A 57,671-nucleotide genomic window follows, 5' to 3' on the forward strand; every position below is an offset into this window, starting at 1 on the left:
CGGCGATCAAAGCGCCTGTCGCAATCTGATACCTGCTGTGAAAAAGCCCCGGTGCTGCCCTGCACGCCGGGGCTTTTTTTTTACCTGTCTGCGGCAAAATATGCGGCATGGCTCGCAGCGTCATGCCACCAGATGTCCGATGATCGTCCTCTCTGTGACCCTTTTTCCAGCCGCATAACAACCCGCTTGTCCCCGCTTTCTCCACCCGGCACGCTAGCCCGATGAAAACACACTTGTTACGCGGCTTTACCCTGCCGGAACTGCTGGTGGTGATGGTGATTGCCGGAATACTGAGCCTTGGCGCACTTCACGGCTGGCAGCGCTGGCAGCAACGGCAGCAGCTACGCGACACTGCCCAGCAACTGCAGGGGTTTCTGTTGCGGCTTCGTGCGCAGGCTTACCGGCAAAATCGCGACCTGGTCCTGTGGTCGCGTCCGGGAAAGCCCTGGTGTATTGGCGGCGGCAGTCTGCCGGTCGGGGCGTGTCAGTCAGGAAAGCGTCTGCATTTCATTGCACCCCATGCTGGGGTGATGTTAAACGGGCTACGCGGTGAGCCGGGCTTTTACGGCCGTCGCAACGTCGCCCGGGCAGGCAGCATTGAGCTAAGGAATGAGGCAGGAGAGCTGCGGCTGATTATTTCCACCCGGGCCCGGATCCGCTTTTGTTTTACCGACGCCGGAGCGTGCCGTTGAAAACCGCCGGGTTCAGCCTGCTGGAAATGCTGATGGCGATGGCGATCGGCGCCGTCCTGATGGTCAGTGCCGGACGTTTTTTACCGCTGCTGCTCGGCGAGAATGTCGGGTTGCTGCAGCGGGCGCAGCTGCGCCAGGAGCTGCAGCAGATTATCGCCACGCTGGAAAAGGCGGTGCGACGCGCAGGCTATTGTCACGGTGAGTGCGGCAACAGCGCGCTCACCCTCAGTGAAAACTGCCTGCTGCTGCGCTGGGATGAAAACAGCAACGGTCAGTGGGACGGCGTTAACCAGGCGGCTAGCGATTACTATGGTTATCGCCTGCGGTTGCAGCAACTGGAGATGCAGCGCGGGGTTAATGACTGTCGCGCGGGTGGCTGGGAACGGCTCTCCGATCCGGCTTTCCTGACGCTGGAGCAGTTCAGTGTGACCCGCCAGCAGAGGCAGATCCATTTGCGGCTGCAGGGACGTGCCGGGCGCTGGCTGGAAACGGTAGAGAGCTGGGTGGAGGCTGAAAATCTGTGAGGCAGCACGGCAGCAGTACGCTGGGTATGGTGTTGATGCTGTTAGTCATCGGCAGCCTCACGCTGCACGCCAGCCGAAAAATGTTAGAGCAGGGGATGCTGCTACTGGCTGATGAGCAGCAGTTTATTCAGGATTTCTGGCGGGCGCAGTCAGCGCTGCAATGGGGCCTCTCCCTTAGCTGGTCTGCGGGCGAAACGGTCGGTTGTCAGCATGATGAACGCCAGGGATGGCGCAGTTGCTTACAGCGAGGTGAAGATGGAGAAGGTCTGCTTAAAGGTGAAGCCAGTGGCAGCGGAACGGCGGTGTGGCAGTGGGTCTCGCTCCATCAGAGTCGTATTCAGCCGCTACCGCATGGCTGGATCGACTACTGCCCGCGAGCCAGAACGGACGACTGTCTGTGAGGCGGCGGGATTCAGCCTGCCGGAAGCGTTATTTGCTCTGCTGTTAATGGCATTAAGCAGCAGCGCGCTGCTGCAGTATCATCGCGCGCTCACGTTCGGGTTCAGCCAGCAGTGGAATCAGCGAGAGGCGTGGCGGGTGGCGGAACAACGGCTGATTGGGCATGAGAGTGCTGGCTGGCGCACCACCCTGCAAATCCAGAACGGCCCGGCGGGCTGCCGGCTGGAACGCGCCGACGTGCTGGGACCGCAGCAGCGCAGCGCCAGCCTGACGCGATTACGCTGTTAAACCGCCCGAATGACGCCCTTTTGATGGGCTTCAACCGCGATACGCGGTAGAGTTACCGGGCCGCAATACCGCAGTTATGTTATGAGTCGCCACAGGAGTTTTCATGTTTCACGTTTATCACTCTAATCAGCTTGATGTGCTGAAGATTCTGGCGGCTGCGGTGATTAAACATGATCCTCTGGATGATCCTTTCGCCTCTGAAATGGTGCTGGTGCAAAGTCCGGGTATGGCGCAGTGGCTGCAAATGGAGCTGGCGCAGACCTTTGGTATCGCGGCCAACATCGAATTCCCGTTGCCGGCCAGTTTCATCTGGGAGATGTTTGTCCGGGTGCTGCCCGATATTCCGGTCGAGAGTGCGTTCAGCAAAGCCAGCATGAGCTGGAAGCTGATGCATCGTTTGCCGGTGATGCTGGAACACGAGGAGTTTATCTCGCTGCGCCACTATCTGCACGACGATGGCGATAAGCGAAAACTGTTCCAGCTGAGCTCACGAGTGGCGGATCTGTTTGACCAGTATCTGGTCTATCGCGCCGACTGGCTCAACAGCTGGGAGCGCGGTGAAACCATTGACGGGCTGGGTGAGGCGCAGCGCTGGCAGGCGGCGCTGTGGCGCGATCTGGTCAGTTATACCGAAACGCTGCGTCAGCCAAAATGGCACCGTGCCAATCTCTATGCGCGATTTATCCAGACGCTGGAGCAGGCGCAACACACGCCGGAAAATCTGCCGAAACGGGTATTCATCTGCGGCATCTCCGCGCTGCCGCCGGTCTATTTACAGGCGTTGCAGGCGCTGGGACGCCACATAGATATTCATTTGCTGTTTACCAATCCCTGCCGCGATTACTGGGGCGATATTCAGGATTATGCCTTTCTGGCTAAGCTGCAAAGCCGCCAGCGTCGGCGTCATGGTGCGGATGAGCAGCGCGGATTATTCCGCGATGTGGAGCAGGCGCCCGCGTTATTCAATGATGCTGGTGAACAACAGCTGACCAATCCACTGCTCGCCTCATGGGGCAAGCTGGGACGCGATAATCTGTTTCTGCTCAGCCAGATGGAGGCCAATGACGACATTGACGCCTTTGTTGAGGTGGAAGAAGACAACCTGCTGCACTGCCTGCAGTCCGATCTGCTTAATCTGCAGGACAACGCCGTGATCGGGCTCGACGCCGCGCAACTGGCGCACAGCGATCAGAAACGCTGGCTCGATCCGCAGGATCGTTCGGTGGCGGTGCAGGTATGCCACAGTGCTCAGCGTGAAGTCGAAGTATTACAGGATCATCTGTTAGCGCTGATGGAGGCTGACCCGACGCTGAAAGCGCGTGACATTATTGTCATGGTGGCCGATATCGACGCCTATGCGCCGTTTATTCAGGCGGTTTTCGCCAATGCCTCCGCAGACCGTTATTTACCCTTCGCCATTTCAGACCGCCGCGCCAGTCAGGCGCATCCGGCCATTGTGGCATTCCTGCATTTGCTGGCGCTGCCGGACAGTCGGTTTGTCTCCGAGGATGTGCTGGCGCTGCTGGATGTGCCGGCGCTGGCCAGCCATTTCGCCATTGATGAAAGCGGGCTGCGTCTGTTGCGGCGCTGGGTCAGTGAATCGGGCGTACGCTGGGGGCTGGATGACGCCAGCGTAGAAGCTTTATCATTACCGATAACCGGCCAGCATACCTGGCGTTTTGGTCTGCAACGCATGCTGCTGGGCTACGCGATGGAGAGCCACAACGGGGACTGGGAAGGGATTCTGCCGTACGATGAATCAAGCGGCCTGGTGGGTGAACTGGCTGGCCATCTGGCGGAGCTGTTGTCCCGGCTTAACCACTGGCGGCAACTGCTGGCCGAGCCGCGGCCACTGCAGGCGTGGCTGCCGTTGTGCCGGGAATTGCTGAACGCATTTTTCAGCCCCGATGCCGAAACCGAAGCGGCGCTGCTGCTAGTGGAAGAGCAGTGGCAGACACTGATTGAATATGGCATGGACGCCAGGTTTGAAGAGGCGATTCCGATCACGCTGCTGCGTGACGATCTTCGCAGCCGGCTGGATCAGCAGCGTATCAGCCAGCGATTCCTGGCCGGGCAGATCAACTTCTGTACCCTGATGCCGATGCGTTCGATCCCGTTCAAAGTGGTCTGTTTACTGGGCATGAATGATGGCGTCTATCCGCGCACTTTAGCGCCGTTAGGTTTCGATCTGATGCAGCAGCAATCACGTAAAGGCGATCGCAGCCGCCGTGATGATGATCGCTATCTGTTTCTTGAGGCGCTGATTTCTGCACAACAGCAGCTCTACATCAGCTATATCGGCCGGGCAATTCAGGATAATACGGAACGCTACCCGTCGGTGCTGGTCACAGAACTGCTGGATTATATCGGGCAGAGTTTTTATCTGGACGGCGATGAAGAGCGCGATCTGGATGAGAGCGCTGCGCGGGTACGGGACCATCTGCAACATCTGCACAGCCGGATGCCGTTTGCTGCCGAGAATTTCCAGCCTGCCGCCAGGCTGCAGAGCTTTGCCCGCGAATGGTTACCTGCCGCACAGGGCGCAGGCCAACCGCAACCCGATTTTGTTCAGCCGCTGGAAGCGCCGTCGATTGAGGCGTTGACGCTGGAGGCGTTTCTGCGCTTCTGGCGCCATCCGGTGCGGGCGTGGTTTCATCAGCGGCTCGGGGTAAATTTCTGGCTGGAAGAGAACGAACTGCCCGACAGCGAACCGTTCGCTCTCGACAATCTGGAGCGTTATCAGATTAACGCGCAGTTGCTGAATGCGCTGGTGGAAGGGGAGGATACCCAGCGGCTCTATGCGCATCACCGTGCGGCGGGTAATCTGCCTTACGGCGCATTTGGCGAACTGTTCTGGCAGGCGCAGCGTGATGAGATGCAGGAAGTGGCGGCAGAAGTGGTGACGCAGCGCAGTGAAGGCGAGAGCTGGGAAGTCAATCTGCAACTGGAACAGGTCAGCCTGACCGGCTGGCTCACCCAGGTGCAGGATGACGGCCTGTTGCGCTGGCGGCCTGGGGTGCTGAACATGAACGACGGGCTGCTGCTCTGGCTGGAACATCTGGTCTATTGCGCACTGGGCGGCACCGGCAGCAGCCGGATGTTTGGCCGACAGCAGAGTCGCTGGCGCTTTCTGGCGGTAAACCCGCCAGCGGCCGTCGCGGCACTGAATGACTACGTGGCGGGCTATTTCGCCGGCATGCGTCAGCCGCTGATGCTGCTCAACAAAAGCGGCGGTGCCTGGTTAACGGCCAGCTATGACAAAAAAAGTCAGCAGCTACTGACCGATGAAGCGACCCAGCTTAAAGCGCGCAATCGCCTGCTGACTGCGTGGTCAGGCAGTTATCAGGTTGAGGGAGAAGGCAGCGATCCTTACCTGCAACGCCTGTGCCGCGTGCTGGATGAAACACAGCTACAACAGATAACTGAGGCGGCACAACGCTGGTATTTACCGGTGCTGGCTGCACATCAGGATGATGAATAGCAGGCCAGACAGCAATTTGCTCACTGGCCAATTACACAGAAAGTTTGCTCTGCTTTGAGCCGCGGTGTCAGGCACTGGCGGTTTATTGGGTAACGTAAGGGGTTTACATGCGGACATACGCACGCTGGTTTGCGGCGCTTCTGATAGGCCTGGTGGCTTGTACTGCCATGGCGCAGACCGAATCGGGCTGGCAACCAATTAACGACATCATTCGCAAGAGTGAACACGATCCCCGTCAGTATCAGGCTATCCGGCTCGACAATGGCATGACGGTATTACTGGTTTCCGATCCGGTTGCCCCCAAATCGCTGGCGGCGCTGACCTTACCGATTGGCTCACTGGACGATCCTGACCAGCAGCTCGGCCTGGCGCACTATCTGGAGCATATGGTGCTGATGGGATCAACCCATTACCCGCAGCCGGACAATCTGGCGGAGTTCCTGAAAAAGCACGGTGGCAGCCACAATGCCAGTACCGCCTCTTACCGCACCGCCTTTTATCTGGAAGTGGAAAATGCTTCACTGGAGCCGGCGGTGGATCGTCTGGCAGATGCGGTTGCCGCGCCGCTACTTGATCCGGTCAACGCCGATCGGGAACGCCATGCGGTCAACGCTGAACTGACGATGGCGCGCTCGCGCGACGGGTTACGCATGGCGCAGGTCGGGGCAGAAACGCTCAACCCGGCCCACCCGGCGTCGCGTTTTTCCGGCGGTAATCTCGATACGCTCAAAGACAAACCCGACAGCAAACTGCACCAGGCGCTGCTGGATTTCTACCATACCCATTACTCCGCCAATCTGATGAAAGCGGTGATCTACAGCAACAAAACCTTGCCGGAGATGGCGTCAATTGCGGCCAAAACCTTTGGTCGGGTGGCTAACCATAACGCCAGCGTACCGGCAATCAGCGTACCGGTGGTGACGGCTGAGCAGCAGGGCATTCTGATCCATTACGTTCCGGCTCAGCCACGCAAACAGCTTAAGATTGAGTTTCGCATTGCTAATAACAGCGACCGTTTTCGCAGCAAAACCGACACCCTGATTAGCTACCTGATCAGCAACCGCAGTAAAAATACCCTGACCGACTGGCTGCAAAAACAGGGCTTAGCCGACGGGGTGAATGCCGGGGCTGACCCGATGACCGATCGCAACGGCGGCGTGTTTGCGATTACCGCCTCGCTGACCGACAAAGGTCTGGCGCAGCGCGATGAAGTGGTCGCAGCCATTTTTAGCTACATCAACCTGCTGCGTGAGCAGGCAGATGATAAGCGCTATTTCGATGAGGTCTCTCACGTGCTGGCGCTCGACTTCCGCTATCCCTCAATTACCCGGGATATGGATTACATCGAATGGCTGGCGGATACCATGCTGCGGGTGCCGGTTGAGCACACGCTGGATGCGCCTTATCTGGCGGATCAGTATGATGTCGCGGCCATCAAGGCACGGCTGGATCAGATGACGCCACAGCAGGCGCGTATCTGGTATATCAGCCCGCAGGAACCGCACAATAAACAGGCGTACTTTGTTGATGCGCCGTATCAGGTTGAAAAAATTACGCCGGCGACCTTTGCCGACTGGCAACAACGCAGCAGCCAGATTGCGCTTTCGATGCCCACGCTGAATCCTTATATTCCGGATGACTTCACCCTGCTGCCGGCGGACGATAAACACTATTCACATCCGGTCAGGCTGGAAAATGATGCCGGTATGCGTATCTACTGGATGCCCAGTCAGTTTTACGCCAGCGAGCCAAAAGCTGCGATTACCCTGGCGCTGCGTAACAAGAACGCCATCAGTGATGCGCGCCAGCAGGTACTGTTTGGCCTCAATGACTACCTCTCCAGCCTGGCGCTGGATGAGCTGAACTCGCAGGCATCGGTCGGTGGCATCAGTTTTTCAACCGGCGAACATGAGGGGCTGGTGTTTAGCGCCAGCGGCTTTACTCAGCGCCTGCCAACCCTGCTGAAGAAACTGGTTGAAGGCTATGCTCACTTCCAGCCGACGCAACAGCAACTGGAGCAGGCCAAATCCTGGTATCTGGAACGGCTGGAGGCAGCGGACAAAGGTAAAGCTTTTGAACAGGCGATTCAGCCGATGCAGCTGCTGTCGCAGTTGCCCTACACCCAGCGGGAAACGCGTCGCAAGTTGGTCAGTGCTATCACACTTAATGATGTCACCGCCTATCGCGATGAACTGTTCCGCGCGGCAACGCCGGAAATGATGGTGGTGGGTAACCTGAGTGCCGACAGCGTGATCCAGCTGGGGCGTGAACTGAAGCAGCAGATGCAGAGCACCGGCACTGACACCTGGCGCAGTAAGTATGTGACGTTCGAAAAACCGCTTAAAGCCAACCTGCAACAGAAGGGCAGCAGCACCGATTCTGCCTTAGCGGCGCTCTATATACCGCTCGGCTATGGCGAATACCAGAGTATGGCGAACAGCTCGATGCTGAGTCAGATTGTGCAGCCGTGGTTCTACAACCAGCTACGCACTGAAGAGCAACTTGGCTATGCGGTGTTTGCCTTCCAGATGCCGGTAGGCCGTCAGTGGGGGATCGGTTTCCTGCTGCAGAGCAACAGCAAACAACCGGCCTGGCTGCTGCAGCGCTATCAGGCCTTCTATCCGCAGGCGGAGAAACGCTTACGCACGATGAGTCAGGCCGATTTTGCCCAGTATCAGCAGGCGATGATCAATGATCTGCAGCAGCGTCCTCAGACACTGGATGAGGAGGCGGATCGCTATAGCCGCGACTTTGACCGGCAGAATGACGACTTTGACACGCGCCAGAAAGTGATTGCGCAGATTAAACAGCTGACTCCAGCCAGCCTGGCTGATTTCTTCCAGCATGCGGTGATACAACACACCGGTATGGTGATGACCTCGCAGATCGCGGGAAACAGCAACGAAAAAGTGGCCTTTGCCCAGCTGCCAGGCTGGAAAACCTGGAATGAAGTGGCGCAGTTGCAGCAGTCGCTGCCGGTAAAGAGTGAGACCCAATGACGCAGTTACCTGCCGAATCCCTGAATCCCTTAACGCTGCCGCTCAGAGGTGAGCGGCTGATTGAGGCCTCAGCGGGGACCGGAAAAACCTTTACCATTGGTTTGCTCTATCTTCGTCTGCTGTTGGGATTGGGCGGCGAAAATGCTTACAGCCGTCCGCTGTCGGTTGAAGAAATTTTAGTGGTGACCTTCACCGAGGCCGCGACCGCTGAACTGCGCGGACGTATCCGCGAAAATATTCATCAGCTGCGGCTGGCCTGTATTCGCGGTAGCAGCGGCGATCCGATGCATCAGCTGCTGCTTGACCAGATACCGGATTTAGCGCACGCCGCAGCGCAACTGCTGGCGGCCGAGCGGCAGATGGATGAAGCGGCGATCTTTACTATCCACGGTTTCTGCCAGCGGATGCTCAACCTCAACGCGTTTGAATCGGGCATGCTGTTTGAGCAGGAGCTGATTGAAGATGAGCAGGCGCTGCTGAAGCAGTCGACCGCCGATTTCTGGCGGCGGCAGTGCTATCCGCTGTCGCTTGATGTGGCGCGGGTAATTGCGGCGGAATGGAGCGGGCCGGACAGCCTGCTGACCACGCTGCGCCCCTGGCTACAGGGTGAATCGCCCAGCCTGAAGCGGCCACCTGCTGCCGATGAGACTCTGGCGTCACGTCACGCCCGCAATCTGGCGCGCATTACGTCAATCAAGCAGCAGTGGCAGTCGCTCAGTGCCGACGTGGAAGGCATCATCAGCGCATCCGGCGTCGATAAGCGCAGCTACAGCAGTAAAAACCTGCCGGTCTGGGTGGCGAAAGTCACGCAGTGGGCCAACAGCGAAACGCTGGATTATCAACTGCCGAAAGAGCTGGAGCGTTTTGGTCAGCAGGTGCTGGAGGAGAAAACCAAAAAAGGTGAAGCCCCGCGCCATCCGGTGTTTGACGCAATCGATCAGTTTCTGGCGGAACCGCTGTCGCTGCGGGATGTGATCATTGCACAGGCGCTGACTGACGTGCGCGCCACCGTCCAGCGTGAGAAACGGCTGCGGGCGCTGTTAGGCTTTGATGATCTGCTGAGCAAGCTGGATGAGGCGTTGCAGCAACCGGGCGGCACCCTGCTGGCTGAGACCATTCGGGCACGGTTCCCGGTCGCCCTGATCGATGAGTTCCAGGATACCGATCCGCAGCAGTACCGCATTTTCCGCACGCTCTATATCAACCAGCCAGAACAGGCGCTATTGCTAATCGGTGACCCTAAGCAGGCGATTTATGCCTTCCGCGGCGCGGATATTTTTACTTATCTGCGCGCGCGAAGTGAAGTTAGCGCTCACTACACGCTCGATACTAACTGGCGCTCGTCGCCGGAAATGGTCGATAGCGTTAACCGGCTGTTTTCTCAGCTGGAATCCCCATTTCTGTTCTCCGCTATTCCTTTCCTGCAGGTCAAACCGGCGGCACCGAATCAGGCGCTGAAACTGATCTATGACGATCGGCCGCAACCGGCGCTGCGTTTCTGGTTACAACCCGGTGCAGGCGTCGGCAGCAGCGATTATCAGCAGTTTATGGCGCGTCAGTGTGCGGCGGATATCAGCCGCTGGCTGGTGGCCGGACAGCAGGGACGCGCCTGCTTAGGAAAGGGTGACTCGCTGCGTCCGGTGCGCGCATCCGATATCACCGTGCTGGTGCGTAGTCGTAACGAAGCGGGTTTGATCCGCGATGCGCTCAATGCACTGTCGATTCCCTCGGTCTATCTCTCCAGTCGCGACAGCGTCTATACCACGCCTGAAGCGCGGGAACTGCTGTGGCTGCTGCAGGCGATCCAGGCACCGGAGCAGGAGCGACTGGTGCGCAGTGCGCTGGCGACCTCTATCTTCGCCATTGACGCCGCCACGCTCGATGCACTGACCCAAAATGAGCGCGAATGGGATGCGCTGGTCGAGCAGTTTGCCGTCTGGCAGCAGCTCTGGCACCAGCGTGGTGTGTTGCCGATGCTGCGCGACGTGATGATCAAGCGTCAGCTGGCTGAAAATATGCTGGCCTCCGAAAACGGTGAGCGCCGCCTGACCGATCTGATGCATCTGGGCGAACTGTTACAGGAAGCCTCAGTGCAGCTCGACAGTCCGCATGCGCTGGTGCGCTTTCTGGCCCAGCAGATTGCGCGGCCCAATAGCCAGGCGGCCAGCCAGCAGCTGCGGCTGGAAAGCGATCGCCATCTGGTGCAAATCGTCACCATCCATAAATCGAAAGGGCTGCAATATCCGCTGGTCTGGCTGCCGTTTGCCGCCGGCTACCGTGAGGCGGCCAGTGCGCTTTATCACGATCGTGAAAGTTTTGCCGCCTTGCTGGATGTGCAGGGTGATGCACAGAGCATGGAACTGGCTGAAGAGGAGCGACTGGCAGAGGACTTGCGACTGCTTTATGTGGCGCTGACCCGTTCGGTTTATCACTGCAGCGTCGGTATTGCGCCGTTGATCAAAGGAACGCGTAAAAAAGAGGGCGACAGCGATCTGCACAAGAGCGCGCTCGGTTATCTGGTGCAGCGGGGCGAAGCGGCCGATGCGCAACAGCTCAGCCAGCGGTTAGCGGCGTTAAGCGGCAACGGGATCGAGGTGATCGCTGACGATCTGCGGCCGGGTGAAGTCTGGCAGGATCGGCCGACCGGCGATGAAGCCTTAAGCAGTCGTGAGGTGACGCGCGCGCTGGCCGATGCCTGGCGGGTCACCAGTTACTCGGGCCTGCAACAGCACCACAGCTCCGCACTGCTGGATGCGCTGCCGAATTTCGATATTGATGCGGCAGGCGAAGAGGAGAGCGGCGAGGAAGCGGCTCTCACGCCTCACCACTTTCCACGCGGTGCCGCACCGGGAACCTTTTTGCACGGTCTGTTTGAATCGATCGACTTTGCCGAACCGCCGGATGCGTTCTGGCTGGAAGATCAGTTGCAGCATCATGGCTATCCGCTGAGCTGGTTACCGGTGATCCAGCAGTGGATTGAGCGGGTACTGCATACGCCGCTCAATGATGACGGCCTGACGCTGTCGGCGATAAACAGCAGTGACCGGCTGATCGAGATGGAGTTCTATCTGCCTATCAATAATCTGCTGACCGCTGCCGAGCTTGACGATCTGCTGCGCCGTCACGACCCGCTTTCACAACAGGCGGCGGCACTCGATTTTCGTCAGGTGCAGGGTATGTTAAAAGGCTTTATCGATCTGGTGTTCCGCTGGCAGGGAAAATATTATCTGCTCGACTATAAGTCGAACTGGCTGGGAGAGAGCCACGCCGCGTATACCCCACAGGCGATGGCGCAGGCAATGATCGACCACCGCTACGATTTACAGTATCAGCTGTATACCCTGGCGCTGCATCGCTATCTTCAGCACCGTCTGCAGGATTATGATTATCAGCGCCACTTCGGCGGGGTGTTTTATCTGTTTTTACGCGGGATGGATGGCAGTTCGCCGGATAACGGTATTTTCGCCACCCGTCCCAGCGAAGCCTTTATTGAAGAGATTGATGCGTTGTTTGGTCATACCAGGGAGATGTCATGAGTGAAATGCTGAGCTTACTGCTTCAGGCGGTAGAGAAGCGTCTCCTGCGGCCGTTAGATATTCAGTTTGCCCGCCTGCTGGCGGATGAATCACAACCGGCGTTGCTGCTCGCGGCGGCCTGCGTCAGTGCGGAAGCGGGAGAAGGCCATGTCTGTCTGCCGCTGGATAACCTGAGCGAAGCGGGCCTGTTTGCGGGCCGTCAGCCCGCGCTGGCGCAGGCTCTGTGGCAGGCTGCCGGCGCGCCGGATGACTGGCCATCGCTGCTGGCCGGCTGGTCTGCGGTCAGTGACGGCAGCCTGATTACCCCCCTGGTACTCAGTAACCGCCGTCTCTATCTGCATCGTCTGTGGCACAGCGAGGGCAGAGTGGCGAGCTTCTTTGCCCTGCAGGAAGTGAAATCGCCGTTTGACGCCGAGGCGGCCAGTGAGGTGCTGAATACCCTGTTCGGCAATCGTCCGGATGACTGGCAGAAAATCGCCGCCGCTGTAGCGCTGACCCGCAAGACCGCCGTTATTTCCGGCGGGCCCGGCACCGGAAAAACCACTACGGTGGCCAAACTACTCGCCGCACTGATACGGCTTAATCCCGGCAACTTACGGATTCAGTTAGCCGCTCCAACCGGCAAAGCCGCGGCGCGGCTCACCGAATCGCTTGGCAACGCGTTGCAAAATTTAGCCGTCAGCGAGGAAGAACGTCAGCGCTTTCCGACGGAAGCGACCACGCTGCATCGACTGCTGGGCGCGCAGCCGGATACCCAGCGTCTGCGCTATCACGCCGGTAACCGGCTGCATCTCGATGTGCTGGTGGTCGATGAAGCTTCAATGGTCGATCTGTCGATGATGGCGAAGCTGATTGCCGCACTGCCGGCCCATGCGCGGGTAGTCTTCCTTGGCGATCGTGACCAGCTGGCTTCGGTCGAGGCGGGGGCCGTGCTGGGCGATATCTGTCGCTGTACCGAAAGCGGCTACAGTCTGGCACGTGCGGAACAGCTCGCATTGCTGACCGGGTGTGCGCTGCAGGGCAGTGACGATCGGCTGGCGCCTGCCGTTCGCGACAGTATCTGTCTGCTGCAAAAAAGTTACCGTTTTGACGCAAAATCGGGCATTGGCCAGCTGGCTCAGGCAATTAACCTCGGCGATGCACAGCAGGTGAAAGCGGTGTTCGCCGCGGGCTATCAGGATCTCAGCTATCAGCCGTTAACCAGTGGCGAAGCCTATCAGGCGATGCTGGATGATGTGGCGCAGGGCTATCAGCCTTATTTGCAGCTGATCCGGCAACAGGCATCACCTGCCGAGGTGCTGGCCGCCTTTGGCCGCTATCAGCTGCTGTGTGCGTTACGAGACGGGCCCTTTGGCGTTCAGGGTCTTAACCAGCGGGTTGAACAACGGCTGATGCAGCTGCAGCGAATCCGTCGCCCCGCGATCGGCGGGCGCTGGTATGCCGGACGACCGGTGATGATCACCCGTAACGACAGTGCGCTGGGGCTGTTCAACGGCGATATCGGCATTACGCTGCGCGACGAAGAGGGCAACCTGAAAGTCTTTTTCCCGTTGCCGGATGGCAGCATCAAAGCGATTCAGCCGAGCCGCTTGCCCTCGCATGAAACTGCCTGGGTGATGACGGTACACAAATCGCAGGGGTCGGAGTTTGAACATACTGCGCTGGTGATGCCAACCCAGTTTTTGCCGGTATTGACCCGTGAGCTGGTCTATACCGCGATTACTCGCGCCCGCAAACAGCTGACGCTCTACAGCGATCCTGGAGTGTTCCAGCGAGCCGTACAGCTGCAAACGCAGCGGCGTAGCGGTCTGGTTGAGCGGCTGGGCGAGGCAGGATAACCGGCAGGCAAACAGGGCCGGCGGTATTAACCGTCCGGCCCTGCTGGCGATTACAGCGTGTTTCGGCTCAGATCGGCCATCAGGACTTTTGAGCGGCGCTGATAGTTGTACATCTCTTTTTTACTCTCCGGCAGCGACTCAATATCAACCGGCGTAAAGCCGCGTTCCTGGAACCAGTGAATACTGCGGGTGGTTAACACAAACAGCTTTTGCAGCCCCATCTGACGCGCCTGCAACGCCACGCGCTGCAGCAACATTTCACCACGCGATGAACTGCGATAGTCGGGATGGACCGCCACGCAGGCCATCTCACCGATCTTCTCATCCATAAAGGGATAGAGCGCGGCACAGGCGATAGTCAGATTATCGCGCTGAATGATGGTGAATTTATCAATCTCCATTTCCAGCTGTTCACGTGAGCGACGCACCAGAATGCCCTGTTGCTCCAGCGGCCGGATCAGTTCGAGGATGCCGCCGATATCATTGATATTGGCACGACGGATTTGCTCAGCTGACTCCATCACAATCTGGGTGCCGATACCGTCGCGTGAGAACAGTTCCTGTAACAGCGCGCCATCTTCCTGATAGCTGATCAGATGGCTGCGACGCACGCCGCTGCGGCAGGCTTTAACCGCGCCGCGCAGGAAACGGACGGTGCCGGAAAGGTAATCACCGCTGCTTTCAATCTCGTCAATGCGCGCCTGGGCATCATTCGGGAACAGTTCGGAGATGATATTCCCTTCGCTGTCCAGTGCACCCTGTTCAGAGCAGAAGCCGATCATCTTTTCCGCTTTGAGTTTAATCGCCAGTTGGGTCGCGACCTCTTCCGAAGTGAGGTTGAAACTCTCACCGGTCACTGACACCGCCACCGGACCAAGCAGCACAATCGCATCGTTATCCAGCTGACGATGAATCGCCTCTTCATCGATACGACGAATACGCCCGCTGTGACAATAATCGACGCCATCATCGACACCCAGCGGCTGGGCAATAATGAAGTTGCCGCTGACCACATTGATATGCGCGCCCTGCAACGGGGTGTTGTTGAGACTCATCGAAAGACGGGCGGTGATATCTAACTGCAGACGACCGGCCGCCTGCTTCACCAGCTCCAGCGATTGCGCGTCGGTGACCCGGGTAAACTTGTGGTAGACCGGCTCAAGCTGGTGTTCAGCGAGGCTGGCATCAATTTGCGGACGGGCGCCATAGACCACGACCAGGCGGATACCGAGGCTGTGCAGCAGGCCTATATCGTTAACGATGCCCGAGAAGTTCTCATGCTCGATCGCTTCGCCGCCCAGCATGATGACAAACGTCTTACCCCGGTGGGCATTGATATAGGGAACGGTATGGCGAAAACCCTGAACCAGTTCAGTACTACGTTCCTTCACAGCCAGCCCTCAGTGAATGTTTATTCGGATTTTTTGTATTTTTATTCTTTTCGCTGCAATTTTGCAAGCGCTAATCCTGACGAAAATTTACGTTTTTTCGGGTGTCAAAGCCGCTAACAGCCTGCATTATTTAGGGTTTCCGGGGTGACATCACCTTCTGGATTGGATAAAGTTTTCGCCGCCATTTGATTAACTGGCGCTTTTTTAGACATTACACAGCAGCTGGAGCGGCATGTCGGATTTTAATTCCCACTTTTCACGCAGACGATTTTTACAAGGAACCGGCGCGTTACTGTTGTTAAGCGTCAGCCGGGTCGGTATGGCCGCTAAAAACCATATCGTCGCGGTACGCATCTGGCCGTCATCAACCTATTCCCGTATGACGCTGGAATCGAATGTGGCACTGAAGTACAAGCAGTTTGCCCTGAGTCATCCGGAACGGCTGGTGATCGATATTGAAGGTCTGCATCTCAATACGGTACTGAAAGGCGTTGATAAGCAGGTGAGGGTGGATGACCCCTTCATCAAAAATGCGCGTGTCGGCCAGTTTGACAGCAATACGGTGCGGGTGGTGCTGGAGCTAAAGCGCAGCGTAGCGCCGAAGATCTTTAACCTGTCACCGGTGGCGGGGATCAATCACCGGCTGGTGGTGGATCTCTATCCGAGCAAGAATCAGGTTGAAGACGATCCGCTGCTGGCGTTGCTGAGGGATTATAACCAGGGCGATCTTGAGAAAGATGAAACGGTGCAGGCACCGCTACCGGGTAAAGCCGGGCGCGATCGTCCGATCATTATCATGATCGATCCCGGCCATGGCGGCGAAGATCCGGGCGCGCACGGCAAATATAAAACCCGTGAGAAAGATATTGTGCTGAAGATCGGCCGGCGGCTGAAAGCGTTAATCGATAAAGAGGCCAACATGAAGGCCTACATGACGCGCAATGAAGATGTGTTTATTCCGCTGCGCGTCAGAGTGGCCAAAGCCCGCAAGCAGCGCGCCGATCTGTTCGTCTCAATTCATGCCGATGCGTTCACCAGCCGGGCGGCGCGTGGTTCCTCGGTATTTGCACTCTCTACCAGCGGCGCGACCTCAGCCGCGGCCCGTTTTCTGGCTCAGACCCAGAATGAATCTGACCTGATTGGCGGCGTCAGTAAGAGCGGCGATCGTTATCTCGACCATACCATGTTCGATATGGTGCAGCGGCAGACCATCCATGACAGCCTGAAGTTCGGCAAAGAGGTGCTGCACCGTATGGGGCGGATCAACCATCTGCACAAGCGTACGGTGGATCAGGCCGGGTTTGCGGTTCTGAAAGCGCCGGATATTCCATCTATCCTAGTGGAAACGGCTTTTATCAGTAACGTGGAAGAGGAGCGTAAGTTGCGCACCACCCGTTATCAGCATCAGGTGGCAGAGGCGATTTTGCAGGGAATCAAGGCATACGTGCAGAGTGGGGCGGCGCTGGCGCACCGATAAAGGTTTGCGGGTAGCCTGTGCTATCCGCTGCTGCTTAACGTCAGGCAGCGATGAAGATGAAATCAGGAACGGCAGAAACAAAAAAACACCCTTTCAGGTGTTTAAATGAGTGGTTGCGGGGGCCGGATTTGAACCGACGACCTTCGGGTTATGAGCCCGACGAGCTACCAGGCTGCTCCACCCCGCGTCCGTATTACTCTTTGCACTTAGCGTCTTTCACATTTCTACTTCGGTAAACTGCTACAGAAGTATTGGTTGCGGGGGCCGGATTTGAACCGACGACCTTCGGGTTATGAGCCCGACGAGCTACCAGGCTGCTCCACCCCGCGTCCGTATTGCGCTTAGCGACTTTCACATTGTCACTTCTGTAAACTGCTGCAGAAGTATTGGTTGCGGGGGCCGGATTTGAACCGACGACCTTCGGGTTATGAGCCCGACGAGCTACCAGGCTGCTCCACCCCGCGTCCGTGGATGCGCACTATACTCCGCGCGTTATTTGATGCAACCCCTTTTTGCACATAAAGGTCAAATTTACAGTCAGTTGCTGAAGGAATCAACCATCTGGCGAATTATTGAACTGATGGCAAAGGGGAGAAAGCGGATGGATTTCATTCTGTCGGGCGCTTTGCTATCGTCGCGGGACGAACATTTATAAAAAGAGACAACAATGAAAGCACACTGGGCCAGGATTGCACTGACCGGCGCATTGATCGCGTTGCTGGCGAGCTGTAGTTCTAAACCGACCGATCGCGGTCAGCAATATAAAGATGGCAAACTGGAACAGCCGCTGGCGCTGGTTAATCAGCCGAATGCCAAAGGCAGCCCGGTGAATGGCCGGGACTTTGGCGAGCAGGTGCGCCAGATCCAGACCGCCTCGTCAGGGCTGTACAGCCGTCAGAATGGCACCTACAGCGCCATCGAAAGCTGGCTGATGGCCGGTGCGGATACCCGTCAGCTGCAGCAGTTTGGCCTGAATGCCTGGCAGATGGAAGGAACCGATAACTACGGTAATGTGCAGTTCACCGGCTACTACACGCCGGTGGTTGAAGCGCGCTATACCCGTCAGGGCGAATTCCAGTACCCGATTTATCGCATGCCGCCGCGTAAGCGCGGAGAAAAACTCCCGAGCCGCGCTTCTATCTATAGTGGCGGCCTCGACGATCGTTACGTCATCGCCTACAGCAACTCGCTGATTGATAATTTCATGATGGATGTGCAGGGCAGTGGTTACGTCGACTTTGGCGATGGTCGCCCGATGAGCTTCTTTGGTTACGCTGGCAAAAATGGCTGGGGCTACCACAGTATCGGCAAAGAGCTGATCGATCGTGGCGAAGTGAAGCGTGAAGATATGTCGATGCAGGCGATTCGCCAGTGGGCGCAGGAACACTCGCCGCAGGAAGTTCGTGCACTGCTGGAAACCAATCCGTCATTCGTCTTCTTTAAGCCAGAGCCGTTTGCGCCAGTACGCGGTGCCAGCGCGGTGCCGCTGGTGGCAAAAGCGTCGGTTGCGTCTGACCGCTCAATCATTCCGGCCGGTACGGCCCTGCTGGCGGAAGTGCCACAGTTAAATGAGAAAGGCAAATTCAACGGCAAATATGAGATGCGCCTGATGGTCGCGCTGGATGTGGGTGGGGCGATTAAAGGCCAGCACTTCGACATCTATCAGGGGATTGGGCCGGATGCCGCCCATCTGGCCGGTTTCTATAACCACTATGGCCGCGTCTGGGTGCTGAAAGCCGCACCGGGTGCCGGACAACCGCTGTTCTCCAGCCCGCAAAACGGTAATAATGGTTCACTGCTACTCGGTTCCAACTAATTTCTTCTCTGCGGGCCTGCTGGCCCGCACGACGTTACAGGTTCAACTATGAAAGTGTTAAATGACGCCTGGCACCAGCGGTTTGGTGGCACGGCGCGTCTGTATGGTCAGGATGCGTTGCAGCGTTTTGCGGATGCGCATTTCTGTGTCATCGGCATTGGCGGTGTCGGCTCCTGGGCGGCTGAAGCGCTGGTGCGCACCGGTATTGGCAAAATCACCCTGATCGATATGGACGATGTTTGCATCACCAATACCAACCGACAGATTCACGCGCTCAATGGCAACGTCGGCAAAGCTAAAACCGAGGTGATGGCGGAACGTCTGCGCGCGATTAATCCCGATTGTGACGTGATCTGCATCGACGATTTTATTACGCCGGACAATACTGCAGAGCTGATGGCGGCCGGATTCGATTATGTGATCGATGCTATCGATAGCGTGCGGCCTAAAGCGGCGCTGATCGCCTGGTGCCGCCGTAACAAGATCCCGCTGATCACTACCGGTGGCGCGGGCGGTCAGATCGATCCCACCCAGATCCAGGTCGCCGATCTGGCTAAAACTATTCAGGATCCGCTGGCAGCAAAGCTGCGTGAGCGGCTGAAAACTTTTGGTGTGGTGAAAAACAGTAAGGGCAAACTCGGTATCGACTGCGTCTTTTCTACCGAGGCGCTGGTCTATCCGCAGCCGGACGGCAGCGTTTGTGCCTCACGCAGTACGGCAGAAGGGCCGAAAAGAATGGACTGTGCCGCCGGTTTTGGCGCGGCCACCATGGTGACCGCCACCTTCGGCTTTGTTGCCGTCTCTCACGCGCTGAAAAAATATCTGGCGCGCGCTGCCCGTCAGGCCTGATCGCGCGCCTGACGCGCCGCCTGCTGTACCGCCGTAGAGAGCGCCTGCAAACCACTGCTGCGCGAGGCGCTGAGCTGGGCGCGCAGGCCCAGCTGATCGAACAGCGCCAGCGGATCGTTTTCAAGCAGCGCTTGCGGTGTCTGGCCTTCCACCGCGGTTAGCAGCACGGCCAGCAGACCGCGCACGATGCGGCCTTCACTGTCGCCATAGAAGTGCAGGGTGCCATCCGGACGCAACTGGCTGCTCAGCCAGACCCGATTTTCGCAGCCACTCAGCTCAATCTCCGCTTTTTTTAGCGCTTCGGGTAATGCCGGGAGCTGGCGGCTCAGCTGAATCAGCTGACGATAGCGATCCTCCCACTGATGAAAGCGGCTAAACGTCTCCTTCAGGCTGGCAACCGTAATCAGATCGCCAAACGGGTGTGGCGCTAACAGCGGTGAACTCATGATTAAAACTCCGATAACAGCGAAATGGCGCTGCGCATAGCGCGCACCAGGGCATCAACATCCTGCAAATTATTATAGGGCGCAAATGAGGCGCGAAGCGTCCCGCTAACGCCGAGCGCCGCCAGCAGCGGCTGAGCGCAGTGCTGACCGGCACGTAAAGCGATACCCTGCTCAGCCAGCAGAGTGACGATATCGCTGTGGTGCAGGCCGGTGAATTCAAAGGCTAACAGGCTGGCATGGCCGCAGCGGAAACTGCGAAAGCCGGGTAATTCAGCCAACTGCTCCTCTGCCAGACTGGCGAGTTGCTGGCTCCAGCTCTCCGCTTTGGCCCGATCGTGCTGGCCCAGCCAGCTTAGCGCTGCGCTTAATCCCACCACGCCCGCCACGTTAGGCGTTCCCGCTTCGAAGCGCCACGGTACCGGCTGAGGGGTAAAACCGTTGAAATCGACTTCAGTCAGCATCTTGCCGCCACCCTGCCACGGCACCATCTCCTCCAGCAGCGCAGCTTTGCCATACAACACGCCAATCCCCATCGGACCATAGATTTTATGACCGGAGAAGGCGTAGAAGTCGATATCCAGCGCCTGCACATCGGGTGGGCAGTGCACCACGCCCTGCGCGCCATCCACCATCACTTTGGCACCGACCGCATGCGCCAGCTGAATGGCCTGAGCGATATCGGGGCAGCCGCCGGTAACGTTGGACATCTGACTCACCGCCAGCAAGCGGGTACGGCCGTTCAGCAACGCCGGCAGCCGGGCGATATCCGGTAACCGATCGGCACCCAACGGCCATTTAACTACCCGGGCGCCGCAGGCCTGCGCCGCCATCAGCCACGGCACCAGATTCGCGTGGTGTTCTGCTTCGCTCACCACGATCTCATCGCCTGGCTGTAAGCGAGGTCGCAGCCAGCTGTTCGCCACCAGATTAATGGCTTCAGTGGTACCCCGCGTCCAGACAATCTGATGGCCATCAGCGGCGTTCAGCCAGCGCGCCACCTGACTACGCGCCTGCTCATAACGCTCGGTTAAGGCACGTGCGGCCGCAAACTGACTGCGGTGCACGGTACCGGCGCTCAGGCTGTAGAACTGCTGAATGCTGTCGATCACCGCCTGCGGCTTCAGCGTTGTCGCTGCGCTGTCGAGGTAGACGCCAGCATCGGCCAGTGCGGGAAACTGCTGGCGAAACGCGGTTGGGTTAAATACGGTCATACGCGGCCCATGATGAGAATAAATAGGACCAGACTGAAAGAGTGGTCTCTGTCTGGCAAAGCTGGAAAAGCGCGTTATGCTGATTATTGCAAGGTTTGAACCAAACCCGCACAACGATCGAACAATATTTGGTCGATCACACTTATCTGCTGCCTATGGTTAGCGTAACGCGGGTGGTTTGATGCAATCAATCTGCAAGGAGATAGAAGATGAAAAAACTCACCGCAGTGCTGGCCGTGTGTACTCTGGCCTTTACCCTGACTGCCTGTTCCAGCAACTATGTCATGCACACCAATGATGGACGCACCATTGTTGCCGACGGCAAACCTAAGGTAGACGATGAAACCGGTATGATCAGCTATAAAGATGCCAATGGCAACGAGCAGCAGATCAACCGCACCGATGTCAAAGAAATGGTTGAGATGGGTCAGTAACTAAGCAAAAAAAAGCACCGCAATTTGCGGTGCTATTTAAAAATCACTATGGACAGACAGGGTAAATCTACAGGAATTAAGAGCTTGATCCGCAACAGTCGGATCAAAAATTGCAAACACAACATCACGACCACAAGCCAAAAGCTTTCAGAAAATCTGCGAACTCACTCACAACTCTAAAAACTTTTCGTTCCGGCTCAGGAAGTGCGGCAACTATAGGTATTTGCTGGAGGTTCCTCAACGGACAAATTATAATGCCTCGGATTAAAAATTCTAATACGTAAAGGCTGCATATCAGCCCGCGTATTTTTCGCCGATCCGGATACGGAAAACCATGTCGAAACGCCTTCCTCCTCTCAACGCACTGCGGGTATTTGATGCCGCCGCGCGCCATTTAAGCTTTACCAAAGCCGCTGAAGAGCTTTTCGTCACCCAGGCAGCTGTAAGCCATCAGATTAAATCTCTGGAAGATTTTCTCGGTCTTAAGCTGTTTCGCCGGAGGAATCGTTCGCTTTTGTTGACCGAAGAAGGGCAAAGCTACTATCTGGATATTAAAGAGATCTTCTCGGCGCTCAATGAAGCCACCCGCAAACTACAGGCACGCAGTGCCAAGGGTGCGCTGACCGTCAGCTTACTGCCCAGCTTTGCGATTCAGTGGCTGGTGCCACGCCTCTCCAGCTTTAATATGGCTTATCCGGGGATCGACGTGCGTATTCAGGCTGTCGACCGTGATGAAGAGAAGCTGGCCGATGATGTCGATGTGGCGATTTTTTATGGCCGCGGTAACTGGCCAGGCCTGCGGGTTGAGAAGCTCTATGCAGAATATTTATTGCCGGTCTGCTCGCCTTCATTGATGACCGGCGAAAACCCACTTAAAACCCCAATGGATCTGTCGCGATTTACGCTGCTGCACGATGCTTCACGACGTGACTGGCAATCGTATATCCGCCAGCTTGGCCTGCAGCACATCAACGTTCAGCAAGGTCCTATCTTCAGCCACAGTGCGATGGTACTGCAGGCGGCCATCCACGGGCAGGGCGTAGCGCTGGCCAATAATGTGATGGCGCAGAGCGAAATTGAAGCTGGCCGATTGATCTGTCCGTTCAACGACGTATTAGTCAGTAAAAACGCTTTTTATCTGGTTTGTCATGACAGTCAGGCAGAACTGGGTAAAATAGCCGCCTTTCGACAGTGGATCCTGGCAAAAGCTGCAACCGAACAAGAAAAATTCCGCTTTCGATATCAACAATAACGTCTTGATTTAATTGCATTGCGATGCAAACGCACTCTGAGGATCGTTTCATGTCCAGTCGTGCCATGTTTATTTTTGCTGCCATTAGCGGATTTTTGCTGGTGGCGTTTGGCGCTTTTGGTGCCCACGTATTGAGTAAATCGCTCGGACCGGCGGAAATGGCCTGGATTCATACCGGGCTGGAATATCAGGCTTACCACACCTTAGCGGTGATGGGGCTGGGTGCGGCAATGTTACGCCGCGCCAATATCTGGTTTTACTGGAGCAGTGCGCTGATGGCGCTCGGCACCGTACTGTTCAGCGGCAGTCTCTACTGTCTGGCGCTGTCACATCTGAAATTTTGGGTTTTTATCACGCCAGTGGGAGGATTATGCTTCCTTGCGGGTTGGGTATTGATGTTGATTGGCGCGCTGCGTCTTAAACGAAGGGCAGAACGCCATGAATAAAGTTTTACTCTATTGCCGTCCCGGTTTTGAAAAAGAGTGTGCGGCAGAAATCAGTGCGAAAGCCGCTGAACGCGAAGTCTACGGTTTCCCGCGGGTTAAAGATGACTCGGGCTATGTGCTGTTTGAGTGTTATCAGTTTGAGGACGCCGAACGACTGGTGCGTGAGTTGCCGTTTGACGACCTGATCTTTGCGCGTCAGATGCTGGTGGTCGGCGAGCTGCTGCGCGACCTGCCGCAGGAAGATCGGATCACGCCAATCGTCGGCATGCTGACCGGCGTGGTCGAAAAGGGCGGCGAACTGCGCGTTGAGGTGCCAGATACCAACGAAGCGAAAGAGCTGACCAAATTCTGCCGCAAGTTCACCGTGCCGCTGCGTTCCGCGCTGCGTGAAAGCAAAATTCTGTTGAACTACGAAAGCCCGAAACGTCCGGTGGTGCACGTATTTTTCATTGCGCCGGGCACCTGTTACGTGGGCTATTCATTGCCAGAAAACAGTTCGTCTTTTTATATGGGCATTCCGCGGCTTAAGTTCCCGTCCGATGCGCCGAGCCGTTCAACCCTTAAGCTGGAAGAGGCGTTTCACGTCTTTATCCCGGCGGACGAATGGGATGAGCGTCTGGCCAGCGGCATGTATGCTGTCGATCTCGGTGCCTGTCCTGGCGGCTGGACCTACCAACTGGTACAGCGCAGCATGATGGTGTATGCGGTCGATAACGGTCCGATGGCGCCGAGCCTGATGGAGACCGGGCAGGTGATGCATGAACGCGTTGATGGATTCAAATTCCGCCCGCCGCGCACCAACATTAGCTGGCTGGTGTGTGACATGGTTGAGAAACCGGTACGGGTAGCGAACCTGATGACCGACTGGCTGGTCAACGGCTGGTGCCGCGAGGCGATCTTCAACCTCAAGTTGCCAATGAAAAAGCGTTACGAAGAGGTGACGCAGAATCTGGCGATGATTGAAGAGCGACTCAGTGAGAACGGCATCAATGCGCAGATCCGGGCGCGTCAGCTCTATCACGATCGCGAAGAGGTCACGGTACACATTCGTCGTATCTGGGCGGCAGTCGGTGGTCGTCGCGACGAACGCTGATCAAACGGCTGAGTGTTTCGGCACTCAGCCGCTGTAACGCAACGTATTCAGATTACCCTGCAACACTAAATCCCGCTTCAGCGTGGCCACCTGGCGACTGATCTCAGCCATCCGCTGGCCGCTGGCTAATTTGTCACGCCATTTTGTCGGCACCTGATCCAGTTGCTGATAGATCCCGTCCAGCGAATGAAACTCTGCCAGCAGTTGTTTTGCGCTTTTAGGGCCGATACCAGCAATGCCTGGGATCTTACTGCTGCTGATGCCACACAATCCCCAAAAATCGGGTAACAGCTGCGGCGCAACGCCATATTCAGCTTCGATAAACGGCAGATCGAGCCAGCGCTTCTGGAAGTAGTCACGAATACGGATTTCCGGCGCCAGTAGCTGACAGTAGCCTTTGTCCGTTGACACGATGGTGGCCTGATGTCCGGCCTGCGCCATTTTTACCGCCAGCGTCGCGGCTAAATCATCCGCCTCATCCTGATCGGCAATCCAGCAGCTGACGCCTGCGGCGCGAAAAGCCTGTTGCAGCGCCGGCATCTCCGCCTGTAAATCTTCCGGCATCGGCGGACGGCCGCTTTTGTAATCCGGTAATAACTGGTGACGCCAGCCCTGATGCCGGGTTTCACCATCAAACACCGCCACTACGTGGGTCGGGCGGGTATGCCCCAATAGTTGACGCAGTGCCGCCACGCAGCCATCGACGCACGGCGATCCTTGTACCGCATGCAGACGGCGTATCAGGTTTAACGCATCTACGATAAGAAGATGAAAAGCCATGAGAATATCGGCAGCCCAATGGCTGCCTCCTGGTTTATTTGATGATTTCGTAGCAGGGGATGTAGGCGGTACCCGGCAGCTTCATACGTTGCTGCGCGACAAATCCCTGTAGCAGTTCGTCCATGCGATGCATGATGTCGGCGTCGCCATGCAGCTTATAGCGGCCTTTCTCGCGAATTTCGCGGATACCCATCTCTTTCACGTTACCGGCCACGATGCCTGAAAAGGCGCGACGCAAATCGGCGGCCAGTTTTTCCGGCGGCTGGTTGGTGTAGAGGTTGAGGTTGGCCATATTTTCATGGGTCGGCAGGAAGGGTACCTGCAGATCCGGCGCAATACGAATCGACCAGTTAAAGCTGTAGGCGTCGCCGGTTTCGCGTCGATACTCTTTAACCTGCGGCATCGCCTGCTTCATCAGACGCGCCACTTCAGCGGCATCGTTAATGATGATCTGATAGTGCTTGCGCGCCTGCTCGCCCAGCGTACTGACGATGAAGTCATCCAGCACCCGGAAGTAATCCGCACTCTCTTCAGGTCCGGTCAGGATCAGCGGTAACACCTGATCGCTGTTGTGCGGATTCATCATGATGCCGAGCAGATAGAGCAGTTCTTCTGCGGTACCGACCCCGCCAGGGAAGATAATGATGCCGTGCGCGATGCGGACAAACGCCTCAAGACGCTTTTCGATGTCCGGCATAATGATCAGCTCATTCACCAGCGGATTCGGCGGCTCGGCGGCAATGATTGACGGTTCTGTCAGACCAATAAAACGGCTGTCACGGTAGCGCTGCTGAGCGTGGCCTACCGCCGCTCCTTTCATTGGCGCTTCCATTACGCCCGGCCCGCAGCCGGTACAGATGTTCAGTTCACGCAGCCCCAGCTGGGTGCCGACGTTACGGCAATACTGATATTCAACGGCGTTGATCGAGTGGCCACCCCAGCACACCACGGTGTTGGGATACTCGCCAATGTGCAACGCCCGGGCATTACGCAGAATTGAAAAGACGGTATTGGTGATAGCGGCGGAATCATTCTCTTCGGCTGCGCTTAAACGGCCTGGAGCGTTGAGCTGGCCGCTGACAAACAGAATATCGCGCAGCACCGCAAACAGGTTGGCCTGCAGCGAACGGATGATGCGTCCATCAACAAACGCCTCTTCCGGTGGATTGATCAGCTCCAGTTTGACGCCGCGTTCACGACGCAGCACGTTGATATCAAAATTCTCAAAGCGGGAGAGTAATTCGTGGCTGCTGTCGGTCTGGCTGCCAGAGTTCAGCACCGCCAGCGAGCAGTTGCGAAACAGTTGGTACAGGTCGCTGCTGGCCGTGCGTTTCAGCATATCGACTTCCAGCTGCGAGAGCAGATCCATTGAGCCAAGAGGGCTGATATGGGTAATCAAATGAACTCCTTTACACCCGCCTGGGTGACAGTTGACACTGCAATCGCAGTGACGAAAATCCCTGGTCGGCAACCCGCAGATTGCCGCCATCTCCAGAGTAGCCTTGTCGGCCAGCGTAGCTCAAGTGGAACCGCGCCTGCAGCGCACAGCCTGCGAGAGATCTCGCAAACTACTGGCGAACCAGACGCGAATAGCCCGGAGTGAAGGGCACATTGCTCCGCCACGGGTTAATATCGAGTCCGCCACGGCGCGTATAGCGCGCATAGACCGTCAGCGCCTCAGGGTGGCAGAAACGCAGCACGTCATTAAAGATGCGTTCGACGCACTGTTCATGGAATTCGTTGTGCTGACGGAACGACACCAGATAGCGCAGCAGCGCTTCACGGTCGATACGCGGGCCGTTATAACGAATCATCACTGAACCCCAGTCAGGCTGATGGGTGATCAGGCAGTTCGATTTGAGCAGATGGCTGACCAGCGTCTCTTCGACGATCTCGCTGCCGGTGGCATCGGCCAGGTAGTCGGCATTGAAGCGGTAATCGTCAATCGCGATATCCTGCTCATCGATGCAGTAGCCGTCGAAATGGCCGATCGGCTGTCCTTCGACTTCATTCAGCCGGAACAGCGCGACCCGCACCTCACCTTCAGCGCAGGCGCTCAGATCGCGCTCCAGCGTCTGGCGTACTTCGCCCCAGTCGGCGAAGCGGGTCTGGTTGAAACTGTTAAGATAGAGCTTAAAGCTTTTCGATTCGATCAGATTGCGGCTCTGCGCATCCAGCACCACTTCACCGACGGCGACCTGTGGCAGCCCTTTGCTGTTAAGCCACGACAGTTCATATAAGGTCCAGATGTCACCGCCGGTAAACGGCAGGCTATCAGGATACAGGCCGAGCGGTTCACGGTTCAGGCTACGCGGCACCGCCTGCAACAAACTGTTGTCATAGCGATCGTGATAGGCTGTGGGTTTGCCCAGCGTCAGGTTGCTGAGGGCCTGATCCTGTTCGTGAGTAGTCATTGCGGTTACCACCAAAATTAATCAAAGTGGCTAAGTGTAACCTATCAGAAGTGAGAATATGAATGACGCAGCAAACTGCCGCCGCACTGCGCGACTTTACTAACCGCTATTGCCAGCACTGGCAGCAGCACACGGGCCATGCGCCAGCCAGCAGCGATCTGTATGGCGTGCCGTCGCCTTGTGCGCTGGAAGATCGTGACCAGCGTGTCCTGTGGCAGCCACAGCCCTTTAGCCTGCCGCCCAGTCTCGACGCGGTAGGACGGGCGATCGACCTCCAGTTGCAACCGCAGATCACCACGTTTTACACCACTCAGTTCGCCGGAGACATGCAGGCCCGTTTCCAGCAACGGAACCTGACGCTTTTGCAGGTGTGGAGTGAAGAGGATTTCCTGCGACTGCAGGAGAATCTGATTGGCCATTTACTGATGCAGCGCCGCCTGCGCCAGTCGCCAACGCTGTTTATCGCCACCACGGAATCAGAACAGGAGATCGTCTCTTTATCGAACCTCAGCGGGGAAGTGGTTCTGGAGCAGCCGGGCCGTAAACAGCGTGAAGTTTTAGCCGAAAATATTGAGATATTTCTTAAGTTATTACAGCCGGTTACCGAGTGACTTGCAGTGATCGCCTGGCTTGCTTGTGAGATATCTCTTACAAGGCGTGTGCGAGATCGTCAGATGTAGCTTGAGACATCTGGATGGCCGGGATGTAAAAATATTGTGAATCATCGACTTAATGGCATTAGTCTGAAATTGTTTCGCTAAGATGCTGAACTTACGCTTTTAGTCACTTGTATGCACAATTAGTTCTGTCAGAATATCTCGCACTGGCAGGATGCTGGGGACAAAGATATCGTCAGGATGAGGATAAGCCAGGAGGCGGGAACGTAACGGAGTTTACGGCACACGGAAGGTTTCAGGCTGAAACAGGACCGCTCAGGATTGAGCAAGGGACACCTCCAGGATGGAGAATGAGAGCCCCTCAGAAGAGGTGGTGGGCCAGGAGGCTAAGGATTCATCAGGATGATGCGCGACAGGAGTTCGCACTGGACAAGTTGTCACGGAAGAGCAGGGAGCATTAACGTAGCGGGATGGCTGCAAACGAACCGGGAGCACTGTTTTTACAGTGCTCCCTTTTTTTGTGCCTGCGCCAACAAGTGATATGCTTGCCGCCCGTTTTTTTACTGTCCGCTGGAGGTGGCGCATGACGCCCGAACAATTGATTAAGCAGCGGCTGGAGCAGGTTGAAGCGGTGTTGCGTGAGCACGATCTCTGGCAAAGCACACCCCCTGATGCCAGCGCTTTCGACAGCCGCGAGCCGTTTTGCCTTGATACGCTCGAACCGCTGCAATGGCTGCAATGGGTGTTGATTCCCCGAATGCACGCCCTGATTGCGGCCCGGCATCCACTGCCGCAAAACTTCGCTGTTGCCCCCTATTATGAAGTGGCGCTGGTGCCTGACCAGCCCGGTGTTGCGCCGCTGTTACTGACGCTGCGTCAGCTTGATGCGTTACTGAAGGATGCGGCGGTCTGATGCTGGAAATTATTTATCAGGACCGCTGGCTGGTGGCGGTGAACAAACCGAGCGGCTGGCTGGTGCATCGTAGCTGGCTGGATCGGCATGAGACGGTGTTTGTCATGCAGACGGTGCGCGATCAGATCGGTCAGCATGTGTTTACCGCGCATCGTCTGGATCGTCCTACCTCCGGTGTGCTGCTGATGGGATTGTCCAGCGAAGTCGGACGGCTGCTGTCGCAGCAGTTTGAGCAACATCAGATGCAAAAAACCTACCATGCGGTAGTACGCGGCTGGCTGGAAACCAGCGGTACGCTGGATTATCCGCTGGTAGAAGAGCTGGACAAAATAGCCGATAAGCATGCCACTGAAGAACGTACGGCGCAGCCGGCGGTCACCGACTATCAGTCACTGGCCACGGTGGAGATGCCGGTGGGTAGTGGCCGCTATGCGACATCGCGCTATAGCCTGGTTGAACTGTCGCCGAAAAGCGGTCGCAAACATCAGCTGCGCCGGCACATGTCGCACCTGCGTCATCCAATCATCGGCGACTCTGCACACGGCGATCTGCGGCAGAACCGCGGCGCGGCGCAGCACTTCGGCGCTAACCGCCTGATGCTGCATGCCAGCAGCCTGGCGCTGACCCATCCGGTCACCGGCGAGCCGTTGCTGATCCGTGCCGGGCTGGATAGTGTCTGGCAGAATCTGATGACACAGTTTGGCTGGCAGGATCGCATTCCTGAGGTGCCGCGGGTTGAGTTTGCGGCGGCGCCAGGACAGGATAACGTTTCAGAATAAGGGAGAAGGCAGATGGCAAAGATTGGCATTTTTGTGGGCACGGTATACGGCAATGCGTTGCTGGTGGCGGAAGAGGCAGAGCCGATTCTGCAACAGCAGGGCCACAGCGTGACGGTGTTTGAAGATCCGACGCTGGCAGACTGGCAGGCCTACGCCAGTGATGTAGCGTTGATTGTCACCTCTACCACCGGACACGGCGATTTTCCCGATACCATTTCGGGGCTGTTCCACGCGGTAAAAGATAAGCTGGGTCATCAGCCGACGCTGCGTTATGGCGTCATTGCGCTGGGTGACAGCAGTTATGATCATTTTTGTGGCGCGGGTAAAACCTTTGATGCGTTGCTGCAGGAGCAGAGTGCCCAACGGGTGGGTGAAGTCCTGCTGGTTGATGCCAGTGAAAATCCCGAGCCGGAAGCGGTTACTTCTCCGTGGGTTGAGGCCTGGGGCGCGCTGCTGTAATCCGTAACTGCTTTGCGCCCTGCGCCGGCCTCAGGCGTTTTATTGCCGTGGTAGCGGACGAGAACCGGCCCGGATCGCCGCCGTGGCAATCCGGGCGCAGCCTGTGATCAGGTAATCGGTGCCGGGTTAAACACCGCCAGCTGGTTACGTATTCCCCAGCGATCTGACCAGGTCTGTTTGCGGCCGCTGGCAATATCCAGAATCAACTCAAACAGTCGCCAGCCAACCTGCTCAATACTCTCCTCGCCGGTTGCGATAGTCCCGGCATTAATATCCATCAGATCGTGCCAGCGTTCGGCCAGCGCATTACGCGTTGCCATCTTGATCACCGGAATGGCCGCCAGTCCGTACGGCGTACCGCGCCCGGTGGTAAACACCTGCAGGGTAATGCCGGAGGCCATCTGTTGGGTCCCGCAGACGAAATCACTGGCGGGGGTGGCGGCGTAAATTAATCCGCGACGGGTAGGGCGCTGTCCCGGTGACAGCACTTCTACAATCGCGCTGCGGCCCGATTTCGCAATGGAGCCGAGCGCTTTTTCGACCACGTTGGCCAGCCCGCCTTTTTTATTGCCGGGCGAAGGGTTAGCGCTGCGGTCAGTCTGACCCTGGTTGAGATAGTCGTCATACCAGGCCATCTCCTCCAGTAAGCGCTTACCAACCTCTTCATTAATCACCCGCGGCGTCAGCAGATGAATCGCATCACGAACTTCCGTGACTTCAGAGAACATCACCGTGGCACCACAACGCACCAGCAGATCTGAGGCAAAGCCCACGGCGGGATTGGCGGTCACGCCAGAGAAGGCATCGCTGCCGCCGCACTGCATGCCGACGATCAGCTCTGAGGCGGGACAGGTTTCGCGCTGGCGCTGATTCAGTCGCTTGAGGTGGCGCTCGGCGACCTGCAATATTTCGTCAACCATTGCACCAAAGCCCACCAGCTTTTCATCCTGCAGACGCACAATGTCATGCTCCTCCAGCGAGATCGGCTGTACGTCTGGCGTGCCGGTCAGCAGCCGTTCCGGCTGTAATTTTTCGCAGCCCAGACTCACAATCATCACTTCGCCGCCGAAATTGGCGTTCAGCGCCAGGTTGTGGATGGTGCGAATCGGCACTACAGCCGCCGGGGCATTGATCGCCACGCCGCAGCCATAAAGATGATTCAGGGCGACAACGCCATCGACGTTGGGATAGCGCGGCAGCAAATCACGCTCAATCAATTGCACAACATGATCCACCACGCCCGCCACGCAGTGCACGCTGGTGGTGATGCCGAGCAGGTTACGCGTTCCGACGCTGCCATCGGCGTTGCGATAGCCTTCGAAGGTATAGCCTTCCAGCGCAGGCAGTTCGGCAGGGACCTGCGTCGCCAGCGGCAGGCTGGCCAGCGGCGGCGCTTCCGGTAGCGTCACCAGGGACTCATCAATCCAGCTGCCCTCAGCAATATCGCGCAGCGCATAACCAATGATTTCGCCGTAGCGCACAATTGCTGCGCCCTGCGCAATCGCGCTCAGCGCAACTTTATGCCCTTGCGGCACATGCTCAGTCAGCGTCAGGCCATCAGCAAAACGGGTGCCGGCTGGCAGTCCGAGGCTGTTAACCACAATTGCGACGTTGTCGTGCTCATGGACTTTGATATAGAGCGGTTGTTCGGTTGTTGTTGGGGTCATCGCTCACCTTCCCGTCTGTCGTACCGTACTTGTGCGGTGCGTTGTTGTCGTGGTGTTACCTGTCAGTCGCTCACTGTTTGCCAGCTTCAGTATAGGGAGGCGCTGTGGGCTGTACATTGTGCAATTGACCGGCTTTGAAAAGATTTATAGCCCCGTTTTGGGTCGATTAACCAAAAGCAAGTGAAGACCCTCACAAACAGCGTGGGAAACCGGCTTTCTGGCCGGTTACGCGTCCGATATTTACAGGTTCCGTGAGCCATGCCGCAGGATTCTGTGCAAACGCCAAATAATCCCGCAAACATCAATCCTATTCCAGGGCGATACTCCAATGTCATCGCGGCAGGCTGTTCTTATACTGATTTTCGTTAACCCAGGTCAGGTTATCCGTCACGACGCTTTACCCGGTTTGTTGCCTGTTGCACCGGCCTTGTCCGCCCATCGCTGATGAGGTGCTGTTAACCGGCAGGCAGTCGCTGAAACAGCGAAGGGGTAATAAAGATTTGCCAAAAAAAAAAGATCGCCGTGTTTAACCTCATTTCTCTCTGATACCCAACGCGATGTGTATGCAGTCAGAGCGAATGTAGCTCACGCTATATTTCAGGAGTGCATCATGAATAGTTTCAGCCAGACAGCGGAAGCGGTGCAGAAGCGCACCAATGCCCGTTACTGGATTGTGGTGATGTTATTTATTGTTACCTCATTCAACTACGGTGACCGCGCAACCATTTCGATTGCCGGTTCGGCGATGTCCAAAGATATAGGCCTCGATTCAGTCGGACTTGGCTATATCTTCTCCGCCTTCTCATGGGCGTACGTTATTGGTCAGATTCCGGGCGGCTGGCTGCTCGACCGCTTCGGCTCAAAACGCGTCTATTTCTGGAGCATCTTTACCTGGTCGCTATTTACCTTCCTGCAAGGGTTTGTCGATCTGTTCAGCGGCTTCGGTATCATCATGTCATTGTTTATGCTGCGTTTCCTGGTAGGGCTGGCCGAAGCACCTTCCTTCCCTGGCAACAGCCGCATTGTCGCGGCCTGGTTTCCGGCGCAGGAGCGCGGCACGGCGGTGGCGATCTTCAACTCGGCACAATATTTCGCTACCGTCATCTTCGCGCCGATCATGGGCTGGCTGGTCTCTTCAGTGGGCTGGGCACACGTATTCTGGTTCATGGGTGGACTCGGCATCATCCTCAGCTTCATCTGGCTGAAAGTGATCCACGATCCCACCGATCACCCTGGCGTGAATAAAGCCGAACTGGAGTATATGGAGCAGGGCGGTGCGCTGATCAATATGGATGTCAAAAAGGATAGCCGCAAAGTGAGCTGGAGCGAGAAGTGGTTCCAGATCAAACAGCTGCTGACCTCACGCATGATGTTAGGCATCTACCTCGGTCAATACTGCGTTAACGCCTTAACCTACTTTTTCATTACCTGGTTCCCGGTCTATCTGGTACAGGCGCGCGGCATGTCGATTCTTAAAGCGGGCTTTATTGCCTCGATTCCGGCGGTATGCGGCTTCCTCGGCGGCGTCCTGGGCGGGGTGATTTCCGACTGGCTGATGCGCAAAACCGGCTCGCTGAATATCGCGCGTAAAACGCCGATAGTGCTCGGCATGCTGCTCTCCATTTCGATGGTGATGTGTAACTACACCGATACCGAGTGGGTGGTAGTGTTCTTCATGGCGCTGGCGTTCTTCGGTAAAGGAATCGGTGCGCTGGGCTGGGCGGTGATGGCAGATACCGCGCCGAAAGAGATCAGTGGCCTGAGCGGCGGTCTGTTCAACATGTTTGGTAACTTTTCTGGCATCGTGACGCCTATCGCCATCGGTTACATCATCGCCACCAGCGGATCCTTTGAAGGCGCGCTGATTTATGTCGGTATTCACGCCTTTGTCGCCGCCTTCAGCTTCCTGGTGATAGCGGGCGATATCAAACGTGTCGAACTGAAAACCTGGTCCGGTAAGGATGCCTCATGAATACACAAAGTTCACCGGTGATCACCGGGATGCAGGTTATCCCGGTCGCCGGTTATGACAGCATGCTGCTCAATATTGGCGGTGCGCACAACGCCTGTTTTACCCGCAACATTGTGGTACTCACCGACAGCGCCGGTCACACCGGCGTCGGTGAAGCGCCAGGCGGCGACACCATCTATCAGACGCTGGTTGAGGCGATTCCGCAGGTCAAAGGCCAGCAGATTGCACGAATGAACCACCTGGTGCAGCAGGTGCACAAGGGCAATCAGTCGGCTGACTTCACCACTTTCGGTAACGGTGCCTGGACCTTTGAGTTGCGGGTCAATGCGGTGGCGGCGCTGGAAGCGGCGCTACTCGATCTGCTGGGACAGTGCCTCGGCGTGCCGGTGGCAGAGTTACTGGGGCCCGGCAAGCAGCGTGATGAGGTCACGGTGCTGGGCTATCTGTTCTACCTTGGCGATCGCCGCAAGACCGATCTGCCTTATCTGAGCGGTGAACAGGCCAGTCATGAGTGGTATCACCTGCGTCATCAGGAAGCACTGAGTAGCGAAGCGGTGGTGCGACTGGCAGAGGCGGCGCAGGACAAATATGGCTTTAAAGATTTCAAACTCAAAGGCGGCGTGCTGCCAGGCGAACAGGAGATCGCAACCGCCGCGGCGCTGAAGCAGCGCTTCCCGGATGCGCGCATTACCGTCGATCCCAACGGGGCCTGGCTACTGGATGAAGCGATCGCCCTGTGCAAAGGAATGGCGGATGTCCTGAGCTATGCCGAAGATCCCTGCGGTGCAGAACAGGGCTACTCAGGACGCGAGGTAATGGCGGAGTTCCGGCGCGCCACTGGCTTACCGGTCGCCACCAACATGATCGCCACCAACTGGCGCGAGATGAACCACGCGGTGATGCTCAACGCAGTCGATATTCCGTTAGCCGATCCGCACTTCTGGACGCTGAGCGGTGCCGTGCGGGTGGCGCAACTGTGCGACGAATGGGGCCTGACGTGGGGCTGCCATTCCAATAACCACTTCGACATTTCGCTGGCGATGTTTACCCACGTTGGCGCAGCGGCACCGGGCAATCCGACCGCCATTGATACCCACTGGATCTGGCAGGAGGGCGATCAGCGCCTGACCAAAAATCCCCTTCAAATCCGCAACGGCAAAATCACCGTGCCGGATGCGCCAGGCCTCGGCATCGAGCTTGACTGGGACCGCGTGCATCAGGCCCATCAGCTTTTCCAGTCACTGCCTGCGGGTGCCCGTAACGACGCCACAGCGATGCAATATCTGATTCCCGGTTGGACATTCGACCGTAAGCGCCCGGCATTTGGCCGCGCAACAGCATAAGGAGCAGGAGATGAGTTCAACACCGAAAGTTACCGCCATGCAGGTCATTCCGGTTGCCGGCCACGACAGCATGCTGCTTAACCTCAGCGGCGCGCATTCGCCATTCTTCACCCGCAACATTGTGATTATCAAGGATAACGCTGGCCACACCGGCGTCGGCGAAATCCCGGGCGGTGAAAAAATCCGTCAGACGCTGGAAGATGCGGCTTCGCTGGTGATTGGCAAAACTGTGGGTGAATACAAAAACATTCTCAGCCTGGTGCGCAGCACCTTTGCCGATCGGGATGCCAGCGGGCGCGGCACCCAGACCTTTGATCTGCGCACCACTATCCATGTGGTGACCGGCATTGAAGCGGCGCTGCTCGACCTGCTGGGTCAGCATCTGGAGGTGAATGTGGCCTCGCTGCTGGGTGACGGACAACAGCGCGACCGCGTTGAGATGCTCGGCTATCTGTTCTATATCGGCGACCGCCGCAAGACGTCCCTGCCTTATCAGAGCCAGGAGAGCGATCCCTGTGACTGGTATCGCCTGCGCCACGAAGAGGCGTTAACCCCGGAGACGGTGGTACGGCTGGCGGAAGCGGCTTATGAAAAATACGGTTTTAACGATTTCAAACTGAAGGGCGGCGTATTGCGCGGTGGCGAAGAGGCAGAAGCAGTTACCGCACTGGCGAAGCGTTTCCCCGAGGCGCGTATCACCCTCGATCCTAACGGCGCCTGGTCGCTGAACGAAGCCATCATGCTGGGTAAGCAACTGAAAAATGTGCTGGCCTACGCTGAAGATCCCTGTGGTGCAGAGCAGGGCTACTCAGGACGGGAAGTGATGGCGGAGTTCCGTCGCGCCACGGGTATGCCGACCGCCACCAATATGATCGCCACCGACTGGCGGCAGATGGGCCATACGCTGTCATTGCAGTCGGTCGATATTCCGCTGGCCGATCCGCATTTCTGGACCATGCAGGGCTCGGTGCGGGTTGCGCAGATGTGCCATGACTTTGGCCTGACCTGGGGTTCGCACTCGAATAACCACTTCGATATTTCGCTGGCGATGTTTACCCACGTTGCCGCCGCCGCGCCGGGCGCAATCACCGCGATTGATACCCACTGGATCTGGCAGGAGGGCAATCAGCGCCTGACCAAAGAGCCGTTCCAGATCAAAGGCGGCATGGTGCAGGTGCCGCAGAAACCGGGTCTCGGCGTTGAGCTGGATATGGATCAGGTGATGCAGGCCAATGCGCTGTATCAGAAGCAGGGGCTGGGCGCACGCGATGATGCTCAGGCGATGCAATTTCTGGTGCCGGGATGGACCTACGACAATAAACGTCCCTGCCTGGTACGTTAACCTTTTCGGCTCCCCCCGGGGAGCCACCGCCACAGGAGTTAACCATGAGTAATGCAGCCTGGCCGAATGGATTTCGTCGTCGTTTGTTAGCGGGTGAAACCCTGATCGGCAGCTGGTGTGCGCTTGCCAGCCCGATTTCTACCGAGATTTTAGGTCTGGCCGGTTTTGACTGGCTGGTGCTGGATGGCGAACATGCGCCAAACGATATCACCACCTTTGTGCCGCAGCTGATGGCGCTGAAGGGCAGTCACAGTGCGCCCGTGGTGCGTCCTCCCTGCAATGAGCCGGTAATCATCAAGCGGCTGCTCGACATCGGCTTCAGTAACTTCCTGGTGCCGTTTGTTGAGACGGAAGAGGAAGCGCTGCGCGCAGTGGCATCAACCCGCTATCCTCCCGCCGGCATCCGCGGCGTGTCGGTTTCGCATCGCAGCAACATGTACGGCACCCTGCCGGACTACAACAGCAGCATCAACGACAACATCACCGTGCTGGTGCAGATTGAAACCCAGCAGGCAGTGGACAACATCGACGCCATCGCAGCGGTAGACGGAGTTGACGGCATCTTTGTTGGCCCGGGCGATCTCTCCGCCGCTCTCGGCTATCTCGGTCAGCCAGCACACCCGGAAGTGCTGAAAGTGATTAAACACATCTTCGAACGCGCCAAAGCCGCGGGCAAACCCAGCGGCATTCTGGCGCCGGTGGAAGCCGATGCGCGCCGCTACCTGGAATGGGGCGCAACCTTTGTCGCGGTCGGCAGCGATCTCGGTGTGTTCCGCAACGCCACACAGGCGCTTTGCGACAAATTTAAGCGCTAATCAATCAAGGGGAAACGCAATGAAAATTGGATTTATCGGCCTGGGAATCATGGGCAAACCAATGAGTAAAAATCTGGTGAAAGCCGGTTATTCGCTGGTGGTCCGCGACCATAATCCTGAGAACGAAGCGGAACTGGTTGAGCTGGGCGCGACCGTTGCGAAATCAGCCAGAGAGCTGGCTGAGCAGTGTGACGTGGTGATCACCATGGTGCCTAATTCGCCACAGGTCAAAGAGGTCTGTCTCGGCGAAGAGGGCATTATCGCGGCGGAAAAACCGGGCCTGATTGTGATCGACATGAGTTCAATCGCCCCGCTTGCCAGCCGCGAAGTTCACGATGCGCTGGCGACAAAGCAGATCAAAATGCTGGATGCGCCGGTCAGCGGCGGCGAACCCAAAGCGATCGAAGGCACGCTGTCAGTGATGGTGGGCGGCGACAAAGCGGTCTTCGATCACTGCTACGACATCATGAAAGCAATGGCGGCCTCGGTGGTCCATACCGGCGATATCGGGGCAGGCAACGTGACCAAGCTGGCTAATCAGGTGATTGTGGCACTGAACATTGCCGCGATGTCCGAAGCGTTATCACTGGCAACCAAGGCGGGCGTTAATCCGGATCTGGTTTATCAGGCGATCCGTGGCGGCCTGGCGGGCAGTACCGTGCTGGACGCCAAAGCGCCGATGGTGATGGATCGCAATTTTAAGCCCGGCTTCCGTATTGATCTGCATATCAAGGACCTGGCGAATGCGCTGGATACCTCACACGGCGTTGGCGCGCACCTGCCGCTGACGGCGGCGGTGATGGAGATGATGCAGGCGCTGCGTAATGATGGTCAGGGTTCATCCGACCACAGCGCGCTTGCCTGCTATTATGAGAAGTTAGCGAAGGTTGAAATCGCCCGCTAAAACCCGGTGCCGGTGTCTGCGGATGCCGGACTGGTTTCAGAGCATTTCAATCCCTTAACAGCGCTCGGATTGCCTATGAAAATCGTAATCGCACCGGATTCATATAAAGAGAGTTTATCCGCCCTAGATGTGGCATCGGCGATAGAAACGGGTTTCCGTGAAATTTTCCCCGATGCGCATTATGTGAAAATACCGGTCGCCGACGGTGGTGAAGGCACGGTAGAAGCGATGGTGGCGGCGACGAAAGGAAAAATCGTCAGGTTAAAGGTTACCGGGCCGCTTGGCGCGCAGGTCGACGCTTTTTATGGTTTGTCCGGTGACGAGCGCACGGCCTATATCGAAATGGCGGCTGCCAGTGGCCTCGAACGGGTGCCCGCCGCGCAACGCGATCCGCGGGTGACCACCTCCTTTGGCACCGGCGAACTGATTAAAAACGCGCTGGATAAGGGCGTCGGACATATCATTATCGGCATCGGCGGCAGCGCCACCAATGACGGCGGGTCTGGCATGATGCAGGCGCTCGGTGCCCGACTGCTGAACGCCCAGGGCAGTGAAATCGGTTATGGCGGCGGCGCACTGCCTGACCTCGCCTCGATTGATATCAGCCAGCTGGATAGCCGCATTTCACAGTGCCGGATCGAGGTGGCCTGTGATGTGACCAATCCGCTGACCGGCGAAGAGGGTGCCTCGGCGATTTTCGGCCCGCAAAAAGGGGCGACGCCGGCGCTGGTGCAGCAGCTTGACCAGGCGCTGGCCCACTACGCGGCGATTATTCACCGCGATCTGGATATCGATGTGTTGCATATTCCCGGCGGTGGCGCGGCGGGCGGTATGGGAGCGGCGCTGCATGCGTTTTGTCAGGCTGATTTACGCCGCGGTATTGAGATTGTCACCGAAGCGCTGGGGCTGGCGGAACAGGTCAGGGACGCCGATCTGGTGATTACCGGTGAAGGGCGCATCGACAGCCAGAGTATTAATGGCAAGGTGCCGATTGGCGTCGCCAGCGTTGCAAAACGCTTCAATAAGCCGGTAATCGGCATCGCTGGCAGCCTGACGGCGGATGTCGGCGTGGTGCATCAGCACGGTATTGATGCGGTATTCAGCGTGCTCTACAGCATCTGTTCACTGGACGAGGCGCTGGCCAGCGCCGGCAGGAACGTCCAGCTGACCGCACGTAACGTCGCGGCGACGCTGAAGCTGGCCGGTTTCCGCTAACCGGGCGGGCAATTCAGCGCGTCGGCATTGCTGATGACGCGCTGTCTGATGAAGGCTGAGTCACCCGCCGGTGCGGCAGCAGGGCAATGCCGTGCCGGTATTATTCGACGCCCAGTATCCGCCGGGCTTCTCTGGCGACATTCTCCATCTCATCCTGCAACTCCAGCAGTTCAGGTTCCAGCGCGGCAATATCGCTGGCCTGAAGCAGTTCGCGCTCCAGCTGATGGCAAAGTTGCTTCATGCGTGGCACGCCGCTGTAGCTGGCGCTGCCGTGCAGCTTGTGAATGATCTCACGCAGCGCGCTCACCTCATTACTGGCCATAAACTGCGCGATTTTTGCGTGGGCCTCAGGTAAAAACTCCAGCAGCATCCGCAGCAGATCGCGCGCCAGATCCGGCTTGTTGGCTGCCTGTCGCAGCGCCAGCTGCCAGTCGAGCGTCGGCAGAATGTGCGGCAGTTCCGGAACTGCGGCGGCTGGCGGTGGCGTGTAGCGCGCCAGTAGCTGGCTTAGCTTACTTTCATCAATCGGTTTGGCCAGATAGCCATTCATCCCCGCTTTAATCAGCTGTTCGCGCTCGCCGTCAATCGCATGGGCGGTGACCGCGACAATCGGCGTACTGGCATGATGTGGCAGGCTGCGAATGATTTCGCTGGCGCGGATACCGTCAATATCAGGCATCTGAATATCCATCAGGATCACATCCAGCGCCTGCTGGCGGGCTTCGCGAATCGCGTGTTCGGCACTGTTACACAGCACGATGCGTTGTACCTGCTCCTCAAGTAAAGCGCCGATCAGCTTGAGATTGGCCGGATTGTCATCCACCGCCATCACCGTTAACGGCAGGCGCGGCGAAAGCGGCAGTTCACTGCTCTGACGGGTGTGCAGATCCAGCAACATCGGCAGCAGGCGGGTCAGGGAGATCGGTTTAGCGATACAGCTATCAATGCCGCGCACCTTCAGCTCATCGGCCAGCAGCATCATCGGGCTGGGCAGTGCCATCAGCACATGATCGGCCCGATCCAGCAGGGCATTAATCTGGCTTTCCGCCAGTAACTGATGCTGGCTGACATTAACCGGCATCGCCATCAGCAGCAGCGGATAGTGCGCCTCGCTTAAGCCCTCCAGCGTCTCGCTGTAATCGATCTGCAGCGGCGTCGCGCTTAACATCTCCAGTGCCGCCCGGGCTACTGCAGGATTGGCTTCCACATAGGCGATACGCGCATGCGACAGCGCCTCCAGCACCCGTGGCATACCTGGCGCATTCGGGTTGAGATCCAACTGCACCCGAATCACGAAGGTGGAGCCGTGATCGGGCTGGCTGCTGAAGGTGATTTCCCCGCCCATCTCCCGCACCAGTTTCTGGGTGATCACCAACCCCAGTCCGGTCCCGCCGTGACGGCGAGAAATGCTGGCGTCCGCCTGACGGAACGCCTGGAACAGCTGGGTCTGCTGCTGCTCAGAGATGCCGATACCGGTATCCTCGACCTGAATTTCCAGCTCGACCCGGGTATGGGTGATTACCCGCTGTCCGACGCGCAGGCCAATGGTGCCTTTTTCGGTAAATTTAATCGCGTTGCCAATCAGGTTGATCAGGATCTGCTGCAGGCGCAGCGCATCGCCAATCACGTTATCCGGTACGCTGCTGTCGCACACTACCGTCAGCTCCAGACCTTTGTCATGGGCCGACGGTGCCAGCAGCACCAGCGTTTCATCCAGCGTGGCGCGCAGCGGAAAGGGGATCGCCTCCAGCATCAGCTTGCCCGCTTCCAGCTTCGAGAAGTCGAGCACATCGTTGATAATGCTGAGCAGGTTATTGGCCGAGCGCTCAATGGTCTGCATATAATCGCGCTGGGTGGCGCGCAACTGGGTCTTCAGCATCTGACGGGTAAAGCCGAGTACGCCATTCAGCGGCGTGCGCAGTTCATGCGACATGTTGGCTAAAAATTCGGACTTGATGCGGGCGGCTTCCTGTGCCCGTTTTTTCGCCAGATCCAGCTCAACGTTCTGTATCTCCAGCTGCTCCAGCGTCTCGCGCAGGTCGTAGGTCGCCTGATCGATATTATGCTGCATCTCTTCGTGGTAGGCAGTAAGCGACATCGCCATCGCGTTGATGCCGTTTTTAAGAATGCTCAGCTCCCCCAGCATGTAGCCTTCGACCCGGCTGTCGAGCTGACCCCGACGAATCCGGTCCACGGTGGTGACCATATTGCGGATCGGGCCGGTGACGTCGCGCATCAGGCGGTAGGCGAACAGCATCGCAATACAGAGACAGAACAGCAGCATCAGCGTCGCGACAAACACTTCTTTGTACTGCTGCAGCCGCACCGACTGCAGATCCAGCTCAATCGCCACATAGCCCAGCGGATTACCCGCCGGTTTGGCATCTTCATCCGGTAATTCGTCCACGTCATAGCGTTCGGTGGTAATCGGGGTACGCAGAATCAGCAGACTGCCGTGCCGTTCCATTGAGACATCATCGGGCAGGGCGCGAATATCATCCTGCTGCAGCAGGCTCAGGTTCTGCTTGTGGTTGGAGGTGACGTAGAGTTGGTTATGGTTGTCGAACACCGAAATCGCCCGGACAATACCGGAGTGGCGGCGGTGCAGCAGACTGACCAGTTCGCGCATCGCATCGCGATTATGCCAGGTCATGCTGTATTCGCTGGAGATCGCCAGCGGTTCGATGATGTTGGCACCGGCATCCATCACCTGCCGTTGCAGTTCGTTGTAGCGATGCACCACAAAAAATGAGCTGAGCAGCAGGCCAACCATCAGCGTGGGTGCCAGGATTAAAATCATCATTCGCGCCCGCAGGCTGTATTTGGTCATAATAGTCGCCTGGCTACTCCGGCTTAACGTCCCTGTGCATCCGTCGACAAACCTGTGCACATCGTTTTTAGAGAAAGAGAATTAACAACACTATGGCGCAATTTTACGCTGCAAAACAGCGCGTGGCGACGCAACAACGCCTTACCGTCACCATTGAAGAGCTTGATCCGTTCGGGCAGGGCGTGGCGCGTCATAAAGGCAAAACCATTTTTGTCAGCGGTGCGCTGCCTGGCGAACAGGCAGAAATTACGCTGACAGAGGATAAACGGCAATTTGCCCGAGCGAAAGTGACGCGGCTGTTAAACACCAGTCCGGCGCGCGTCACGCCGCGCTGTCCGCATTTTCAGCGTTGCGGTGGCTGCCAGCAGCAGCATGTGGAAGTGGCACTGCAGCAGCAGAGCAAAGCCCGGGCGCTGAGCCGGATGCTGAGCCAGGCGGCACAGCAGCCGGTGGCGGTTGATGAGGTGATTGCCGGTGAGCCCTGGGGCTATCGCCGTCGCGCCCGGCTGGGCCTGCAGTGGCACAACAAGCAGCAGCGCCTGCAGATGGGCTTTCGCCAGGAAGCGAGCAACGATCTGGTCGATATCCAGCAATGCCCCATTTTGATGCCCGAACTTGAGGCATTGATCACGCCGCTGCGCCAGTGCCTGAGTGGCTTACGCGCCGTCAGGCGTCTCGGCCACGTTGAGCTGGTGCTGGCGGACAACGGTCCACTGATGATCCTGCGCCATCTTGATGCGCTGCAGGCGGAAGACCGTGAAAAGCTGGAACAGTTTTCGCATAAGCATCAGCTGATGCTGTTACTGGATGCAGGTGATGAGACATTAACGCCGTTAACCGAAGCGAAGCCGTTTTATCACTCTCATCAACTTAAGCTAACCTTCAGTCCACAGGATTTCATTCAGGTAAATGATGCGGTGAACCAGCAGATGGTGGCACAGGCGCTAAGCTGGCTCGATCTGCAGCCGGAAGACCAGGTGCTGGACCTGTTTTGCGGTATGGGAAACTTCACACTTCCTATCGGAATCTTCGTACAAAATGTAGTTGGTGTGGAGGGCATTGCAGCATTAGTACGGCAGGCAGCGTATAATGCTGAGCTGAATAATCTTAAAAATGTTCGCTTTTTCCAGCATAACCTGGAGGAAGACGTGTCGCGCCAGCCGTGGGCGGCACAGGGATTTAACAAGGTATTACTCGATCCGGCTCGTGCCGGGGCTGCTGGCGTTATGGCGCATGTGGTTAAACTTGCACCAGAACGCGTGGTCTATGTTTCGTGTAATCCCACCACACTCGCGCGTGACAGCCAGACATTGCTGTCAGCGGGCTACCAATTGGAAAGGGTCGCGATGCTGGATATGTTCCCTCATACCCGTCATCTCGAATCCATGGTGCTGTTCAGAAAAACAGAAGCGATGGGCTAAGTCGCTGTGCAGGAGAGGATATGGTTGCGGTCAGAAGTGCGCATTTAAATACTGAGGGGGAATTCGCCCTCGACCAGTGGATCGCCAGTCTCGGTATTGCTAACCCGCAATCATGTCAACGCGTCGCCGAAACCTGGCGCTACTGTGAAGCGCAAACCCAGGGCCATCCCGATCAGTCGCTGCTGCTGTGGCGCGGCATCGAGATGGTCGAAATCCTCTCGATGCTCAGTATGGATATTGAAAGCCTGTGTGCGGCGCTGATCTTCCCGCTGGCTAACGATGAAGTGGTGAGCGAAGAAGATCTGGAAAAAACCATCGGCAAAGGCATTGTCTCGCTGGTGCATGGCGTGCGCGATATGGACGCGATCCGTCAGCTGAAAGCGATTCACAATGACTCGATGGCGTCTGAGCAGGTGGATAACGTCCGCCGGATGCTGCTGGCGATGGTGGAAGATTTCCGCTGCGTGGTGCTCAAACTGGCCGAACGCATCATGAACCTGCGCGAAATGAAAGACGCGCCGGAAGATGAGCGAGTGCTGGCGGCTAAAGAGAGTACCAATATCTATGCGCCGCTGGCCAACCGGCTCGGCATTGGTCAACTGAAGTGGGAGCTGGAAGATTACTGCTTCCGCTATCTGCATCCCGACGAATACAAACGCATCGCCAAACTGCTGCATGAACGACGCATTGACCGTGAGCAGTACATCGACAACTTCGTCAACAATCTGCGTAAAGAGATGGCCAAAGAGGGCGTACGTGCCGAAGTCTATGGCCGGCCGAAGCATATCTACAGTATCTGGCGCAAGATGCAGAAGAAGTCGCTGGCTTTCGATGAGCTGTTCGACGTGCGGGCGGTGCGCATCGTCGCTGAGCGCTTACAGGATTGCTACGGCGCGCTGGGCACGGTCCACACGCTTTATCGTCATCTGCCGAGCGAGTTTGATGACTACGTGGCAAACCCCAAGCCAAATGGCTACCAGTCAATTCACACCGTGGTGTTAGGCCCGCAGGGTAAAACGGTGGAGATCCAGATCCGTACCCGCCAGATGCACGAAGATGCCGAGCTGGGCGTGGCGGCGCACTGGAAATATAAAGAGGGGCCGACTTCCAGCAGCGCACGCGGCGCAGCGGGGCATGAAGAGCGTATCGCCTGGCTGCGTAAGCTGATCAGCTGGCAGGAAGAGATGGCGGATTCCGGTGAACTGCTGGAAGAGGTGCGCAGCCAGGTGTTCGATGACCGGGTGTACGTGTTTACACCGAAAGGGGATGTGGTGGACTTGCCCGCCGGCTCAACGCCGCTCGACTTCGCTTACCACATCCACAGTGACATCGGTCACCGCTGCATCGGCGCAAAAATCGGCGGCCGTATCGTGCCGTTTACCTATCAGCTGCAGATGGGCGATCAGGTTGAAGTGATCACTCAGAAACAGCCGAACCCGAGCCGGGACTGGCTCAACCCTAACCTCGGCTATATCACCACCAGCCGCGGCCGGTCAAAGATTCACAACTGGTTCCGCAAGCAGGATCGCGATAAGAACATCATCGCCGGACGGCAGATTCTGGATAACGAGCTGAATCAGCTGGATATCAGCCTGCGTGAAGCGGAGAAGCTGCTGCTGCCGCGCTATAACGTTACTTCCCTGGAGGAGTTACTGGCGGCGATTGGTGGTGGTGATATTCGCCTTAACCAGATGGTTAATTTCCTGCAGGCCCGGCTCAACAAGCCGAGCGCCGAAGAGCAAGACCGCGAAGCGCTGCGCCAGTTGACCCAGAAGTCCTACACGCCACCGTCGCGCAAAGAGAGCGGGCGCGTGGTGGTCGAGGGCGTGGGCAACCTGATGCACCACATTGCACGTTGCTGCCAGCCGATTCCGGGCGACGATATCGTCGGCTTTATCACTCAGGGACGCGGTATTTCGATTCACCGTGCCGACTGTGACCAGCTGGCTGAGCTGATCTCCCATGCGCCGGAACGCATCGTTGACGCGGTATGGGGTGAAAGTTACTCCAGCGGTTATTCGCTGGTGGTACGGGTGACAGCCAACGATCGCAGCGGGCTGCTGCGCGATATCACCACCATCCTCGCCAATGAAAAAGTCAATGTACTGGGCGTGTCGAGCCGCAGCGATACCAAAAAGCAGCTGGCGACTATCGACATGGATATCGAGATTTATAACCATCAGGTGCTGGGACGGGTACTGGCACGCCTGAATCAGGTCTCTGATATCATCGACGCCCGCCGTTTACACTGATACTACTGGCCGCCGGTCCGGTTTTCGCCGCAGAGGCGAACGGCCGGGCTGGCGTGCTGCACTTCAGGCGCCGTATACGCGCCACCTCAAGACCAACCGCAAAGGATTTTCCTGAATGAACGCCATCGATCGCCTGCTTGGCATTATGAAAACCCTGCGCGATCCGCAACACGGCTGTCCGTGGGATCGTGAGCAGACCTTCGCCACCATCGCCCCGTATACGCTGGAGGAGACCTATGAAGTGCTGGACGCTATCCAGCGCGAGGATTTTGACGATTTGCGCGGCGAACTGGGCGATCTGCTGTTCCAGGTGGTGTTTTATGCCCAGATGGCCAGCGAGCAGGATCGCTTTACCTTCGAGGATATCTGCCACGCCATTAGCGACAAGCTGGAGCGCCGTCATCCACATATTTTTGCTGACGCCAGCGCGGAAACCAGCGGCGAGGTGCTGAAAAACTGGGAAGCGATAAAAACTGCCGAGCGGGCGGAAAAAGCCCAGCATTCGGCGCTGGACGATATTCCCAGAGCATTGCCGGCGCTGATGCGCGCCCATAAAATCCAGAAGCGTTGCCACAATGTCGGCTTTGACTGGGACACGCTGGGGCCGGTGGTCGCCAAAGTGCACGAAGAGATCGATGAAGTGATGCACGAGGCGCAGCAAAGTGTGGTGGACAGCCAGAAGCTGGAGGAGGAGATCGGTGACCTGCTGTTCGCCACGGTGAACCTGTCGCGCCATCTTGGCAGCAAAGCTGAAACCGCGCTGCAAAAGGCTAATGACAAGTTTGAGCGTCGCTTCCGCCAGGTTGAAGCGATCATTGCCGCGCAGGGGCTGAGCATGCCTGGCGCCACGCTGGAACAGATGGAAGCGGCCTGGCAGCAGGTGAAAATCAGCGAGAAATGCTGATTATTCCAGCGCTGTGTATAAAATCGCCGCTTGAGCTTACACGATTCAGCGCGGCGACAACTTTGTGACGTACATCAACATTTCATTAACGGCTATCCGCTATGTTAGCCGCAGCACTGCGTTGGAGGATGGCTGTGATTCATCAATTGTGGCTGATAGCGGTTTCCAGTATACTGTTTTCCCGTCCTGGTTATTCCACCGTCTTTAAACCTAAACTCTCAGGTTCAGCATGACAACGAATTATATTTTTGTGACCGGCGGGGTCGTATCCTCTCTGGGTAAAGGCATTGCCGCAGCCTCCCTCGCAGCCATTCTCGAAGCCCGTGGTCTTAACGTGACCATCATGAAGCTGGACCCGTATATCAACGTGGATCCAGGCACCATGAGCCCGACTCAGCACGGTGAAGTTTTCGTCACTGATGATGGGGCTGAAACCGATCTGGATTTGGGTCACTACGAGCGCTTCATTCGCACTAAAATGTCGCGTCGTAATAACTTCACCACTGGCCGTATCTACTCTGAAGTGCTGCGTAAAGAACGTCGCGGCGACTATCTGGGTGCCACTATTCAGGTGATTCCACACATCACCAACGCCATTAAAGAGCGCATCATTGAAGGCGGCGAAGGCCACGATGTGGTGCTGGTCGAAATCGGCGGCACGGTCGGCGATATCGAATCACTGCCGTTCCTTGAAGCCATTCGTCAGATGGCGGTGGATGTAGGCCGTGAGCACACCATGTATATGCACCTGACGCTGGTGCCGTATATGGCAGCAGCCGGTGAAGTGAAAACCAAACCGACCCAGCACTCGGTCAAAGAGCTGCTCTCTATCGGTATTCAGCCTGACGTGCTGATCTGCCGTTCTGACCGCGCCGTTCCAGCCAACGAACGCGCCAAAATCGCGCTGTTCTGTAACGTGCCGGAAAAAGCGGTTATTTCGCTGAAAGATGTCGATTCGATTTACAAGATCCCGGGCATGCTGAAGTCGCAGGGCCTGGATGACTACATCTGCAAACGCTTCAATCTGAATGCACCGGAAGCCAATCTGGCCGAGTGGGAGCAGGTGATTTACGAAGAAGCCAATCCGGGCGGTGAAGTCACCATCGGGATGGTGGGCAAGTACGTTGAATTGCCGGATGCCTACAAATCGGTGATTGAAGCGCTGAAGCACGGCGGCCTGAAAAATCGCGTCACCGTGAACATCAAACTGATCGACTCGCAGGATGTTGAATCACGCGGTGTCGAATTACTGAAAGATTTGGATGCGATTCTGATTCCTGGTGGCTTCGGTTACCGTGGCGTCGAAGGCAAGCTGATGACCGCGCAGTACGCACGTGAAAATAACGTGCCGTATCTCGGCATCTGTCTTGGCATGCAGGTGGCACTGATGGAGTTCGCCCGTAACGTCGCCGGGATGGAAGGCGCCAACTCCACTGAATTTGTGCCAGACTGTAAATATCCGGTAGTGGCGTTAATTACCGAATGGCGTGACGAAAACGGCAACGTTGAAGTGCGCAGCGAGCAGAGCGATCTGGGCGGCACCATGCGTCTGGGCAGCCAGCAGTGTCAGTTAACGCCGGGCAGCCAGGTTCGCCAGCTGTACGGTTCTGACACCATCGTTGAGCGCCATCGCCATCGTTATGAAGTTAACAACATGCTGCTGAAGCCAATTGAAGCAGCCGGTCTGCGGGTTGCGGGTCGCTCAGGGGATGATCAACTGGTTGAGATTATCGAAATCCCGAACCATCCGTGGTTTGTGGCTTGCCAGTTCCACCCGGAGTTTACCTCGACACCACGTGATGGCCATCCGTTGTTTGCCGGCTTCGTGAAAGCGGCACATGAGCATCAGAAGCGTTTAGCGAAGTAAGATTCACGAGCAGCGCGCGAACTTTTCGCGCGTTGTTTGTCTTAGGATTGACTAACTTGTACTGAGGAAAAACGTAATGTCCAAAATCGTAAAAGTCATCGGTCGCGAAATTATCGACTCACGTGGTAACCCGACTGTTGAAGCAGAAGTGCATCTGGAAGGCGGTTTCGTTGGTCTGGCAGCAGCGCCATCAGGAGCTTCTACTGGTTCACGCGAAGCACTGGAACTGCGTGACGGTGACAAATCTCGTTTCCTGGGCAAAGGCGTGACCAAAGCTGTTGCTGCGGTAAACGGCCCGATTGCTGAAGCGGTAAAAGGCAAAGACGCGAAAGATCAGGCGAACATCGATAAAATCATGATCGACCTGGACGGTACTGAGAACAAATCCAACTTCGGTGCTAACGCCATTCTGGCCGTGTCACTGGCGGCGGCGAAAGCGGCGGCAGCCTCTAAAGGTCAGCCACTGTATGAGCACATCGCTGAACTGAACGGCACCCCAGGCAAATATTCTATGCCACTGCCAATGATGAACATCATCAACGGCGGCGAGCATGCCGATAACAACGTTGATATCCAGGAATTCATGATTCAGCCGGTTGGCGCTTCAAACGTGAAAGAAGCGATCCGTATGGGTTCTGAAGTATTCCATAACCTGGCGAAAGTGCTGAAAAGCAAAGGCATGAGCACTGCGGTAGGTGACGAAGGTGGCTATGCGCCAAACCTGGGTTCCAACGCTGAAGCGCTGGCCGTTATCGCTGAAGCGGTAAAAGCAGCAGGCTACGAGCTGGGCAAAGACATCACGCTGGCGATGGACTGTGCGGCCTCTGAGTTCTACAAAGATGGCAAATACGTGCTGGCCGGTGAAGGCGGTAAAGCCTTTACTTCAGAAGAGTTCACCCACTTCCTGGAAGATCTGACTAAGCAGTATCCGATCGTCTCTATCGAAGATGGCCTGGACGAATCTGACTGGGATGGCTTCGCGTATCAGACTAAAGTTCTGGGCGACAAAATCCAGCTGGTGGGTGATGACCTGTTCGTGACCAACACCAAAATCCTGAAAGAAGGTATCGAAAAAGGTATCGCTAACTCCATTCTGATCAAATTCAACCAGATCGGTTCTCTGACCGAAACGCTGGCAGCGATCAAAATGGCGAAAGACGCGGGCTACACTGCCGTGATCTCTCACCGTTCAGGCGAAACCGAAGATGCAACCATCGCTGACCTGGCGGTAGGTACTGCAGCGGGCCAGATCAAAACCGGTTCAATGAGCCGTTCTGACCGTGTTGCTAAGTACAACCAGCTGATCCGTATCGAAGAAGCGCTGGGTTCTAAAGCGCCATTCAACGGTCTGAAAGAAGTTAAAGGTCAGTAATGACTGTGCGTTGATGTCGCGTTAAGTGACATTATCGGCCTCTGAAGCCCCGCCTTGTGCGGGGCTTTTTTGTTGGTGGCGGTGTGCGGACGCGGATGGCAAGGCCCGATCGCAAAGACGCAAAAGCGTCATCCCTGCCGGCTCGGCCCGCGTGATTACACACCTCATCCCTGAGGTGCGCCCGTTACCGGGCCAACGCTTTGCGTTGTTCAAAAACGCTCCCGGCATTTTTGTCCCTTGCGCGGGACGCTTTGTTATTCGATCCTTGCCATCCACCTTTTGAGCCTGTTAGCCGTCTGAAGTCTCTCTTTGTGACGTTTTAGCTTTTGTCCGGCGCGGAGAAAAGGCACAACGCGTGGTTGAGCTGCGCGGCAAATCTGCCATAATCAGCGCCCTGTTTTTTTCAAGCGAGTCCGTAATGCAATACCCGATTAACGAAATGTTCCAGACGCTACAGGGCGAAGGTTTTTATACCGGCGTACCCGCCATCTTCATCCGCTTACAGGGATGTCCGGTGGGCTGTAGCTGGTGTGATACTAAACATACCTGGGAAAAGCGGGCGGATCGGGAAACGTCGCTGGGCGATATTTTAATTAAAACCGTGGAAAGTGATGCCTGGGGCGATGCCGATGCGGCAACCTTGCTGAACGCCATCCAGCAGCAGGGCTGGACCGCGCGCCATGTGGTGATCACCGGCGGTGAACCGGCGATTTACGATCTGCGTCCGTTAACCACGGTGCTGGAGCAGCACGGCTTCCAGTGCCAGATAGAGACCAGCGGCACCCATGAGATCCGCTGTTCTGAACAGACCTGGGTGACGGTTTCACCCAAGGTTAATATGCGTGGCGGCTACGATGTGCTGCCGCAGGCGCTGGTTCGGGCCGATGAAATCAAACATCCGGTGGCGCGCCAGCGTGATGTCGAGGCCCTTGATGCGCTACTGGCCGGCCTTGATGACGCGAAACCGCGCATCATTGCCTTACAGCCGATCAGCCGCAAAGATGAAGCGACCCGACTCTGTATCGAGACCTGCATTGCGCGCAACTGGCGTTTGTCGATGCAAACCCACAAATATCTCAATATCGCCTGACAGAAGCGGGCGGTATGCAGCGGCACCTCAGCCATGGGGTGACCGGGCAGGCGTGCGGTCCGCAGGGGAGTTAACCGTTTCGGGGAATCAGGGGAGCAGCAGCGCCGGATCGAAGGGTTCGATCCGACAGCGTTAACCGCGGTAGACGCAACCGGCAGTACAGGTCTCTTTGATCATCACTGCGCTGAGCAGCGGCAGGCGAGGCTTCATCTGATCCCAAATCCATTTTGCCAGCACTTCGCTGGTCGGGTTTTCCAGCCCAGGAATATCATTGAGATAGTAGTGGTCGAGACGATCGTAGACCGGCTTAAACGCCGCTTTCAATTCGGCAAAGTCGATCACCCAACCGGTGTGCGCATCCACTTCGCCGGTAATCTCCAGACGAACCAGGAAGGAATGACCGTGCAGACGACCGCATTTGTGTCCGGCCGGCACGTTAGGTAAATGGTGTGCGGCTTCGAACTGGAACTCTTTAAATAAAGTGGTAGACATAGTGGTTCTCAGACATTAAAAAACCGCTAAATTCTACCTGATAACCGTATTTTTCGCACTCAGATCACACAATGCGCCCGCGTTGTGGCCCATTTCCTTCCCCGGTCCCAGCTAATTAACTGATATATCGCCGCTTTACTTACCACTTTTGCCGATTAATCCTACCAGGAAAACCATTTAGTCATTTTGGTTATTTGATATGTCGAAGGTGTATTTAATCGTTAATATACGGGCCGGTAACCTACGCACTCTTCCGCCATTTTACGGTCCGGACTTCTGATACTGGAATTTTTAACGCGATGACGACTCAGGCACCAGGTTCACTGCTTCCGCTCTCCCCGGAACAACTCGCTCGCTTACAGGCGGCGACGACCGATTATTCCCCCACCCAGCTGGCGTGGCTGTCAGGTTATTTCTGGGGCAGGGTAGAACAGACCCCGGGTAACGCAGTGGCCAGCGCCCCGGCACCGGCCGCAGCAGAAGCGCCAGCGATTACGTTGCTCTCGGCTTCGCAAACCGGCAATGCCCGCCGCCTGGCTGAACAGTTGCGTGATGACCTGCAGGCAGCCAGACTGAATGTAAACCTGGTGAATGCCGGCGATTATAAATTCAAACAAATCGGTCAGGAAAAGCTGCTGGTCGTGGTGACCTCCACCCAGGGTGAAGGGGAGCCGCCGGAAGAGGCGGTGGCGCTGCATAAGTTCCTGATGTCGAAAAAGGCCCCGAAAATGGATGGCACCGCGTTTGCGGTGTTTGGCCTGGGCGACACCTCTTATGAGTTTTTCAGCAAAGCAGGCAAAGATTTTGACAGCCGGCTGGCGGAACTGGGCGCAGAGCGGTTGCTGGATCGGGTGGATGCTGACGTTGAGTATGCCGATCAGGCCACGGCCTGGCGCAGTACGCTGACAGAGATTTTAAAGCAGCGCGTGCCGACCGAATCACCGAAGCAGGCCGCCGCCACTGCCGCGGGCAGCGTCAATGAAGTCACTACCAGCCCGTACACCAAAGAGGCGCCGCTCAGCGCCACGCTGGCGGTGAACCAGAAAATTACCGGTCGCGATTCTGACAAAGATGTCCGCCACATCGAAATCGATCTTGGTGAGTCAGGTCTGCGCTACCAGCCCGGCGATGCGCTGGGTGTCTGGTATGAAAACGATAGCGCCCTGGTCAGCGAACTGCTGGAACTGGTCTGGCTGAAAGGGGACGAGCCGGTTGAGGTACAGGGCGCGACCCTGCCGCTGGCCGAAGCGCTGCAAAAACATTTTGAGCTGACGGTTAATACGGCGCAGATCGTCGCGCAGTATGCCCAGCTGTCGCGCGATGCCGAGCTGCTGGCGCTGGTCGATGATAAAGCCCGGCTGCAACAGTATGCGCAGCGCTATCCGATTGTTGACATGATCCGGCTGGCGCCGGCGGAACTGAGTGCAGCGCAGCTGACCTCACTACTGCGTCCCCTGACGCCGCGGCTCTACTCCATCGCTTCTTCGCAGGCGGAAACCGATACTGAAGTGCATATCACCGTCGGTGCAGTACGCTTTGATATTGAAGGTCGCCAGCGCGGCGGCGGCGCCTCAACCTGGCTGGCCGATCGGGTCGAAGAAGAGGGCGAAGTGCGGGTGTTTATCGAGCACAACGATAATTTCCGCCTGCCCGCTAACCCGGACGCACCGGTGATCATGATTGGACCAGGCACCGGCATCGCGCCGTTCCGCGCCTTTATGCAGCAGCGCGAAAACGACGGTGCCAGCGGCAAAAACTGGCTGTTCTTTGGCAATCCACACTTCACCGATGATTTCCTCTATCAGGTGGAGTGGCAGAAATATGTGAAAGAGGGTCTGCTGACCCGAATCGATCTGGCCTGGTCACGCGATCAGGCAGAGAAGGTGTACGTACAGGATAAGATCCGCGCCAACGGAGCGGAAGTGTGGCGCTGGATGCAGGAAGGCGCGCACCTTTACGTCTGCGGCGATGCGAATCGCATGGCGAAGGACGTTGAGCAGGCATTACTGGATGTGGTGGTCGAGCACGGCGGAATGGATCGTGAAGCGGCCGACGAATTTTTAAGTGAGCTGCGCATTGAGCGCCGTTATCAGCGAGACGTTTACTAATGAGCGAAAAACACCCTGGACCGCTGGTTGTAGAAGGCAAATTAGCCGACGCTGAGCGCCTGAAGAAGCAGAGTAACTATCTGCGCGGCACCATTCGTGAAGATCTCGAAGAGGGCCTGACCGGCGGCTTTACCGGCGACAACTTCCTGCTGATCCGTTTTCACGGTATGTACCAGCAGGACGACCGCGATATTCGTGCCGAGCGTGCTGAGCAGAAGCTTGAGCCGCGTCATGCGATGATGCTGCGCTGCCGTCTGCCGGGCGGGATTATTACCCCAACGCAGTGGCTGGCGATTGACAAGTTTGCCATCGAGAAGACCCTGTATGGCAGCATCCGTCTGACCAACCGTCAGACCTTCCAGTTTCACGGCATTCTGAAAAAGAACGTTAAACCGACTCACCAGATGCTGCATGAAGTTGGACTGGATGCACTGGCAACCGCCAACGATGTTAACCGCAACGTGCTTTGCACCTCTAACCCGGTGGAGTCGGAACTGCATCAGGAAGCGTACGAGTGGGCGAAAAAACTCTCTGAGCACCTGCTGCCGCGGACCCGTGCCTACGCTGAGATCTGGTGGGATCAGGAGAAAGTCGCTACCACCGATGAAGAACCAATCCTCGGTGAGACCTATCTGCCGCGTAAATTTAAAACTACCGTGGTGATCCCACCGCATAACGATGTGGATCTGCACGCCAACGATCTTAACTTCATCGCCGTGGCCGAGAAGGGCAAGCTGGTGGGCTTCAACCTGCTGGTCGGTGGTGGACTGTCGATTGAGCACGGTAACAAAGCCACTTACGCCCGTACCGCCAGCGAGTTTGGTTATTTCCCGCTGGAGAAGATCCTTGATGTGGCCGAAGCGGTGGTGACCACCCAGCGCGACTGGGGTAACCGCACCGATCGTAAGAATGCCAAAACCAAATACACCCTGGAACGTGTCGGCGTTGATACCTTCAAAGCGGAAGTGGAGAAGCGGGCTGGCGTCACCTTTGAACCGATTCGTCCATACGAATTCACTACCCGTGGCGATCGGATTGGCTGGATTAAAGGCATCGACAATAAATGGCACCTGACGCTGTTTATTGAGAATGGTCGTCTGCTGGACTATCCCGACCGTCCGCTGAAAAGCGGTGTGGCCGAGATTGCCAAAATCCACCAGGGCGATTTCCGCCTGACGGCCAACCAGAACCTGATTGTGGCGGGCGTGCCGGAAAGCGAGAAAGCGAAGATTGAAGCGATTGCCCGTGCGCATGGGCTGATGGAAAACGTCTCGGCGCAACGTGAGAACTCAATGGCCTGCGTCGCGTTCCCGACCTGTCCGCTGGCGATGGCTGAAGCTGAACGTTTCCTGCCTGCCTTCGTGACCAAAGTCGAAGCGATCATGCACGGTCACGGCGTGGGTGATGAGCACATAGTGTTACGCGTTACCGGTTGTCCCAACGGCTGCGGCCGTGCCATGCTGGCTGAACTCGGTCTGGTTGGCAAAGCGCCAGGCCGCTACAACCTGCATATCGGCGGCAATCGCATCGGCACACGCATTCCGCGGATGTACCGTGAAAACATTAACGAAAACGAAATTCTCGCCACCATTGATGAACTGGTGGGACGCTGGGCCAAAGAGCGCCATGCCGCTGAAGGCTTTGGTGACTTCGTGATCCGCGCGGGCATCGTTGCGCCTGTGCTGGACCCGGCGCGCGATTTCTGGGAGGAGGCAAAATGAGTCAGATTGACCTCGCAGCACTGAATGAAATGTCCAAAGTCCAGCGCGCGATGGCGCTGGCGGCCACCAATGCGCAGCTGGAGAAGTCGTCTGCTGAAGCGCGTGTGAGCTGGGCGCTGGAGAATCTGCCGGGCGCCTATGTGCTCTCCTCCAGCTTCGGCATTCAGGCGGCGGTGTCACTGCATATGGTGACGCGTCAGCAGCCCGATATCCCGGTGATCCTCACCGATACCGGCTACCTGTTCCCGGAAACCTATCGCTTTATTGATGAGCTGGCAGACCAGCTCAATCTTAACCTCAAGGTGTTCCGTGCTGAGACCTCACCGGCCTGGCAGGAAGCGCGCTACGGCAAGCTGTGGGAGCAGGGCGTTGAGGGAATTGAGAAGTACAACGACATCAATAAAGTGGAACCGATGAATCGTGCACTGGAAACGCTCGGTGCGCAGACCTGGTTTGCTGGCCTGCGTCGCGATCAGTCCGGCAGCCGGGCCAATCTGCCGGTGCTCGGCGTGCAGCGCGGGGTGTTTAAGCTGCTGCCGATCATCGACTGGGATAACCGCCAGATTCATCAGTATCTGCAGCAGCACAATCTGAAATACCATCCGCTGTGGGACAAGGGCTATCTGTCGGTAGGCGATACCCACACTACCCGCAAATGGGAGCCCGGGATGGCAGAAGAAGAGACGCGCTTTTTCGGCCTCAAGCGCGAGTGCGGTCTGCACGAAGGGTAACGGTTTTGTGTCCGGCTTCTCTGCGGTTATGCCGCCAGAGAAGCCGGTTGTTTACAGATCTTTCAGGCCCGCAAACTCGGTCGCCGCCCGCGTAACGTTCACGCGGGTCACCGTGTAGTGCGCCACCGCAACAAACGGATCTTCCGCCAGCAGCGCATCCAGCTGCTCGCGCGGCATCTCTTTCAGCAGCAGTAACCCGCCGGTCCGCGGATCTTTGCGTCCCGCTGCGATCACTGCTCCAGCATCAAAATAGCGATCCAGCCATGCAATATGCGCTGCCAGCAACGCTTCTACTTCTTCCATCGGACGAAAATAATCGAGAGACACGACGTACATAACCGTTCCTTAGACTTTAGGGTTAGTGAGCTCACTCAGCAGCGGCAGCAAAACGTTAACGCTGTCGCGGGTGCGGACGGTAATCCGGCCGGGCAGCCAGCGGTCGAGGTAACTGAGGTTATCCCGATCGGTCTGATGTCGGGTGGTACCCTCAGGAAAATGGCTGCTGCGATGACGCTGCTGCGCCCCGTCCTGGTTGCCCAGCGTCCAGTTGCTGGCCGTCACGTCAAGCAGCGGAAAGCCCGCTTTATCAAAGGCGTTCAGGCCGTCGGCATCCTTGCGGTTTAACTGATGACTGGCGGCAGAAATACCGTGCTGGCGCGCCAGTAGTAGGGCGCGTTCGCTGGTCTGCTTGCGTACCGCTCGTGGCGTATTCATTCCGCTATTGAAATAGAGGTGATCGCCGGTAATCAGGCTGTTGAGATCGATCACCAGCAGGGTGTTCTTCTTCTCTCTGGCGCTCATCCGTTCAACGTAATCGTCCATACCGTGCATCTCCGCCTCACCGGCACTGAGCGCCACGAAGCGCACGCCGTAGTGCAGTGGTCGCTGACTGAGCTGTTGCGCCAGTTCCAGCATCACGCCGAGGCCTGAGGCGTTATCATCCGCCCCCTGCAGGCGAAGGCCGCCGAGGTTCTGGTTAGTCTGACTGCTGTTGTGCGGCGTCCAGGTATCCAGATGCGCGACGATCAGAATCTCCTGCGGTTCACTGCCGGCGCGGGCCGCAATCACCGAGGTCGCCGTCAGCTTACGCCAGCGTAACTTGCCGTCGTTTTCCTGCCAGTTATAGCCGGTGTTGAACTGCCGGGTATTGGTCTTGAAACCGAGTGCGGTAAATTGCTGTTGCAGATAGTCGGCCGCCATCAGTTCGGCTGGACTGCCGGTCATCCGGCCAGGGAACCAGGTGGCGATGTGGCGAACCTGCTGTTCGGCAAAGTGGCCGGGCTGGCTGGCAAGTGCCAGCGGGGAAATTAGCGCGCCAATTAAAACCGCCGCCGCCCTCAATCGGAGGGAAGAAAACATAGTGCATCCTTTTTCATTTTTCAGATACCGGTCCGGCATGCTGCACCGGGCCCGTCATGCCGGGCGCTATTATAGCCTTTTTGCTGCGGTGCACTATCGGCAGAATCAGGCCGGCTGGCGTAGCGAACGGCG

General features: G+C 57.1%; 46 protein-coding genes and 3 tRNA genes (1 of these 49 only partly in view). 35 read left to right on the forward strand and 14 right to left on the reverse strand.

What is annotated here, in order from left to right; translation table 11 throughout:
- From thyA to recD, 9 genes are all read left to right on the forward strand, one after another.
- Positions 1–29: the 3' end of a thymidylate synthase gene (gene thyA / locus ABIB18_RS15780; protein WP_089561201.1), read on the forward strand. 766 nt of this gene lie to the left of the window's left edge; only the last 29 of its 795 coding nucleotides appear in the window; its start codon lies off the left edge, out of view; its stop codon occupies positions 27–29.
- 192 nt (positions 30–221) lie between these two features.
- The gene (locus tag ABIB18_RS15785; RefSeq protein WP_031376189.1) at positions 222–692 is read left to right on the forward strand and encodes a prepilin-type N-terminal cleavage/methylation domain-containing protein; all 471 of its coding nucleotides are present in this window, start codon (positions 222–224) and stop codon (positions 690–692) included.
- Positions 689–1,216 carry a prepilin peptidase-dependent protein gene (locus ABIB18_RS15790; protein WP_176035889.1) on the forward strand — a complete coding sequence of 176 codons (528 nt, stop codon included), beginning with the start codon at positions 689–691 and terminating at the stop codon, positions 1,214–1,216. Before ABIB18_RS15785 ends, ABIB18_RS15790 begins: the two co-directional genes overlap by 4 nt.
- Positions 1,213–1,617 (forward strand): DUF2509 family protein, encoded by a 405-nt coding sequence (locus tag ABIB18_RS15795; protein WP_031376187.1) that lies wholly within the window; start codon positions 1,213–1,215, stop codon positions 1,615–1,617. The genes ABIB18_RS15790 and ABIB18_RS15795 overlap by 4 nt, the downstream gene beginning before the upstream one ends.
- The gene (locus ABIB18_RS15800; RefSeq protein ID WP_089561200.1) at positions 1,568–1,903 is read left to right on the forward strand and encodes a prepilin-type N-terminal cleavage/methylation domain-containing protein; all 336 of its coding nucleotides are present in this window, start codon (positions 1,568–1,570) and stop codon (positions 1,901–1,903) included. The genes ABIB18_RS15795 and ABIB18_RS15800 overlap by 50 nt, the downstream gene beginning before the upstream one ends.
- 103 nt (positions 1,904–2,006) lie before the next feature.
- Positions 2,007–5,384, forward strand: a complete 3,378-nt coding sequence (gene recC / locus ABIB18_RS15805) for an exodeoxyribonuclease V subunit gamma (protein WP_354474760.1) — start codon at positions 2,007–2,009, stop codon at positions 5,382–5,384.
- Between the two features lie 107 nt (positions 5,385–5,491).
- Positions 5,492–8,383 (forward strand): pitrilysin, encoded by a 2,892-nt coding sequence (ptrA, locus tag ABIB18_RS15810; RefSeq protein ID WP_354474762.1) that lies wholly within the window; start codon positions 5,492–5,494, stop codon positions 8,381–8,383.
- The gene (gene recB, locus ABIB18_RS15815) at positions 8,380–11,919 is read left to right on the forward strand and encodes an exodeoxyribonuclease V subunit beta (protein WP_046289222.1); all 3,540 of its coding nucleotides are present in this window, start codon (positions 8,380–8,382) and stop codon (positions 11,917–11,919) included. Before ptrA ends, recB begins: the two co-directional genes overlap by 4 nt.
- Positions 11,916–13,757 carry an exodeoxyribonuclease V subunit alpha gene (recD, locus tag ABIB18_RS15820; RefSeq protein ID WP_069728881.1) on the forward strand — a complete coding sequence of 614 codons (1,842 nt, stop codon included), beginning with the start codon at positions 11,916–11,918 and terminating at the stop codon, positions 13,755–13,757. The genes recB and recD overlap by 4 nt, the downstream gene beginning before the upstream one ends.
- 50 nt (positions 13,758–13,807) lie before the next feature.
- Here recD and argA read toward each other — a convergent pair whose 3' ends face one another.
- Positions 13,808–15,148 (reverse strand): amino-acid N-acetyltransferase, encoded by a 1,341-nt coding sequence (argA, locus tag ABIB18_RS15825; protein ID WP_031374711.1) that lies wholly within the window; start codon positions 15,146–15,148, stop codon positions 13,808–13,810.
- A gap of 232 nt (positions 15,149–15,380) precedes the next feature.
- Here argA and amiC point away from each other — a divergent pair, with 232 nt between their 5' ends.
- The gene (amiC, locus tag ABIB18_RS15830) at positions 15,381–16,625 is read left to right on the forward strand and encodes an N-acetylmuramoyl-L-alanine amidase AmiC (protein WP_354474764.1); all 1,245 of its coding nucleotides are present in this window, start codon (positions 15,381–15,383) and stop codon (positions 16,623–16,625) included.
- Between the two features lie 110 nt (positions 16,626–16,735).
- Here amiC and ABIB18_RS15835 read toward each other — a convergent pair.
- From ABIB18_RS15835 to ABIB18_RS15845, 3 genes are all read right to left on the reverse strand, one after another.
- Positions 16,736–16,812 (reverse strand) — tRNA-Met (locus tag ABIB18_RS15835).
- A 65-nt stretch (positions 16,813–16,877) separates the two neighbouring features.
- Positions 16,878–16,954 (reverse strand) — tRNA-Met (locus tag ABIB18_RS15840).
- Positions 16,955–17,012: 58 nt separating this feature from the next.
- A tRNA-Met gene (locus tag ABIB18_RS15845) sits at positions 17,013–17,089 on the reverse strand.
- 203 nt (positions 17,090–17,292) lie between these two features.
- Between ABIB18_RS15845 and mltA the strand changes: the two genes are divergently transcribed.
- Together mltA and tcdA are read left to right on the forward strand one after the other, a co-directional pair.
- The gene (mltA, locus tag ABIB18_RS15850) at positions 17,293–18,441 is read left to right on the forward strand and encodes a murein transglycosylase A (protein ID WP_031374712.1); all 1,149 of its coding nucleotides are present in this window, start codon (positions 17,293–17,295) and stop codon (positions 18,439–18,441) included.
- A 48-nt stretch (positions 18,442–18,489) separates the two neighbouring features.
- Positions 18,490–19,290, forward strand: a complete 801-nt coding sequence (gene tcdA / locus ABIB18_RS15855) for a tRNA cyclic N6-threonylcarbamoyladenosine(37) synthase TcdA (protein WP_031374713.1) — start codon at positions 18,490–18,492, stop codon at positions 19,288–19,290.
- Here tcdA and csdE read toward each other — a convergent pair.
- A complete protein-coding gene (gene csdE / locus ABIB18_RS15860; RefSeq protein WP_031374714.1) occupies positions 19,281–19,736 on the reverse strand; it encodes a cysteine desulfurase sulfur acceptor subunit CsdE in 456 nt (151 codons plus the stop codon). The genes tcdA and csdE overlap by 10 nt on opposite strands.
- Before the next feature lie 2 nt (positions 19,737–19,738).
- Positions 19,739–20,947, reverse strand: a complete 1,209-nt coding sequence (gene csdA, locus ABIB18_RS15865) for a cysteine desulfurase CsdA (RefSeq protein ID WP_031374715.1) — start codon at positions 20,945–20,947, stop codon at positions 19,739–19,741.
- A gap of 209 nt (positions 20,948–21,156) precedes the next feature.
- Between csdA and ABIB18_RS15870 the strand changes: the two genes are divergently transcribed.
- From ABIB18_RS15870 to rlmM, 4 genes are all read left to right on the forward strand, one after another.
- Positions 21,157–21,381: a YgdI/YgdR family lipoprotein gene (locus tag ABIB18_RS15870; protein WP_031374716.1), complete on the forward strand. Its 225-nt coding sequence runs from the start codon at positions 21,157–21,159 to the stop codon at positions 21,379–21,381.
- 334 nt (positions 21,382–21,715) lie between these two features.
- A complete protein-coding gene (locus ABIB18_RS15875; RefSeq protein ID WP_031374717.1) occupies positions 21,716–22,633 on the forward strand; it encodes a transcriptional regulator GcvA in 918 nt (305 codons plus the stop codon).
- Between the two features lie 50 nt (positions 22,634–22,683).
- Positions 22,684–23,079, forward strand: coding sequence for a DUF423 domain-containing protein (locus tag ABIB18_RS15880; protein WP_031374718.1), 396 nt, complete (start codon positions 22,684–22,686; stop codon positions 23,077–23,079).
- The gene (gene rlmM, locus ABIB18_RS15885; protein ID WP_031374719.1) at positions 23,072–24,172 is read left to right on the forward strand and encodes a 23S rRNA (cytidine(2498)-2'-O)-methyltransferase RlmM; all 1,101 of its coding nucleotides are present in this window, start codon (positions 23,072–23,074) and stop codon (positions 24,170–24,172) included. Before ABIB18_RS15880 ends, rlmM begins: the two co-directional genes overlap by 8 nt.
- Positions 24,173–24,196: 24 nt before the next feature.
- Here the strand turns inward: rlmM and xni are convergent, their stop codons facing one another.
- From xni to queF, 3 genes are all read right to left on the reverse strand, one after another.
- A complete protein-coding gene (gene xni / locus ABIB18_RS15890; protein ID WP_031374720.1) occupies positions 24,197–24,952 on the reverse strand; it encodes a flap endonuclease Xni in 756 nt (251 codons plus the stop codon).
- 34 nt (positions 24,953–24,986) lie between these two features.
- Positions 24,987–26,351, reverse strand: a complete 1,365-nt coding sequence (gene ppnN, locus ABIB18_RS15895) for a nucleotide 5'-monophosphate nucleosidase PpnN (protein ID WP_031374721.1) — start codon at positions 26,349–26,351, stop codon at positions 24,987–24,989.
- Positions 26,352–26,520: 169 nt separating this feature from the next.
- Entirely contained in the window at positions 26,521–27,366 is an 846-nt protein-coding gene (queF, locus tag ABIB18_RS15900; protein ID WP_046289596.1) for an NADPH-dependent 7-cyano-7-deazaguanine reductase QueF, read from the reverse strand.
- Between the two features lie 62 nt (positions 27,367–27,428).
- On the opposite strand from queF, the gene syd reads away from it, so the two are divergent.
- From syd to ABIB18_RS15920, 4 genes are all read left to right on the forward strand, one after another.
- A complete protein-coding gene (syd, locus tag ABIB18_RS15905; RefSeq protein WP_279810386.1) occupies positions 27,429–27,977 on the forward strand; it encodes a SecY-interacting protein in 549 nt (182 codons plus the stop codon).
- Positions 27,978–28,566: 589 nt separating this feature from the next.
- Positions 28,567–28,896, forward strand: coding sequence for a YqcC family protein (locus tag ABIB18_RS15910; protein WP_354474770.1), 330 nt, complete (start codon positions 28,567–28,569; stop codon positions 28,894–28,896).
- Positions 28,896–29,675 carry a tRNA pseudouridine(65) synthase TruC gene (gene truC, locus ABIB18_RS15915; protein ID WP_354474772.1) on the forward strand — a complete coding sequence of 260 codons (780 nt, stop codon included), beginning with the start codon at positions 28,896–28,898 and terminating at the stop codon, positions 29,673–29,675. Before ABIB18_RS15910 ends, truC begins: the two co-directional genes overlap by 1 nt.
- A gap of 12 nt (positions 29,676–29,687) precedes the next feature.
- On the forward strand, positions 29,688–30,134 hold the full coding sequence (locus ABIB18_RS15920; RefSeq protein ID WP_031374725.1) for a flavodoxin: 447 nt from the start codon (positions 29,688–29,690) through the stop codon (positions 30,132–30,134).
- Positions 30,135–30,241: 107 nt separating this feature from the next.
- On the opposite strand, the gene garD is transcribed toward ABIB18_RS15920, so the two are convergent.
- Positions 30,242–31,801 carry a galactarate dehydratase gene (gene garD / locus ABIB18_RS15925; RefSeq protein WP_069728888.1) on the reverse strand — a complete coding sequence of 520 codons (1,560 nt, stop codon included), beginning with the start codon at positions 31,799–31,801 and terminating at the stop codon, positions 30,242–30,244.
- A 610-nt stretch (positions 31,802–32,411) separates the two neighbouring features.
- Between garD and ABIB18_RS15930 the strand changes: the two genes are divergently transcribed.
- From ABIB18_RS15930 to ABIB18_RS15955, 6 genes are all read left to right on the forward strand, one after another.
- A complete protein-coding gene (locus ABIB18_RS15930) occupies positions 32,412–33,773 on the forward strand; it encodes an MFS transporter (protein ID WP_031374727.1) in 1,362 nt (453 codons plus the stop codon).
- The gene (locus tag ABIB18_RS15935; RefSeq protein WP_031374728.1) at positions 33,770–35,116 is read left to right on the forward strand and encodes an enolase C-terminal domain-like protein; all 1,347 of its coding nucleotides are present in this window, start codon (positions 33,770–33,772) and stop codon (positions 35,114–35,116) included. The genes ABIB18_RS15930 and ABIB18_RS15935 overlap by 4 nt, the downstream gene beginning before the upstream one ends.
- Before the next feature lie 10 nt (positions 35,117–35,126).
- A complete protein-coding gene (gene gudD / locus ABIB18_RS15940) occupies positions 35,127–36,458 on the forward strand; it encodes a glucarate dehydratase (RefSeq protein ID WP_031374729.1) in 1,332 nt (443 codons plus the stop codon).
- Positions 36,459–36,502: 44 nt separating this feature from the next.
- Complete coding sequence (gene garL, locus ABIB18_RS15945; RefSeq protein ID WP_031374730.1) at positions 36,503–37,273, forward strand: 2-dehydro-3-deoxyglucarate aldolase; 771 nt, start codon at positions 36,503–36,505, stop codon at positions 37,271–37,273.
- A gap of 19 nt (positions 37,274–37,292) precedes the next feature.
- Positions 37,293–38,177, forward strand: a complete 885-nt coding sequence (gene garR, locus ABIB18_RS15950; protein WP_046289597.1) for a 2-hydroxy-3-oxopropionate reductase — start codon at positions 37,293–37,295, stop codon at positions 38,175–38,177.
- A 75-nt stretch (positions 38,178–38,252) separates the two neighbouring features.
- The gene (locus tag ABIB18_RS15955; RefSeq protein ID WP_031374731.1) at positions 38,253–39,392 is read left to right on the forward strand and encodes a glycerate kinase; all 1,140 of its coding nucleotides are present in this window, start codon (positions 38,253–38,255) and stop codon (positions 39,390–39,392) included.
- 100 nt (positions 39,393–39,492) lie between these two features.
- Here ABIB18_RS15955 and barA read toward each other — a convergent pair whose 3' ends face one another.
- Positions 39,493–42,222 (reverse strand): two-component sensor histidine kinase BarA, encoded by a 2,730-nt coding sequence (gene barA / locus ABIB18_RS15960; protein ID WP_354474776.1) that lies wholly within the window; start codon positions 42,220–42,222, stop codon positions 39,493–39,495.
- A gap of 92 nt (positions 42,223–42,314) precedes the next feature.
- On the opposite strand from barA, the gene rlmD reads away from it, so the two are divergent.
- From rlmD to queE, 6 genes are all read left to right on the forward strand, one after another.
- Positions 42,315–43,643 carry a 23S rRNA (uracil(1939)-C(5))-methyltransferase RlmD gene (gene rlmD / locus ABIB18_RS15965; RefSeq protein ID WP_031374733.1) on the forward strand — a complete coding sequence of 443 codons (1,329 nt, stop codon included), beginning with the start codon at positions 42,315–42,317 and terminating at the stop codon, positions 43,641–43,643.
- 20 nt (positions 43,644–43,663) lie between these two features.
- The gene (gene relA / locus ABIB18_RS15970) at positions 43,664–45,895 is read left to right on the forward strand and encodes a GTP diphosphokinase (protein ID WP_031374734.1); all 2,232 of its coding nucleotides are present in this window, start codon (positions 43,664–43,666) and stop codon (positions 45,893–45,895) included.
- Positions 45,896–46,010: 115 nt separating this feature from the next.
- Entirely contained in the window at positions 46,011–46,799 is a 789-nt protein-coding gene (gene mazG / locus ABIB18_RS15975; RefSeq protein ID WP_031374735.1) for a nucleoside triphosphate pyrophosphohydrolase, read from the forward strand.
- 229 nt (positions 46,800–47,028) lie between these two features.
- On the forward strand, positions 47,029–48,666 hold the full coding sequence (gene pyrG / locus ABIB18_RS15980) for a glutamine hydrolyzing CTP synthase (RefSeq protein WP_031374736.1): 1,638 nt from the start codon (positions 47,029–47,031) through the stop codon (positions 48,664–48,666).
- 76 nt (positions 48,667–48,742) lie between these two features.
- Positions 48,743–50,038: a phosphopyruvate hydratase gene (gene eno / locus ABIB18_RS15985; protein WP_069728892.1), complete on the forward strand. Its 1,296-nt coding sequence runs from the start codon at positions 48,743–48,745 to the stop codon at positions 50,036–50,038.
- Positions 50,039–50,456: 418 nt separating this feature from the next.
- Positions 50,457–51,128 (forward strand): 7-carboxy-7-deazaguanine synthase QueE, encoded by a 672-nt coding sequence (queE, locus tag ABIB18_RS15990; RefSeq protein WP_031374738.1) that lies wholly within the window; start codon positions 50,457–50,459, stop codon positions 51,126–51,128.
- 132 nt (positions 51,129–51,260) lie between these two features.
- Here queE and queD read toward each other — a convergent pair whose 3' ends face one another.
- Entirely contained in the window at positions 51,261–51,620 is a 360-nt protein-coding gene (gene queD, locus ABIB18_RS15995) for a 6-carboxytetrahydropterin synthase QueD (RefSeq protein ID WP_069728893.1), read from the reverse strand.
- A gap of 299 nt (positions 51,621–51,919) precedes the next feature.
- Between queD and cysJ the strand changes: the two genes are divergently transcribed.
- Genes cysJ through ABIB18_RS16010 form a run of 3 tightly spaced genes read left to right on the forward strand, consistent with a single transcriptional unit; the run spans position 51,920 to position 56,180 of the window.
- Entirely contained in the window at positions 51,920–53,728 is a 1,809-nt protein-coding gene (gene cysJ / locus ABIB18_RS16000; RefSeq protein ID WP_354474781.1) for an NADPH-dependent assimilatory sulfite reductase flavoprotein subunit, read from the forward strand.
- Entirely contained in the window at positions 53,728–55,449 is a 1,722-nt protein-coding gene (cysI, locus tag ABIB18_RS16005; RefSeq protein ID WP_354474783.1) for an assimilatory sulfite reductase (NADPH) hemoprotein subunit, read from the forward strand. Before cysJ ends, cysI begins: the two co-directional genes overlap by 1 nt.
- Entirely contained in the window at positions 55,446–56,180 is a 735-nt protein-coding gene (locus ABIB18_RS16010; RefSeq protein WP_354474785.1) for a phosphoadenylyl-sulfate reductase, read from the forward strand. The genes cysI and ABIB18_RS16010 overlap by 4 nt, the downstream gene beginning before the upstream one ends.
- A gap of 51 nt (positions 56,181–56,231) precedes the next feature.
- On the opposite strand, the gene ABIB18_RS16015 is transcribed toward ABIB18_RS16010, so the two are convergent.
- Positions 56,232–56,516 carry a YciI family protein gene (locus ABIB18_RS16015; protein WP_031374742.1) on the reverse strand — a complete coding sequence of 95 codons (285 nt, stop codon included), beginning with the start codon at positions 56,514–56,516 and terminating at the stop codon, positions 56,232–56,234.
- Between the two features lie 9 nt (positions 56,517–56,525).
- Positions 56,526–57,539 carry an aminopeptidase gene (locus ABIB18_RS16020; protein WP_354474788.1) on the reverse strand — a complete coding sequence of 338 codons (1,014 nt, stop codon included), beginning with the start codon at positions 57,537–57,539 and terminating at the stop codon, positions 56,526–56,528.
- Positions 57,540–57,671: the final 132 nt, after the last annotated feature.

The organism is Pantoea sp. UYEF8 (assembly GCF_040546285.1).
In the GTDB taxonomy this organism is placed as follows: domain Bacteria; phylum Pseudomonadota; class Gammaproteobacteria; order Enterobacterales; family Enterobacteriaceae; genus Pantoea; species Pantoea brenneri.

Bases quoted from the DNA above. Each gene is read 5' to 3' on its own strand.
- ABIB18_RS15785 (WP_031376189.1), top strand. From the start codon at position 222: ATGAAAACACACTTGTTACGCGGCTTTACCCTGCCGGAACTGCTGGTG.
- ABIB18_RS15800 (WP_089561200.1), top strand. From the start codon at position 1,568: ATGGCTGGATCGACTACTGCCCGCGAGCCAGAACGGACGACTGTCTGT.
- recC (WP_354474760.1), top strand. From the start codon at position 2,007: ATGTTTCACGTTTATCACTCTAATCAGCTTGATGTGCTGAAGATTCTG.
- ptrA (WP_354474762.1), top strand. From the start codon at position 5,492: ATGCGGACATACGCACGCTGGTTTGCGGCGCTTCTGATAGGCCTGGTG.
- recB (WP_046289222.1), top strand. From the start codon at position 8,380: ATGACGCAGTTACCTGCCGAATCCCTGAATCCCTTAACGCTGCCGCTC.
- recD (WP_069728881.1), top strand. From the start codon at position 11,916: ATGAGTGAAATGCTGAGCTTACTGCTTCAGGCGGTAGAGAAGCGTCTC.
- amiC (WP_354474764.1), top strand. From the start codon at position 15,381: ATGTCGGATTTTAATTCCCACTTTTCACGCAGACGATTTTTACAAGGA.
- mltA (WP_031374712.1), top strand. From the start codon at position 17,293: ATGAAAGCACACTGGGCCAGGATTGCACTGACCGGCGCATTGATCGCG.
- tcdA (WP_031374713.1), top strand. From the start codon at position 18,490: ATGAAAGTGTTAAATGACGCCTGGCACCAGCGGTTTGGTGGCACGGCG.
- csdE (WP_031374714.1), bottom strand. From the start codon at position 19,736: ATGAGTTCACCGCTGTTAGCGCCACACCCGTTTGGCGATCTGATTACG.
- csdA (WP_031374715.1), bottom strand. From the start codon at position 20,947: ATGACCGTATTTAACCCAACCGCGTTTCGCCAGCAGTTTCCCGCACTG.
- ABIB18_RS15870 (WP_031374716.1), top strand. From the start codon at position 21,157: ATGAAAAAACTCACCGCAGTGCTGGCCGTGTGTACTCTGGCCTTTACC.
- ABIB18_RS15875 (WP_031374717.1), top strand. From the start codon at position 21,716: ATGTCGAAACGCCTTCCTCCTCTCAACGCACTGCGGGTATTTGATGCC.
- ABIB18_RS15880 (WP_031374718.1), top strand. From the start codon at position 22,684: ATGTCCAGTCGTGCCATGTTTATTTTTGCTGCCATTAGCGGATTTTTG.
- rlmM (WP_031374719.1), top strand. From the start codon at position 23,072: ATGAATAAAGTTTTACTCTATTGCCGTCCCGGTTTTGAAAAAGAGTGT.
- xni (WP_031374720.1), bottom strand. From the start codon at position 24,952: ATGGCTTTTCATCTTCTTATCGTAGATGCGTTAAACCTGATACGCCGT.
- queF (WP_046289596.1), bottom strand. From the start codon at position 27,366: ATGACTACTCACGAACAGGATCAGGCCCTCAGCAACCTGACGCTGGGC.
- syd (WP_279810386.1), top strand. From the start codon at position 27,429: ATGACGCAGCAAACTGCCGCCGCACTGCGCGACTTTACTAACCGCTAT.
- ABIB18_RS15910 (WP_354474770.1), top strand. From the start codon at position 28,567: ATGACGCCCGAACAATTGATTAAGCAGCGGCTGGAGCAGGTTGAAGCG.
- truC (WP_354474772.1), top strand. From the start codon at position 28,896: ATGCTGGAAATTATTTATCAGGACCGCTGGCTGGTGGCGGTGAACAAA.
- ABIB18_RS15920 (WP_031374725.1), top strand. From the start codon at position 29,688: ATGGCAAAGATTGGCATTTTTGTGGGCACGGTATACGGCAATGCGTTG.
- garD (WP_069728888.1), bottom strand. From the start codon at position 31,801: ATGACCCCAACAACAACCGAACAACCGCTCTATATCAAAGTCCATGAG.
- ABIB18_RS15930 (WP_031374727.1), top strand. From the start codon at position 32,412: ATGAATAGTTTCAGCCAGACAGCGGAAGCGGTGCAGAAGCGCACCAAT.
- ABIB18_RS15935 (WP_031374728.1), top strand. From the start codon at position 33,770: ATGAATACACAAAGTTCACCGGTGATCACCGGGATGCAGGTTATCCCG.
- gudD (WP_031374729.1), top strand. From the start codon at position 35,127: ATGAGTTCAACACCGAAAGTTACCGCCATGCAGGTCATTCCGGTTGCC.
- garL (WP_031374730.1), top strand. From the start codon at position 36,503: ATGAGTAATGCAGCCTGGCCGAATGGATTTCGTCGTCGTTTGTTAGCG.
- garR (WP_046289597.1), top strand. From the start codon at position 37,293: ATGAAAATTGGATTTATCGGCCTGGGAATCATGGGCAAACCAATGAGT.
- ABIB18_RS15955 (WP_031374731.1), top strand. From the start codon at position 38,253: ATGAAAATCGTAATCGCACCGGATTCATATAAAGAGAGTTTATCCGCC.
- barA (WP_354474776.1), bottom strand. From the start codon at position 42,222: ATGACCAAATACAGCCTGCGGGCGCGAATGATGATTTTAATCCTGGCA.
- rlmD (WP_031374733.1), top strand. From the start codon at position 42,315: ATGGCGCAATTTTACGCTGCAAAACAGCGCGTGGCGACGCAACAACGC.
- relA (WP_031374734.1), top strand. From the start codon at position 43,664: ATGGTTGCGGTCAGAAGTGCGCATTTAAATACTGAGGGGGAATTCGCC.
- mazG (WP_031374735.1), top strand. From the start codon at position 46,011: ATGAACGCCATCGATCGCCTGCTTGGCATTATGAAAACCCTGCGCGAT.
- pyrG (WP_031374736.1), top strand. From the start codon at position 47,029: ATGACAACGAATTATATTTTTGTGACCGGCGGGGTCGTATCCTCTCTG.
- eno (WP_069728892.1), top strand. From the start codon at position 48,743: ATGTCCAAAATCGTAAAAGTCATCGGTCGCGAAATTATCGACTCACGT.
- queE (WP_031374738.1), top strand. From the start codon at position 50,457: ATGCAATACCCGATTAACGAAATGTTCCAGACGCTACAGGGCGAAGGT.
- queD (WP_069728893.1), bottom strand. From the start codon at position 51,620: ATGTCTACCACTTTATTTAAAGAGTTCCAGTTCGAAGCCGCACACCAT.
- cysJ (WP_354474781.1), top strand. From the start codon at position 51,920: ATGACGACTCAGGCACCAGGTTCACTGCTTCCGCTCTCCCCGGAACAA.
- cysI (WP_354474783.1), top strand. From the start codon at position 53,728: ATGAGCGAAAAACACCCTGGACCGCTGGTTGTAGAAGGCAAATTAGCC.
- ABIB18_RS16010 (WP_354474785.1), top strand. From the start codon at position 55,446: ATGAGTCAGATTGACCTCGCAGCACTGAATGAAATGTCCAAAGTCCAG.
- ABIB18_RS16015 (WP_031374742.1), bottom strand. From the start codon at position 56,516: ATGTACGTCGTGTCTCTCGATTATTTTCGTCCGATGGAAGAAGTAGAA.
- ABIB18_RS16020 (WP_354474788.1), bottom strand. From the start codon at position 57,539: ATGTTTTCTTCCCTCCGATTGAGGGCGGCGGCGGTTTTAATTGGCGCG.